Genomic DNA, 56843 nt, shown 5'->3' on the forward strand with positions numbered 1-56843 from the left:
AAACCTGCCTATAGCATCGGGTCAATGTCTGGAGGAGAGAGAGAACAGATGAAAAACACTGCATTCGCAGCAGCGGCCCTTTCCGCCGCAGCAAGCACCGCCGTTGCGGGCGGGATTGACCGTTCCGGCCAATCCCTCGCACCCCTTTTCGAAACAGGAAACTATGCCGAACTCAGCTTTGGGACCGTTTCACCGTCGGTTTCCGGCACCGTCGTAGGTCTTGGATCCGGGGATATGGCCGAGTCCTATTGGCAGGTCGGTGCAGCTTACAAGCAGCAGCTGACAGATAACCTCAGCTACGCCATCATTTTCGATCAGCCCTTCGGCGCCGACGCGAACTATCCTGCGACAACCGGCTATCCCTTGGCCGGCACCAGCGCCGAGTTAAACTCCAGCGCGATCACCGGTGCCTTGCGCTATCGCATGGATAACGGGTTCGGGGTGCATGGCGGTTTGCGCGTTCAAAAGCTTGACGCCAACTCGACGATCGTCGCTGGCGGTGTGCCCGCATACAACGTTACCGGGCAAACCGCCTATGGCGTAGGCTATTTGGCAGGCGTCAGCTATGAAAAGCCCGAAATCGCCTTGCGGGTTTCACTGACCTACAACTCGAAAATTTCGACCGATCACGACACCTTTGAGACCAGCGCCCTCGGTGCAGGCCGGTTCAGCGTCACCGAGATCGAAACGCCCCAATCCGTGAACCTTGATTTTCAAACCGGTATCGCGGCCAACACGCTCGTCTTCGGTGGCGTTCGTTGGGTCGATTGGTCAGACTTCGTGATTGACCCTGCAGACTACCGAACCGTCTTTGGCTCGCCCTTCCTATCCTACGCCGATGACACCTACACATATACACTCGGCGTCGGGCGTCGGTTCAACGACACTTGGTCAGGTTCGTTGGCGATGACATACGAAGACGGCGACTCGACCACACCGGTATCCAACCTTGGTCCGACAAGCGGGAAATTCGGTGTCACGCTCGGAGCACGGTATCAAAAAGACAACCTGACGATCTCGTCGGGCATCAATGTCACTTGGATCGGCAACGCCACGACCAACGTGCCGGTCGGCGGGGGGGCCACGGCTCCGTCGAACTTCTCGGATAACACGGCGGTTGGTTTAGGCTTTAAAGTGGGCTGGAACTATTAAGCCACTCAAACGATGTCTTCTTCAGAACCCCGCCCCCGACAGGGCGGGGTTTTTCTTTGACCCGCGCCTTTGGATTTGACGCCCCCCGCCCTCCTCGCTACCACGTCCCGGCAAAGGGGGCAGTCCATGATCTATCAATCGGCACAAGACTGGCGCGACGCCACGCATAAACGGGTTTTGTTCTATGGCATGTCAGGCTTGGGCAAAACGCATCTGTCGAACCTGCTGCGCGGCTCGGGCGACTGGTTTCACTATTCCATAGATTACCGCATCGGCACGCGCTACATGGGTGAACTCATTGTCGATAACGCCAAGGCCCATGCCATGCAGGTGCCTTTCCTGCGTGATCTGCTTTTATCGGACTCCATCTATCTCGGGTCCAATATCACCTTTGACAATCTAGCCCCTGTCTCCACCTACCTCGGCAAACCCGGCGATCCGTCGAAAGGCGGCTTGCCGATCGAAGAGTATCGCCAACGTCAAGAACAGTTCCGCCGCGCCGAGATTGCCGCGCTTGAGGATACCGCCTATTTCATTCGGCGGGCCGAAGCCCTTTATGGTTATCCGCACTTCGTCTGCGATACCGGCGGGTCGATCTGTGAATGGGTGGATGGCGATGACGCCCACGACCCCCTGTTGAACGAATTGTCAAAGCACTGCTTGCCGATCTATCTCAAGGGGTCCGACGCCCATACACAAGAGTTGATCCGCCGCTTTGACCGCGCCCCGAAGCCCATGGCATATCAGCCCGAATTCCTTGACCGGGCGTGGAACGACTACCTTTCGGAAACCGGCAGCGCCGCCGACAAGGTCGACCCAGATGCTTTCATCCGCTGGACCTATGCGCGCGCCCTCGCGCACCGCCAACCGCGCTATGACGCCATGGCGAAATGGGGTGTGACCCTGACCGCCGATGAGGTGGCCGGCGTCCAAACCGCCGAACAATTCGAAGCTCTGGTCGCCAGTGCCCTTGAGCGCGACGCCCAAGCCTCTATCTAAACTGAAACCGCGAAAGACCTGACCAATGCCCATCAAGATCCCTGAAGACCTGCCCGCCTATGACGTGCTCACGCGCGAGGGCGTCATGGTCATGTCCGAGGATCAGGCCTCCCGTCAGGATATCCGCCCCCTGCGCATCGGGCTTCTGAACCTGATGCCCAAGAAAATCCAGACCGAGAACCAGTTCGCCCGCCTGATCGGCGCCACGCCACTGCAAATCGAACTCAGCCTCATCCGGATGAGTGAACACCGCACGCGCAACACTGCCGCCGATCACATGAAAAGTTTCTACCGCCCCTTCGCGGATGTGGCCGCCTCGGGTGAGAAATTCGATGGTTTGGTCATCACCGGCGCGCCCATCGAACATCTGGACTTTGCCGATGTCACCTATTGGGATGAGTTGCGGCAGGTGTTCGACTGGACCCAGACCCATGTGCATTCCACCTTCGGCGTCTGCTGGGGCGGCATGGCGATGAGCAACCATTTTCACGGCGTGCAAAAGCACCTGCTTGATCATAAGGCCTTCGGCTGTTTTCGGCACCGTAACATGGCGCCCGCCTCGCCCTTCCTGCGGGGCTTTTCGGATGACTGCGTGATCCCGGTCAGCCGCTGGACCGAAATGCGCAAGGATGAGATCGACGCCGTGCCGGGCCTCGACATCCTGCTACACAGCGATGAGGTCGGCCCTTGCCTTGTGGAAGATAAAGCGCACCGCGCGCTCTATATCTTCAACCACCTCGAATACGACAGCGACACGCTCAAGCAAGAGTATGACCGCGACGTCGCCAATGACACGCCGGTCAACGTGCCCTGCAATTACTATCCCGAGGATGACCCAAGCCGCCCCCCGCAAAACCGCTGGCGCAGCCACGCGCACCTGCTTTACGGCAACTGGATCAACGAGATCTACCAGTCCACGGCCTTCGACCTGAATGCCATTGGTCATTAAGATCATCCTCGCTTGCCTCGTCTCGCTGGCGCTGTTGTGGGCCTATGCCCAGCACCGCGCCCGCCTGCACGAGGCCCGCGCCGAGGCAGCCTTTCCACCACAGGGCCAATTCCTGCAGGTGAATGGCCAGCGCGTTCACGCCCTGACAATGGGTGAAGGCCCCGATCTGGTGCTGATCCACGGGGCCAGCGGCAATATCCGCGACATGACCCACAGCCTCGCCCCGCGCCTGGCCAAACGCTATCGCGTGACGGTCTTTGACCGACCCGGTCTTGGCTATACCGACCGGATCAACAGCACCGGCGCCACCATCCGCCAACAGGCCGAATTGCTTTCGGCCGCCGCCCGGCAACTGGGTCTTGAGGCCCCCATCGTCATGGGACATTCCTATGGTGGGGCCGTGGCCCTTGCCTGGGCGGTGCACGAACCACAGTATATCTCGGCCCTCATCCCCCTCGCCTCGCCCTCGCACCCTTGGACCAGTCCGCTGTCGACCTATTACAAGGTGCTGTCTCACCCGATCCTCGGGCCACTGGTCATCCCCTTCCTGACCGCCTTCGTCCATGACGAGCGTGTCGAGCGTGAAGTGGCCAGCATTTTTGAGCCTAACGCCGTGCCCGATGGCTATATCGATCACATCGGCGCTGGCCTGACCCTGCGCCGAGACAGCCTGCGCGCCAACGCCCTGCAGCGCGCCAACCTGCTGTCTGAAATCCAAGATTTGCACGACCATTACGACCATATCCAGATTCCCGTGGAAATCGTCCACGGCACCGCCGATACCATCGTCGGCCTGTCGATCCACGCCGAACCACTTGAGGCAACAGTCCCAAGCGCCGACCTCACCCGCTTGCCCGGCGTCGCCCATATGCCCCACCATGTGGCCCAAGACACTGTGGTCGAGGCCATCGACCGCGCTGCACGCCGCGCCGGATTGAACCCCGGCAATTAAGCCGCCATAGTCATCCCCGATAAAGGAGAGGCCCATGGACCTGCCATTCGACGGTGCAATCACCAAGTTCTACGAAGACGACGCGCCCAAAGACATCCGTAACGCCATCAAGCGCGCGGAAAAGGGTGATATCCTTGATCCCGACTATCCCCATTCCGAACGTCTGCCGCGCAAGCACTACGAAAAAGACCTTGAGGCGCTGCAGATCGAACTGGTCAAACTACAGGCCTGGGCCAAAGGAACCGGAGCCCGCATCGCCATCGTCTTCGAGGGCCGCGACGCCGCCGGAAAAGGCGGAACGATCAAGCGCTTCCGGGAATATCTCAATCCTCGTGGCGCGCGTGTCGTGGCGCTCTCCAAACCATCGGATACCGAACAGACCCAATGGTATTTCCAACGCTATATCGACCACCTGCCCGCGGGTGGCGAAATCGTCTTTTATGACCGAAGCTGGTACAATCGCGGCGTCGTGGAAAAGGTCTTTGACTTCTGCACCGAAGACCAACGCGAACATTTCTTCGCCCAGGTACCGGATTTTGAAAAAATGTTGGTGGATGAGGGCATCCATCTTTTCAAGTTCTGGCTCAACGTCGGACGCGCCGAACAGTTGCGCCGCTTCCTCAAGCGGGAAAACAGCCCCCTGAAACAATGGAAGCTCAGCTGGATTGATGTCGAAGGCCTGAAGAAATGGGATGACTATTCCTCGGCCATTCACGAAACACTCGACCGCTCGCACAGCAATTACGCCCCCTGGACGGTCATCCGCTCCGACGACAAGCGCCGCGCGCGGATCGAGGCCATCCGTCACGTCCTGCGCCACATCGACTACAGCCGCAAAGACAAAAAGGCCGTCGGCACCCCCGATACCAAAGTCTGCGCCGGCCCCGAGATCTGGGATGCCTAAACGCGGCTACCATCACGGCAATTTGCGTCAGGCCCTCGTCGAAGCCGCGCTTGAACTGATCGAGGCCAAGGGCCCCACCGGCTTCACCTTGTCCGAAGCAGCCAAACAGGCAGGCGTCACCCCCGCCGCCGTCTACCGCCACTTCGCAGGCCGCGACGACCTTATCGCCGAAGCCGCGCGCCAGGGCTACGTGATCTTCGCCGACGTGATGCAATACGCCTATGATCAAGGCCAACCCTCGGCCCTGGCCAGCTTCGAGGCCACCGGCCGCGCCTACCTGGCCTTCGCCCGAAAATATCCCGGCCATTACATCGCCATGTTCGAAAGCGGCATTTCGGTCAATCGCACCCCCGAACTGGCCCAGATCGCCGCCAAGGCCCGCGCCGTTCTGGAACGCGCCGCCAGTGACCTCAGCCAACATATTCCCGAAGGAAAGCGCCCGCCCGCGGCCATGTTCAGCGCCCATGTCTGGGCGCTCTCCCACGGCGTGGTCGAGCTTTTCGCGCGCAACTCGCCGGGCGCCCAGTCCCCCTTCCCGCCCGAAGACCTACTGGAATCCGGCATCGGCATCTACCTGCGCGGCCTTGGTCTCGTCCCGCCTGACAAATAATCCCCGAAACCGCTTTCATCTTTCCCGAAATACTCCGGGGGGAGCGTTGAAAATCCCTGATTTTCAACGTGGGGGGCAGCGCCCCCAAAGGCCTGCGTGGCCTGAACGCAAATCAACCTGCGCGCCTCGGGCGCGCTTTTTACAAACACCCGGCGAAAGAAAAAGGGCCACCCAACCGGGCGGCCCTTTTCCAAACCGATATACCGTAAGCGATTAACGCTTCGAGAACTGGAAGCTCCGGCGCGCTTTGCGGCGACCGAACTTTTTCCGTTCCACCACGCGGCTGTCGCGGGTCAGGAAGCCTGCGGCTTTCAGCGGTGCGCGCAACGCCGGATCGAAAAGTTGCAATGCCTTCGAGATACCGTGCTTGACCGCACCGGCCTGTCCCGAAAGACCACCGCCCTTGACGGTCGCCATCACGTCGAACTGATCTTCGACACCGGCCACGGTAAAGGGCTGGCGCAGGATCATTTGCAGCACGGGGCGGGCAAAGTACTTGTTCAGCTCTTTGCCGTTCACCTCGACCTTGCCAGACCCGGGCTTGATCCAGACACGGGCCACCGCGTCTTTCCGCTTGCCGGTGGCATAGGAGCGGCCAAGCTCGTCGCGAACGGGCTCACGCGGGGTTGCGGTTTCGGCCTCGACGGGCGCGCCACCTTCGGCGACGGCTTCCAGACCTTCGAGCGATTTGATTTCTTCAGCCATCAGTAAGCCACCCGCGTGTTCTTGGAGTTCTTGTTCTTGACGTCCAGCACCTCGGGGCTTTGCGCCTCATGGGGGTGCTCGGCGCCGGCGTAGACGCGCAGGTTCGTCATTTGACGACGCGACAGGCGATTGCCCGGCAACATACGCTTGACGGCCTGCATGACCACGCGCTCAGGGTGATCGCCTTCAAGGATCTGGCCGGTGGTGCGGGATTTGATGCCGCCCGGATAGCCGGTGTGCCAGTAGTTTTCTTTGTCACGCTTCTTGCCGGTCACTTGGACCTTGTCGGCATTGATGACGATCACGTTGTCGCCCATGTCCATGTTCGGCGTGAACGAGGCCTTGTGCTTACCGCGCAGGCGCATGGCGATGATCGACGCCAGACGGCCCAGAACGACGCCTTCCGCGTCGATCAGGATCCATTTCTTGTCGATATCTGCCGGAGTCGCAGAAAAAGTTTTCATATCAGGGAGGTCCCTTGGTTTGACGTAAGGCAGGGCACGCATGACGACCCTGCATCGGATGGCGCGGTTATAAACGTATGGCGGAACAGGTCAAGCACACATAACGCGAATTAATACCGCAAATTCAATGGCTTGAAATTTAGGTACTATTTTACCCCACGCTGATTGACCTGAATGCCTCAATCTGATCATTCATTCTTGGGCACAGGCGCACGGCGCGGTTGCGGGCGCGTCGGAATTTCCTTGAGCAACCCCCCAACACCCATGCGCGCCATATCCTCGGACGCAATCGGCACCCCGCAGGCGACCCGCGCCAAAACCCAATCAGCACCGTGCAAAACCGGCGACCGCGCGCTCCCCGGCAGGCCAATCACGGGCCGCCCATTCAAATCCCCCAGAAACAGCAAGTTCCCCGGATCAACCGGCAGGCCAAAGCGTTCCACCTCTCCGCCCGCCAGTCGCAAAGCGGCAGGTGCGGTATCGCCCGGGTCCGAGGTGGCCGATGCGGTCAAGATCAAGACGATATCGCCCTTGGCCTGCGCAATTGTCCCGGCCAGCGCCGCCTCGTGATGGTCACAGCGCAGGGTCTCAATCATCTGCATACCCAAGCCATCCACCCGTCGCTCCACCGCCTCGATGCCCTTATCGCCGGGGCTTCCCGGAATATCGGTCAGGATCAGGCTGGCAGTCCGGTGCACGGGCCGGGCATAACGGATGGCCCCCTTCGCGGCCTTTACCGCCTTGGCCAATTGTCCCGCCGGCACCGCATAGGAAATCATCTTGACGGTGGCGGCCATGCCGCCTGCCGCCAGTTGATGAAAGGGCGCAACCGTTGCAACGGTAATCATCGGGTCGACCATGTTGGCCGCATGTATCCGCCCCTCATCCAACAGAACCACACCGGGACCGTCGGCAATGACATTCACCCGCCCCGTGAAGGCGGCGGTCAGATGCACGCCCTCGGCACCTTCGGCCAAAGCCTCGGCCAAACCCAACGCCGCGTCGTCCTCATGCACGTCATCGGGCTCCAGCCGGGCGACGATCACCTCCTCCTCGCCCGCCACCTTCAGCGCCGTCAAATGCGCGGGTTCAAGCACCAGCCCCTTTCGCAGCCGCCCGTCGGGCAGCTTCATGGAATGGGCCAGGATCGCCCCCTCGGCCTGCTCCACGGGTACGGGGCCGAATTTCATGCGCCTTTCCTCAGAACCTGCGTGGCCTCGGCCAGGATGCTGACGGCAATCTCCGACGGCCCCGCCGCCCCGATATCAAGGCCAACGGGGCCATGAATGCGCCCGATCTGAGCGGCGGTGAAACCTTTTTCTTCCAAACGCGCCACGCGCTTTGCATGGGTCCGGGTCGAGCCCAAGGCGCCGATATAAAACACATCGCTGGCCAAGGCCTGCTCCAGCGCCGGGTCGTCCAGCTTGGGGTCATGGGTCAACAAAACCAGCGCGGTTCGCTGATCCAAGCCAAAGGCCTGCACCCCTTCATCCGGCCAATCATGCAACAGGGTTTCACCGGGAAACCGCTCTTCGCTGCCAAAGCTTTCGCGCGGATCGATCAGCAACGGATCATAGCCCGCGATCCGCGCCATGGGCACCAGCGCCTGCGCGATATGCACCGCGCCGACGATGATCATCCGCAAAGGCGGGTTATGAATGGCCACGAAGGTTTCGCCATCCTCCTCGAAGCCCGACCGGTCCATCCGAAACCGCTCGGGATAGCCTTCCTTGACCAAGCGCCGCTCGGCCTCCATCCCGGTGACATAGGCCACCGGAATGCGCGACTCGCGCGCCAAAACCAGATCTTCCAGCACCTCTACCGGCATCACCGATCCGATGGGTTCGACCAACACCCGGATCGTGCCGCCACAGGCCAGCCCCACGGCAAAGGCATCGCCATCGCTGACACCGTATTCCAGCATGACAGGCTTGCCCTCTTCGATGGCGTCCATCGCCTCGGCCACCACGGCGCCTTCGACACAACCGCCCGAGACCGACCCCTCGATTTCCCCCTCGCCGGATATCGCCAACTGGCTGCCCACCCGGCGCGGCGCGCTGCCCCATGTTTCCACCACCGTGGCCAAGGCCGCGCCCTTGCCCGCGCGGTGCCACTCAAGGGCAGTTTCGGGAATATCATCAAATCGCTGCTGCATATGAGCCTCCCTTATCCGGGGGCAGTATGGGCACTGCCTTGTGACGGTACAAATGGAAAACGCCGCGACTTTGGTCGCAGGGTCGTGGCGATCACGCCGTGGTCAATTGCCGATCCGAGCCATAAGACGGGCCTTTTCGCCCGTGTCATCGGCATCGGAAATCGCCTTTGCCAATTCCTCCAGCGTGGCGATGGAGTGTCCAGCGCGAAAGGCATCGACATGTGGCAGCATGGCCTTGATCCCGGTGGCCTTGGGCGCGAAACCTTCCCATCTTAACAAGGGGTTAAGCCAGATCAACCGACGCGAGGAAAGGTGCAGGCGTTCCATTTCCTTTTCCAGCGGCGCGGCATCGCCCCGGTCCAGCCCGTCGGTAATAAGCAGCACAACAGCCCCCTGCCCCATGACCCGCCGCGACCAGTCGCGATTGAAGCTGTGCAGGCACTCTCCAATCCGGGTGCCGCCTTCCCAATCCTGTGCCTCCTTGCCCGCTGCGGCAAGGGCGGCATCGACATCGCGGGTGGCCAGATGACGGGTGATATTGGTCAGCCGCGTGCCGAAAGTGAAGGCATGCACCTTGGCCCAGCCTGCGCCCTTTTCATTGGCGATCGCGTGCAGGAAATGCAGCACCATGCGGCTGTATTGACTCATTGAACCGGAAATATCGCAGATCACCACCAGGTTGGGCCAACGCGGGCGCGGCTTTTGCCGATGAATGCGGCGCATCTCGCCACCCCGGCGCAGGGCAGCGCGCAGGGTGGCGCGGGCATCCAGCCGCGCACCTTGCGCATCAGCCATGCCCCGGCGCGAGGCAAAGGGCTTTACCGGCAAGCGCAAGCGCGCCAGCATCCGCTTGGCTTGCGCCACCTCCTCGGTCGACATCTGCTCAAAGTCCAAAGACCGCAGGCGCTCCTCACTCGACATGGTGGCCGAGGCATCAATCTCGATCACGGTTTCTTCTTCGGGCTGGTCGGCAAGCTCGGGGATCTCCGGCTCCACCCCGTCCAGCAATGCCTCCGCCGCGCGCTTTTCAGCCGATTGCGCCACCCGCTCCTCCTGCACACCACGAATGGCGGGCAGCATCATGGCCATCATATGCTCCATATAGCGCGGATCGCGCCAATACAGGCGAAAGACCTGCGCAAAGACCACCGCCTGTTCGGGTTTGGAGACGAAACAGGCCCGCAGGGTATAGAAAAAATCCGCCTTCGAGGTGAACCCCGCCGCCTCGACCGCGCGGATGGCATCAATCACCCGCCCCGTGCCGATGGGCAACCCCGCCTTGCGCAGGGCGCGGGCGAAATGGGTGATGTTATGGGTCAGCTTGGGGTTATCCGGCAGCTCAAGATCAGGCAGTTCAACCATTGGCATTTTTGGGCGCCAGCCCGTCGCCATTGTCTCTCGGACCAATGGCGCGACCATGGCTCCCCCCCGGAGTATTTCGGGAAAGATGAAGCATCAGGCCGGCTCCAGGCTGGCCTTGGCTTCGTCCAGAATACGCTTGGCTTCCGAGCCTTGGATTTGCTGGATATCGTCCTGATATTTGAGGATCGCGCCCAGCGTGTCGGCGATCACCTCGGGGGACAGCGAGATCACATCCAGCGCCAACAGGCATTTGGCCCAGTCGATGGTTTCCGCCACCCCCGGTTTCTTGAACAGGTCCTCGGTGCGCAGGCGTTGAACAAAGGCCACAACCTCGCGGCTGAGGCTTTCGGCGGCCTCGGGCGCGCGGGATTGCAGGATTTCGATTTCGCGGTCGAAAGTCGGGTAATCGACCCAATGATAAAGGCAGCGGCGTTTCAGGGCATCGTGCACCTCACGCGTGCGGTTGGAGGTGACGATCACGATGGGCGGCTCGGGCGCCTTGACGGTGCCCAACTCGGGGATCGTCACCTGAAAATCGCTGAGCGCCTCCAGCAGAAAGGCCTCAAAGGGTTCATCGGTGCGGTCCAATTCGTCGATCAAAAGCACCGGCGCGCCGCCCGCCTGCGGGCGCATGGCCTGCAAAAGTGGGCGTTCGATCAGGTATTCGTCCGAAAACAACTCGTCCTTGAGGTGCCCACGATCAACGCCCCCCGCGGCCTCGGCGGTGCGGATGGCGATCATCTGCTCGGCAAAGTTCCATTCATAGACGGCCGACGCAGAATCGAGGCCCTCGTAGCACTGCAATCGGATCAACCGCCGGCCCAGTGCCGCCGACAGCGCCTTGGCGATCTCGGTCTTGCCGACCCCGGCCTCCCCTTCAAGGAACAGAGGGCGGCCCAAGGTGAGCGACAGGAAGGCCACGGTGCCCAGATCACGGCCACAAACATAGCCCTCATCGGATAAAAGCCCCTGAATCTCGTCAATGGTTTTCGGCATCGTCATGGCAACCCTCCCTCACCCGGAAAACAACTGCATAGGCGATCAATCCGGGTCAAGGGCGCAAGGCCCGCTCTGCGACCTTTGTCGCAACCTCAAAACCTCTTGGATTTTCCAAAATTTTGCCCAAGTTGCACTCTAGCTAACAGCGCGAAGAGCGCTGCAAACGTAGCGAATAGAGGCCAGGACAGACATCCGATGCAAGACAACCCGAATATATTTGACACACCCTTGTCGGACCTGGCCTGGGACGCCTGGATCGACAAAGTCGATGACCACATTCTGGATAACGGATTCGTCGAATATCTTGGCTCAAAGCATCTGGCCGCCTTTATCGAGAACAAGCCCACCTTGTTGATCACTTTTGAATCGCTCGATCAGGTGCAGGCACTATCGCCCGCGGGCCAACCGGTGGGCTGGAACCTTGCCAAGGCGCTTGGCTGGTCGTCTCTGGCCCTGGTCAGTGATGGCGATACTTGGTTTCGCGATCCACGCGTCTTCGGGTTTTTCGACCGGATGATCGACGATGGTTTCTTCGAACGGTTCGATCAGATCCTGTTTTACGGCGCAGGCGCCTCGGGCTATGCGGCGGCGGCCTTTTCGGTGGCTGCCCCCGGGGCACGGGTGCTCTGTTTGCGCCCACAGGCCACCTTGGATCCGCGCGTGGCCGAATGGGACGATCGCTTCCTGCACATGCGTCGCACGGCCTTTGACGATCGCTATGGCTTTGCGCCGGATATGCTGGACGCCGCCGAACAGGCTTTCGTCCTCTACGATCCGGCAATCCCGCTGGATGCCATGCACGCGGCGCTTTTCACCCGCCCCAACGTAACCAAGTTCCGCATGCGGTTTCTGGGCGACGACATGGATCAACAACTGATGGCTATGTCCATCCTGTTGCGGATCATTGCCCAGATGAGCGCCGGGAAACTGACACCGGCCAACCTTGCCAAGCTGTATCGCGCACGGCACCGGCATATCCCTTATCTCAAGCGGGTGCTCTGGCGTCTGGAACGCAACGAACGGCTCTATTTCAACGCGCTTTGGGCCAAGACCGTCATGCATGACACCCCCGGTCCACGGTTCCGCAAATCGCTTCGCTTTGCCCAAGACAAGGCCGAGGCGCGCGGCATCGCCTTGCCTAATCGCCAATCCAAGTGATTTGACCTCACGCAGCATCTGGCGCGGGCGCGCGCGATTGTGTAAAGCCCTTGGCCATGACACAAAGCCTGACCCTCAAACGCCCCGACGATTGGCACCTTCACCTGCGTGACGGGGCCATGTTGCGGGCCGTCCTGCCCGAAACAACGCGGCATTTCGCCCGCGCGATCATCATGCCCAATCTCGTGCCGCCGGTGGTGACCGCCGCCGATGCCCGCGCCTACCGCGACCGGATCATCGCCGCGCGCCCCGCGGGCAGCAACTTCACCCCGCTGATGACGCTCTATCTCACCGAAGATACCGACGCGCAGGATCTCGCCGCCGCCCATGCCGAGGGGCTGATCACCGCGGTCAAGCTCTACCCCGCAGGCGCCACAACCAATTCGGCCAGCGGGGTGCGCGATTTCGACAAGGTGCGCGGCGTGCTGGAAAAAATGGCCGAGATCGGCTGCCCGCTTTGCGTGCATGGCGAAGTGACCGACGCCGAGATCGACATTTTCGACCGCGAGGCCGTGTTCATCGACCGGGTGCTCGACCCCATTCGCCGCGCTACGCCGGGCCTGCGGGTCGTCATGGAACATATCACCACCCGCGACGGGGTGGACTATGTTAAATCCAACGACACCGATCTGGCGGCCACGATCACCACGCACCACCTTGTGATCAACCGCAATCATATCCTCGTCGGTGGCATCAAGCCGCATTACTACTGCCTGCCCGTGGCCAAACGCGAAGAGCACCGCCTTGCCCTGCGCGCGGCGGCCACCAGTGGCGACAGCCGGTTTTTCCTTGGCACCGACAGCGCCCCGCATACCGACGCCAACAAGGAAAGCGCCTGTGGCTGCGCGGGCTGTTTCACCGCCACCAACACGCTTTCCATTCTCGCCCATGTCTTCGAGGAAGAAGGGGCTCTCGACAGGCTCGAAGGTTTCACCTCGCGCCACGGCCCCGCCTTCTACGGCCTGCCCGAAAGCGATGAGACCATCACCCTAACCAAGGGCGAGGCCGTCACCTACCCCGACCATATCATGACCGAAGATGGCCCCGTCACTGTCTTCGATCCGGGCTTCCCGCTCCACTGGCAGGTCACCTGACGCTTTCTTCTTTTTAAAAATATCCCCGCCGGAGGCATGAAATCTCTGGCTCGCCGCCCGCGAAAGGACAAAACCGATGATCCCCACCGCCTACCCCGCACAAGACGAAATCGCCCGCCTGACCGCGCGCATGCTGCTGGAAATCGAGGCGGTGCATTTCAACGCCGACAAGCCCTTCACGCTGGCCTCGGGCCTGCCTTCGCCCACCTATATCGACTGCCGCAAGCTCATCAGCTTCCCGCGCATCCGCGCGACCTTGATGGATTTTCTGGCCGTCACCGTGATGCGCAACGCGGGTCTTGAGGCCTTTGACAACGTCGCCGGTGGCGAAACCGCGGGCATTCCCTTTGCCGCGCTTGTCGCCGAACGCATGGCCCTGCCGATGACCTATGTGCGCAAAAAGCCCAAGGGCTATGGCCGAAACGCCCGGATCGAAGGCGCGATGAGCGAAGGCCAACGCGTGCTTCTGGTCGAGGATCTGACCACCGATGGCGGCTCCAAGATCAGCTTTGTCGACGCGATCCGCGATACCGGCGCCACATGCGCCCACACGGCGGTGATCTTCTATTACGGCATTTTCCCCGAGACCGAGCAAACCCTTGGCGATCACGGCGTCACCCTGCACCACCTCTGCACGTGGTGGGATGTTCTCGCCGAGGCCCGCGCACAAGGCAGTTTCGATGCCGCCACCCTCGACGGCGTCGAATCGTTTCTCAACGACCCCCGCGCATGGCAGGCTGCCCGCAGCTGAAACAGCCGCACGAAGGCGTCCCTGAAAAAGATTAATTGCGGCTTTGAAGTCACGCAATGTGAAGGGCAGCACGTCAAAGCCCCAAGATACGCCAATATTTTCGCCGTGAACCACCAGATCATGTGTGATACATTATCCACAGGGTCTTCCACAGGGTTGTTCCACTTGGCCTGACCCACACACCACCGTATGACCGTTCAATCGCGGAAGATGGGGGACAAGATGAACGAGGTCGCAAGTTTCAATGCCACCGGCACCGAGGTGCAGGATCCCGAAACCATGCCCCATTCCATCGAGGCCGAACAGCAATTGCTGGGCGCGCTTCTGACCAACAACGACGTCTACGACCGCGTCGCCTCGATCATCAAACCGCACCATTTCTACGATCCCGTTCACGAGCGCATCTATGAAACCGCCGTGGCGCGCATCGCCAAGGGCAACCTCGCTTCGCCAGTAACCCTGAAAGCCTTCTTGGAAGATGACGAAGGCCTCAAGGAATTGGGCGGCCCGGCCTATCTGGCCCGCCTCGCAGGTGCGGCCATTTCCGCCTTCGCCGTGCGCGATTACGCCCAGATGATCCACGACATGGCCGTACGCCGCGAATTGATCGCGCTGGGGCAGGAAATCGCCGGCAAGGCCATCCGCGCCGATGTGGATAGCGAACCCAAGGATCAGATCGTCGAAGCCGAACAAAAGCTCTATAAACTCTCCGAACAGGGCCAATCGGAATCGGGCTTCCAAAGCTTCCTGCGCGCCGTCACCGATGCGGTGAACGTCGCCAACGCCGCCTATCAGCGGGACGGTGGCTTGGCCGGGGTCTCGACCGGCTTGGCCGATATGGACAAGAAACTGGGCGGTTTGCACAAATCCGACCTGTTGATCCTCGCCGGCCGCCCCTCCATGGGCAAAACCTCGCTGGCCACCAACATCGCCTTCAACGTTGCCAAGGCCTATCGCAAGGGCACCATGCCCGATGGCACCGAAGGCGCGGTCGACGGCGGGGTCGTGGGGTTCTACAGCCTCGAAATGAGCGCCGAACAGCTTGCCGGCCGGGTTTTGGCCGAAGCCTCGGAAATCTCCTCGCACAAGATCCGCCAAGGCGACATGGACGAAGGCGAGTTCCGCCGCTTCGTCGAGGCCGCCAAGGAACTCGAATCCTGCCCGCTTTTCATTGACGATACCCCGGCCCTGCCCATCGCCCAGCTGGCGGCACGGGCGCGCAGGCTCAAACGCACCCACGGGCTTGACCTGCTGATCGTCGACTACCTGCAACTGGTGCGCGGCACCTCGGATAACCGGGTGCAGGAAATCGCCGAGATTTCCATGGGGCTAAAGGCCATCGCCAAGGAACTGAATATCCCCGTCATCGCCCTGTCACAGCTGTCGCGCCAAGTGGAAAGTCGCGACGACAAACGCCCACAGCTTTCGGACCTGCGCGAATCCGGCTCGATCGAACAGGACGCCGACGTGGTGATGTTCGTCTTCCGCGAGGAATACTACGTCGAACGCGAGAAACCCTCCGACGAAAAACTGGATGAAATGGCCGCCTGGCAGGAACGTATGTCGCGCTTGCATGGCAAGGCCGAAGTGATCATCGGCAAACAGCGTCACGGCCCCATCGGCACCGTCGAACTGGCCTTCGAATCGCAGTTCACCCGCTTCGGCAACCTTGCCAAGCCATGGCAGCAAGGCGACGATCAGGGGTTCTAAAACGGCCGCGCCGCCTTTTCTCTTGACCCCCCGGCGCAAGCTGTCAAAACCCGTGGCATGAGTAGCGCAACCCTGACCATAGACCTTGATGCCATCCGCGCCAACTGGCGCGCGCTGGATGCCCTTATGACCGGCGAAACCGCCGGTGTGGTCAAGGCCGATGCCTATGGCCTCGGGGCGGCAAAAGTGGCCCGCGCCCTGGCCAAGGAAGGCGCGCGCAGCTTCTTTGTTGCCTTGGCCGAAGAAGGCGCCGCCCTGCGCGCCGAACTTGGCCCCGGCCCAACCATCAACGTCTTTTCCGGCCACATGGCGGGCGATGCCGATATGATCGGTGATTGCGATCTGGTCCCGATGATCAACTCGATCGACCAGATGATCCGCCATGTCGAGGCCCTGCCCGGTCACCCTTTCGGTATACAACTCGATTCCGGCATGAACCGCCTTGGGATGGAACCCGCCGAATGGGCGGCCATGCGCGACGTGGCACTGGAACAGCACCCCGCGCTTCTCATGTCGCATCTGGCCTGCGCCGATGAACCCGATCACCCGATGAATGCCCAGCAGCTTGGCGCGTTCCGGGCGATGACGGCGGAAACCGGCGTGCCGCTTTCCTTGGCCAATACCGGTGGCATCCTGATGGGGCCCGACTATCACTTCGATCTGGCCCGCCCCGGCATCGGTCTCTACGGTGGCCTGCCCTTTGCCGACGCGCGGCCCGTCGTGACACTCGATATCCCGGTGATCCAATGTCGCGATCTCACCCCCGGTGAGACCGTGGGCTACGGCAACAGCTTTACCGCCACACGCCCCATGCGCGTTGCCACCATAAGCGCGGGCTACGCCGATGGCATCATCCGCGCCATGGGCCCCGACACCAGCCTCTGGGCCGAGGACACCCCCTGCCCCATCGCCGGGCGTATCTCGATGGATCTCATCGGCGTCGATGTCACGGACCTTGGCTATGACCCGAAATCGCTTGAGCTTTTGGGCCGGAACAACACCATCGACACGCTCGCCGATAACGCCGACACCATCGGTTACGAGATCCTGACGTCCCTGGGCAATCGCTACACCCGCAGGTACCTGGGCGCATGAACTGGATCCTTCACCTCCTTGCCGCCATCGGCCGCAATGTGCTTGCGATGCTGGCCACCATTGGTCGCGTCGCAATCTTTGCCAGCGATACCGTCAGCCACCTTTTTCGCCCGCCCTTCTATGCCCGCGAATTCGGCCATGCCCTGATCCAGATCGGCTGGCTCTCGCTGCCGGTGGTGGGCATGACGGCGCTTTTCACCGGCGGCGCGCTGGCCTTGCAAATCTATGCCGGCGGCTCGCGCTTCAACGCCGAAACGGTGGTGCCCTCCATCGTCGCCATCGGCCTCACGCGCGAACTCGGGCCCGTTCTGGGCGGCCTCATGGTGGCGGCGCGGGTGGCCTCCTCCATCGCCGCCGAAATCGGCACCATGAAAGTGACCGAACAGATCGACGCGCTGACCACTCTGTCGACCAACCCGATGAAATACCTCACCCTGCCGCGCGTTCTGGCCGCCACGCTGGCCGTACCGGTACTGGTCGGCGTGGGCGACGTGATCGGCATCATGGGCGGGTTTCTCGTGGGCGTCGGGCGGCTTGATTTCGGGGCGGCCACCTACCTGCACAACACCATTGATTTCCTTGAAGCATGGGATATCGCCTCGGGCCTGATCAAGGGCGCGGCCTTCGGCTTCATCGTGGCCCTCATGGGCTGCTACTACGGCATGCATTCTGGCCGCGGCGCCCAAGGGGTGGGCCGCGCCACCAAGGCCGCCGTGGTCGCCGCAAGCGTGCTGATCCTCGCCTCCAATTACCTCCTGACAGAACTGTTCTTCTCGGCATGACACAGGCTCTCGCCATCTCCCGGGGCACTGGAATGCCCCCGCTTTCTTCTGGCCCCAAATATCCCGGGGTCTGGGGCAGCGCCCCAGCGGCTTGCCAAGCGGAGCCTCACCCATGATCGAACTCAAGAACGTTCACAAAGCTTTCGGCGCCAACCGCGTCCTGCAAGGTGTTGACCTGACCATCGAAACCGGCACCTCCATGGTGATCATCGGCGGCTCGGGCACCGGCAAATCCGTCGCCCTGAAATGCGTCCTCGGTCTCATTCAACCCGACAGCGGCGAAATCACCCTCGACGGCAAGGATGTCACCAAGGGCGACCGCGACGCCTTCCTCGCCCGTTTCGGCATGCTGTTCCAGGGCGGCGCGCTCTTCGACTCGCTGCCCGTCTGGCAAAACGTGGCTTTCCGCCTGCTGCGCGGGTCGCTCAAACGCCCCAAGGACGAGGCCCGCGAGATCGCCATCGAGAAACTGCGCCGCGTCGGCCTGACACCCGAACAGGCCGATAAATTCCCAGCCGAGCTTTCGGGCGGCATGCAAAAGCGCGTCGGGCTGGCCCGCGCCATCGCCGCCGAGCCCGAGATCATCTTCTTCGACGAACCCACCACCGGGCTTGACCCGATCATGTCCGGCGTCATCAACGACCTTATCCGCGAGATCGTGGTCGAAATGGGCGCTACCGCCATGACCATCACCCACGATATGACCTCCGTGCGCGCGATTGCCGACAATGTCGCCATGCTGCACGACGGGGTCATCCAATGGACCGGCCCCGTGGCGCAAATGGACGCCTCCGGTGATCCCTACCTCGATCAGTTCATCCATGGCCGCGCCGAAGGCCCGATCGAAGCGGTCCGCTAACGCCGTCCCGGGCTTGCCCCGGGACCTTGCGGCCAACCAAGAGGCCCCGGGGCATGCCCGGGGCGCGACAGCCCTAAAAGCCCCATCCGCGCATTGCCGGTTTTCCATTCCGCGCAATCCCGCTACCCTTCGTGCAACGGCCCCTTGCAACATTGCTGCAATGATTGCTAATTAAACACGCGTTCAATTACATGCTGTTGGGAGGAGACGCAGATGGATTTCGCCTTGAGTGAGGAGCAATCGGCCATTTTCGACATGGCCCATGCCTTCGGGCAAGACAATATCGCCCCCCATGCCCAGAAATGGGAACGCGAAGGCACCATCCCGAAAGAGCTTTGGCCACAAATCGCCGAACTTGGCCTTGGCGGCATCTATGTCAGCGAAGACTCCGGTGGTTCCGGCCTTACACGGCTCGACTCGACCCTCATCTTCGAAGCGCTCAGCATGGCCTGCCCCTCGGTTGCGGCCTTCCTGTCGATCCACAACATGTGCGCCAAGATGATCGACACCTTCGGCAGCGACGAGATGAAAGCCCGCGTTCTGCCCAAGGCCCTGACCATGGAAACCGTGCTGTCCTATTGCCTGACCGAACCGGGTTCCGGCTCGGATGCCTCGGCGCTCAAAACCCGCGCCGAACGCAACAACGAAGGCTACACCCTCAACGGCACCAAGGCCTTCATCTCGGGCGGTGGCTATTCGGACGCCTACGTTGTCATGGTCCGCACCGGCGAGGATGGCTCCAAGGGCATTTCCACCGTCTATGTCGAAGACGGCACACCGGGGCTTAGCTTCGGCGGGCTCGAGGATAAAATGGGCTGGCGCAGCCAACCCACCGCCCAGGTGCAATTCGACAATTGCAAAATTTCCGCCGATGATCTGGTCGGTGAAGAGGGTAAAGGTTTCGCATATGCCATGGCGGGCCTCGACGGCGGGCGGCTTAACATTTCCGCCTGTTCCCTTGGGGCAGCGCAACAGGCGCTGAACATGACCATCCAATACATGTCCGAACGCAAGGCTTTCGGCAAACCCATCGACCAGTTCCAAGCCCTGCAATTCCGCCTTGCCGAAATGGAAATCGAACTGCAAGCCGCCCGCACCTTCCTGCGCCAAGCGGCATGGAAACTGGACCAAGGCGCACCCGACGCCACCAAGTTCTGCGCCATGGCCAAGAAGTTCGTGACCGAGGCAGGCTCGAAAATCGTCAATCAATGCCTGCAATTGCACGGCGGCTATGGTTACCTTGCCGACTATGGAATCGAAAAACTGGTGCGCGATCTGCGCGTGCATGAGATATTGGAAGGCACCAACGAAATCATGCGCCTGATCGTCGCCCGCCAATTGCTGGCCGAACACAAATGAACGATATCAGCATCCGCATCACCGGCCGCGCCGGGCGCATCACCCTGACCCGGCCCAAGGCGCTCAACGCGCTTAGCTACGAGATGGCGCTTGAAATCGAGGCGGCGCTGGATGCCTGGGCCGAAGATGACTCCGTTGATCTGGTGATAATCGACGCGACCGGCGAAAAAGCCTTTTGCGCAGGCGGTGACATCCAGAAACTCTACGAGACCGGCCGCGCCGGGGATTACGACTATGCGCGCAGCTTCTGGCGCGATGAATACCGCCTCAACGCCAAGATCGCCGAATACCCCAAACCCTATGTCGCCTTCATGCAGGGCTTTACCATGGGCGGCGGCGTGGGCATCGCCTGCCACGGGTCGCATCGCATCGTGTGCGAATCCAGCCAGATCGCCATGCCCGAGGTCGGGATCGGCCTCGTGCCGGATGTGGGCGGCTCGCTTCTTTTGGCGCGCGCGCCGGGGCGCGTCGGTGAATACCTTGGCACCACGGCGGCACGGATGGGCGCGGGTGACGCGATTTATGCCGGTTTTGCAGATCGTTACATTCCCGGCGAAGACTGGCCCGCCCTCATCGCCAAGCTGGAAGAAAGCGGCGATATCTCGGTGATTGCCGAGGCCGCCCAAACCCCGCCCGACAGTCCGCTTGAGGGCAAACACGCCCGCATCAACGCCCATTTCGCCGGTGACAGCCTCACCGATATCCTCAATTCCCTGCGGACCGAGGATAGCGATTTCGCCGATGAAACGCTTAAATCCATGTCGCGCAATTCACCGCTGGCCATGGCCTGCACCGTGGAAATGATCCACCGCCTGCGCGATCCCGCCGCGGATATTCGCGACGCGCTTGATCTGGAATTCTGCTTTACCTTCCGGTCCATGGAACAGGGCGATTTCCTCGAAGGCATCCGCGCCGCCGTGATCGACAAGGACCGCGCGCCGAAATGGCAGCACGGGCTTGACGCCCCGCCCTCGCGTGCCGCTACACAGATGTTGATGCCCTTGGGGCAGGACGCACTTTCATTCAAAAAGGAAGGATAAGCCATGAAAATCGGGTTCATCGGATTGGGCAACATGGGCGGACCAATGGCCGCGAATCTGGCCAAGGCGGGCCACGAGGTCACCGGCTTTGACATGGCCGAGGTCAGCATCGAAGGCGTCGGCATGGCCAACAGCGCACCCGAGGCCGCCAAGGGGGCCGAGGTGGTGATCACCATGCTGCCCAACGGCGATATCCTGCGCAAGGTCGCCGATGAGGTGATCCCGGCGATGGACAAGGGCGCGGTGCTTCTCGATTGCTCCACCGTCGATGTCGACAGCGCCCGTGCGGTGGCCGAACAGGCCCAGGCCGCTGGCCTGTCCGCACTCGACGCGCCCGTCTCGGGCGGTGTCGGCGGCGCTCAGGGCGGCACCCTGACCTTCATGGTCGGCGGGGATGAGGCGGGCTTTGCCACGGCCAAGGAACTCTTTGATATCATGGGCCAAAAGGCCGTGCACTGCGGCCCCTCCGGCAATGGACAAGCCGCCAAGATCTGCAACAACATGATCCTCGGGGCCACCATGATCGTCACCTGCGAGGCCTTCGCCATGGCCGACAAGCTGGGCCTCGACCGCCAGGCGATGTTCGATGTGGTCTCCACCTCCTCCGGCTCCAGCTGGTCGATGAACACCTATTGCCCCGCGCCGGGCGTCGGCCCGAAAAGCCCCTCGGACAACGGCTACCAACCCGGTTTCGCCGCCGACCTGATGCTCAAGGACCTGCGCCTTGCACAAGAGGCCGCGAAATCCGCCGATGCCGATACCCCCTTGGGCGAAGCCGCCATGCGCCTTTACGAACAGTTCGTCGAGGACGAAGACGGCAAAGGGCGCGATTTCTCGGCCATGCTGCCGCGTTTTGAAAAACGTACGCGGGATTGATCTGCGTCATATTCAGGAATCAATATTCATCGGTATGATCCATCCCAGATACACCTTTTTTGGGAGATACCGAATGTTTGCAAAGAATATGGGTAAGACGAATCGCACCATTCGCGCCATTGTTGGCGTCGTGCTTGTGCTACTGGCCTTCACCTCGCTGGCTGGCACATGGGCATGGATCGCGGGCATCGTCGGCGCGGCACTGCTTGTCACGGCAGCCTTGGGCTCCTGTCCGCCCTATGCGCTTTTGGGGATCAACACCTGCAAGAAATCCTGAACAAGGACCGCCCCGACCGGGCGGCCTTTTACTTGCGCCACCGTCGCGAAATTGCCTCTTTGCGGACTTCATGGCGCCGATTATCCTGCCTAAAACGGTCAAATCAAAACCGAGCAGGCAAATTTCATGGCACAAGGCCCCTCCCGGCTGACCCAAGCCGTCACAGGAAACGTCCAGAACATGCTCCCCGCGTCCACCTTGCGAAACGGCGCGCAGGCCCTGCCCCTTGGCTCTGGGTGACCCGCCATGACTGATCCGACACGCAACGCCGCTATCTGGTACGCCGAGGATGGCTATGCCCCCGACGCAAAAGGCATGAATGGCCGCCGCGTGGCTGGCGCATCCTTCCTCAAAGGGTTCTTTCGCCACGCCGATGTGTCCGAATTCGTCTCGCTGTCGCAGGGCCGCAAAGGGGCCGAAGGTTTCGCCAGTAAACTCAAAGCCGACTGCACCCGCGATATCCCGCACCGCGCGGCCCTGACCGGCGCACCGCTCAGGATGGCGCCGGTGGAAACGCTCTACTTCCCGGCCCCCAACTACGCCGCCGAATGCTGGAAACGGCAGCATTTCGGCATGGCCGCCTATGCCATATGCGGCGTCACCCACACCACCGCAACCCAAGCCGTGATGCAGGGTTTTCACGATCTGCGCGCCGCCCCGCAAGCGCCATGGGATGCGGTGATCTGCACCTCCAGGGCCGTGCACGCCGCCACGCTGCGCAACATCGAACTGGCCGACGAACACCTGCACCAACGCTTTGGGCAAGTGCCGCCGCGCCCGCTCATGCCGGTGATCCCGCTGGGTATCAATTGCGATGACTTCGCCCATGACGCCAAGGCCCGCGCGCGCCTGCGCGAACGCATGAATTGGACCGACGGCAATATCGTCGTCGCCACCCTTTCGCGCCTGTTGCCCTACGGTAAATTCGACCCCGCGCCGCTCTTTATCGCCTTGGAACGCGCACAGGCGCAACTGCCCAAGGGCAAGCGCCTCAATTTCGTCGCCTGCGGCATCTATGCCGATGACTATTCGCAAAAGGCGTTCGAGGACAGCGCCAAGGCCCTCATGCCCTCAGTCAGCTACACACATCTTGACGGGGGTGATGCCACCGCCCGGTCCGAGGCCCTGTCGGGCGCGGATATCTTCACCTTTCCCATCGACAACATCCAGGAAACATTCGGCCTCGCCCCGATTGAGGCCATGGCCGCCGGTCTGCCGGTAATCACCTCCGATTGGGACGGCATGCGCGACACGGTGACCGAAGATGTCGGCATCCGCATCGCCACCCAAACCGTCGGCCCGCGCCATACCGCGCCCGAGGCCTGGCGCTATCACCATGGCGGCCTAAGCTACGCACAATACGGCAACAACCTTTCGGCCATGACCGAGATCAACCTGCCTGCCCTGACCGAGGCCATCGTGACGCTGGCCAGCGACAAAACCAAGCGGCGGGCCATGGGCCAAGCCGGGCAAAAGCGCGCGCTTGAGGTCTATGACTGGGCCAAAATCATCCCGCAGATGCAAGACCTCTGGGCCGAACAATCCGCCATGCGCCGCGCTCATGCGGAAGCCGCGCAAAAGGCACCGCGCCCCAACCCGGTGGCCCCTGCACCCACAGACCTTTTCCAAAGCTACCCAAGCAAGATCGCCGCCCCCGGTGTTTGTAAGGTCACCGCCAAGGGGGACGCCGCAGCGCTCGATCACATCCTGACCGCCCGCCGCCATATCAAGATCGGCCAGATGTTCGAAAAACTCGAAACCCTTCACCGGGTGTTGCAAGCCGTCCAAGCCGCAGGCGATACCGGCACCGATGCACAGGCCGTGGCGAAAACGCTCAACATCAACCCGCTCACCATCGAACGCGCTTGGCTGTTTTTCCTCAAGTACGGGCTGATCGAGGTGAAGAAAGACGGGTAACCCTTTATTCTGCCGCAACTTTCTTGGGATTCAGCATATCCTTGAGATACCGCCCGGTATGGCTTCGTTCAACCTCGGCCACCTCTTCCGGCGTGCCCGTGGCCACGATCTCGCCGCCGCCATCGCCGCCTTCCGGGCCAATGTCGATGATATGATCGGCGGTTTTCACCACGTCGAGGTTATGTTCGATCACAACCACGGTGTTCCCCGCCTCCACCAACTCGTGCAGCACTTCCAGAAGCTTTTTCACATCCTCGAAATGCAACCCCGTCGTCGGTTCGTCCAGGATGTACAGCGTCCGGCCCGTTGACCGTTTGGCCAGCTCTTTCGAAAGCTTCACCCGCTGCGCTTCCCCGCCCGAAAGCGTGGTCGCCTGTTGCCCCACCTTGATATAGCCAAGCCCGACCCGGCACAGCGCATCCATCTTCTCGCGGATACTAGGCACCGCCTTGAAAAACTCCTGTGCATCTTCAACCGTCATATCAAGAACGTCTGCTATGCTCTTGCCTTTCCACTGAATTTCCAGTGTCTCACGGTTGTATCGCGCGCCCTGGCAGGTCTCGCAGGTGACATAGACATCGGGCAGGAAATGCATCTCGATCTTGATGACACCATCGCCCTGGCAGGCCTCGCAGCGCCCGCCCTTCACGTTGAAGGAAAACCGCCCCGGCTTGTAGCCCCGCGCCTTGGCCTCGGGCAGCCCGGCAAACCAATCGCGAATGGGCGTGAAGGCGCCCGTATAGGTCGCGGGGTTTGATCGTGGCGTGCGCCCGATGGGCCGCTGGTCGATGTCGATCACCTTGTCCAGATGCTCCAATCCCTTGATCGTTTCACAAGGCGCAGGCGTCTGCCGCGCGCCATTAAGGCGCATGCTGGCGGTCTTGAACAACGTTTCGATCGTCAGGGTGGATTTCCCCCCACCCGACACGCCGGTCACGCAAACGAACTTGCCCAAGGGGAAATCCGCGGTGACGTTTTTCAGGTTATTGCCCGTGGCCTTCACCACGCTCAGCTTCTTCTTGTTGCCCTTGCGCCGCGTTGCGGGCACCGCAATCTCACGCACCCCGGACAGGTACTGCCCGGTCACCGAATTGGCATCCTCGGCCACTGCCTCGGGCGTGCCGTGGCTGACCACTTGGCCCCCATGCACCCCGGCGCCGGGGCCGATGTCAAAGACGTAATCGGCGGTGCGAATGGCCTCTTCGTCGTGCTCCACCACGATCACGGTATTGCCCTGATCCCGCAGGTTTTGCAGCGTGGTCAAAAGCCGCCCGTTATCGCGCTGGTGCAACCCGATCGACGGCTCGTCCAACACATATAACACCCCGGTCAGGCCCGACCCGATCTGGCTCGCCAACCTGATCCGCTGACTTTCGCCCCCCGACAGCGTCCCGGCATTGCGGCTCAGGGTCAGGTACTCAAGCCCGACGTTGTTCAAGAACCCCAATCGCTCGCGGATTTCCTTCAAGATCGCCGTGGCGATCTCGTTCTTCTGCTTGGTCAGGGCCTCGGGCACGCCCGCGCACCACTCATAGGCCTCGCGGATCGACATCTGCACCACCTGCCCCACATGCAGGTCCGCAATCTTTACCGCCAAGGCCTCCTCGCGCAGGCGATAGCCACCACAGGCGCCACAGGGCCGGTTGTTCTGATACCGCTCGAACTCTTCGCGAATCCAGTTGCTATCGGTCTCGCGATAGCGCCGCTCCATGTTAGGAATAACCCCCTCGAAGCTGCGGCTCACCTGGTACACCCGTCCGCCCTCGTCATAGCGGAACTGGATTTCCTCATCGCCCGAGCCATACAAGAACACCTGCTGCACATGTTTGGGCAGGTCTTTCCACCGGGCATTGGCGTCAAACTCGTAATGCTTGGCAATCGCCTCGATGGTTTGCAGGAAATAGGGGCTTTTGCCCTTCCGCCACGGCGCGATGGCCCCGTCGCTGATCTTGAGCGTGGCATCCGGCACCACCAGTTGTTCGTCGAAAAACAACTCGGCGCCCAAACCATCACATTCCGGGCAGGCCCCGAAAGGCGCGTTGAAGGAAAACAGGCGCGGTTCGATCTCGGGGATGGTGAAACCACTCACCGGACAGGCAAAGTTTTCCGAAAACGTATGCCGCTCCGGCTCGCCCTCTTTCGGCGCGGTTTCCAGGATGGCAATCCCGTCGGCCAAATCCAACGCCGTGCGGAAACTGTCGGCCAGACGGGTTTCCAACCCGTCCTTCACCACGATCCGGTCCACCACCACGTCGATGTCATGGCGATATTTCTTGTCCAGCGTCGGTGGCTCGTCCAGATCGTGAAAGGCCCCGTCCACCTTCACCCGCTGGAACCCCTGCTTGCGCAGTTCCAGCATCTCCTTGCGATACTCGCCCTTGCGGTCGCGCACGATGGGGGCCAGCAGATAGGCGCGTGTGCCCTCTTCCATCCCCATCACCCGGTCCACCATATCCTGCACCTGTTGCGCCTCGATGGGTTTGCCGGTGGCCGGGCTATAGGGCGTGCCGACTCGGGCGAACAACAATCGCATATAGTCGTAAATCTCGGTCACCGTGCCAACGGTCGACCGGGGGTTCTTGCTGGTGGTCTTCTGTTCGATGGAAATCGCAGGGCTTAGCCCGCTGATGTGGTCCACATCCGGCTTTTCCATCATGTCCAGAAACTGCCGCGCATAGGCCGAAAGGCTTTCGACATAACGCCGCTGCCCCTCGGCATAGATCGTGTCAAACGCCAACGAGGATTTGCCCGAGCCCGACAGCCCGGTAATCACAACCAACTCGTTGCGCGGGATATCGACGTCGATCCCCTTGAGGTTATGCTCGCGCGCCCCGCGCACTTCGATGTTCTTCAACTCGGCCATGACAGACTCCCGGGCGTGTTGCGGAAAACTTAGTTGAGCGCGGCCCGGTATCCAACCGAAAAATGAGAACAAAAGCGAAACACAAAGGCAGGCAGATCATTTTCCAACCGGTCAAGGCCCCGGCCCACCAGCAGGCGGCGGGATATCCATCACTTGGGCATCCATCGCGGAAACTCAATGGCATTTTCCCTTGTCAGTCTGCCTTGCTCGATTTAAGCCCATTACGTTACGATATAACATACCCGATTCTCGGGACTAAACATGAGGAGAACAGAATGCAGCTTCCCGGACCGCTCGGCGCAATTGCAATCAGCGCCATGATTCTTACCGGTGCACAGGCCCTCGCAGAGGGGACCGAAACGGAGCACGATCATGATCATGACCATGAACATGCCCACAGCCACGATGAAAAAGCCGAACGCATCTACAACGGCTATTTCAGCGATTCCGAGATCAAGCCCCGCACCCTTGCCGACTGGCAGGGCGACTGGCAGTCGGTTTACCCCTACCTGCTGGATGGTACCCTTGACCCGGTGATGACCCACAAGGCCGAGCACGGTGATCGCACCGCCAAGGCCTATCGTGACTATTACGAAACCGGCTACCGGACCGACGTGGACCGGATCACCATCCAGGACGAAACCTTTACCTTCTACAGCGACGGGGGCGATGTTTCGGGGCAATACGCCAACGACGGATACGAGGTTTTGACCTACTCCAAGGGCAATCGCGGCGTGCGTTATATCTTTGAAAAGGCGTCAGGCGATGCCGAGGCACCGCAATTCGTCCAGTTCAGCGATCACGCCATCGCCCCGACAGAGGCCGGGCATTACCACCTCTACTGGGGGAATGATCGCGCCGCCCTGCTGGAGGAAGTGACCAACTGGCCCACCTATTACCCCTCGGACCTGAGCGGCGAAGAAATCGTGCAGGAAATGATCGCCCACTAAAGCGTTTCGCTCCAAGGCGCGAAGCCTTCCGAGTGCTCCTGCCCAAGCGGCAGATAGAAAGGGCGCCGGCCTGACCGGCGCCCTTTTCTTTTCCCGGCTTCCCGGCGCTCAGATATGAATCACCCGGTCGAAGGCATCCAAAACGCTTTCGTGCATCATCTCGCTCAGCGTCGGATGCGGGAAGACGGCGTTCATCAGGTCTTCTTCCGTGGTTTCCAACTGGCGCCCCACGACATAGCCCTGGATCAATTCCGTCACTTCCGCACCGATCATATGCGCGCCCAAAAGCTCGCCGGTTTTCTCGTCGAAAACCGTCTTGATCATGCCCTCGGGCTCGCCAAGGGCAATCGCCTTGCCGTTGCCGATGAAGGGGAAGCGGCCCACCTTGATCTTGTGACCCGCCTCTTTCGCCTGCGCTTCGGTCAGGCCCACGCTGGCCACCTGCGGATTACAATAGGTGCAACCGGCGATACTTTCCGGCTTCACCGGGTGCGGATGCCCGCCCGCGATCATCTCGGCCACCATGACGCCCTCGTGGCTGGCCTTGTGCGCCAGCCAAGGCGCGCCCGCCACATCGCCAATCGCATAAAGCCCATCAACCCCGGTGCGACAGAATTCATCTGTCACCACGTGGCTGCGATCCACCTTCACACCCAGATCCTCAAGGCCCAGGCCCTCGGTATTGCCGACGATGCCCACGGCGGAAATCACGCTGTCGAACTCGTGCTTCTTCACCTTGCCGCCCACTTCGATATGCGCGGTCACCTTGTCCTTGGCACGGTCCAATTGCTTGACCATGGCCTTTTCCATGATCTTCATCTTCTGCTTTTCAAAGGCTTTCTTGGCCATGCCCGAAATCTCGGCATCTTCCACCGGCAGGATACGATCCATCACCTCGACCACCGTGGTCTCAGCCCCCAAGGTGTTGTAAAAGCTGGCAAATTCAATGCCGATCGCGCCCGACCCGATGACCAGAAGCTTCTTGGGCATATGCGGCGGGGTCAGCGCGTGCTTATAGGTCCAGACCCGTTCGCCATCGGCTTCAAGCCCCGGCAATTCGCGCGCCCGCGCGCCGGTGGCCAGAACGATATGCTTGGCCTGCAACTCCTCGGTGCCCTTCTCGGTCTTGACGCTCACCTTGCCCTTGGCCGGGGTCGTCGCCTCGCCCATGATGGCGGTGACCTTGTTCTTCTTCAGCAAATGACCAACGCCCGAGTTCAACTGCTTGGCGATCGCGCGCGAGCGTTTCACAACCGCGTCCAGATCGTAATCCACGCCCTCGGCCTTCAGGCCGAATTCCTTGGCGCGGTGCATCAGGTGAAACACCTCCGAGGATCGCAACATCGCCTTGGTGGGGATACAGCCCCAATTGAGGCAAATCCCGCCCATATGCTCGCGCTCGACCACCGCCACCTTGAGGCCCAGTTGCGCCCCCCGGATCGCGGCCACATAGCCGCCCGGGCCTGCGCCGATTACGATCATGTCAAAACTTTGCGCCGCCATTTGCGTCTCCCGCTTCTAGGTTTAGTTTAGCATTAAACTATTTCTTCCACCGCCTCAATACGGCACGCTTCTCCGTCGCGGCGTCTCTTGTCTGCCCGCAACAATCCCCCCCGCAAAGCGTTTTTCCGATCCAGCCTAGCGCAGCCCTGCCCATACTGTCACCCGCCAATCTCCGCCCCCTTCCCGCGCCACGCGGCCAGCGAAGCAAAAGGGCCCTCCGGCCGAAATCCGCGTATCCCGCCCCGATCCCGGCGGATTCCGGCCGAACCCGCACCACGCTTGCCCCCCCCTCCCGGGAACCATTCGGCGGCACACCCGTTTTCTCCACATGCGCCACAAGCCACCGGGCACCGCGCCCCGGATCATATTCACAGGCGCTCCAAGTTCCGCAAAGGAGAGACATCATGACCTTCTGGAAAACATCTGTCAGTACATTCGCCATCGCCGCCATGGCCGCCTTGCCACTGTCGGCGCAATCCACCGGCGAAGAAGAAACCGACACCCAGCCGCAAAGCGTGATGGAGGTTGAGGAAGGCACTTCCGAAACCACCGGCGATACCGCCCAAGGCACGACCGAAGGCGCCACCACGGAAACCGGCGATCCGGCGATGGATACCCTGGATACCGCCACCGAAGGCGCCGATACGGCCACCGATACGGCACAGGACGATGGCAGCGCCGAAGCCTCCGGCGCCGTCGAAGGCACCATCGCCATGCAGGATGAGAACACCGTCCTGGGCACCGACCTGATGGGGGCCGCCGTCTATAACCCGCAGGGTGAGACGATTGGCGATATCAACGACATGATCGTAAGCATCGAAGGTCAGGTCGAGGGCGTCGTGATCGGTGTCGGCGGCTTCCTCGGCATGGGCGAAAAGGACGTGGCCGTCGATATGGCCTCCTTCACGCTGCAGGAAACCGAGTTCGGCGAACCGCGCCTCGTGCTGGACACCACGGCCGAGCAATTGGAAGCCGCCGATGAATTCGTGACGGCAGCAGAGCGTCGCGAGGCTCAGCAGATCGAAGAAAACCAGGCCACTGGTTATGACGGTACGTCCTCCGGGTCGACCGACGCCGGAACCACCAATTAACATTCGGCCCTTCGCTTCGACCATCTGAGTCAAAGGAAACGGCGGCCTTCCCTCCCGGGCCGCCGTTTCCATGTTCATGAAGGTCAAATGGCGTTCAGGCCGCCCGCGCGCTCTTCATGTCGCGCACCAGCGCACCGTAACTGCCACCTTCGATAAATCTCTGCTCGGCATCCGTGGTGTTCCGGTCCAGGGCCCCGTTCCGGTATGGAAAGCGACCGAACAGGCGGATCACCTCGCGATGCGCCCGGGCATGAAGCAGGTTGCTGTCGCCGCTCTCGGGCATGCGCTCGCAAATCATGCGCACACAACGCTCCTGATCGCACAGGTTTTCCGAATGCATCAGCGGCAGATAGAAGAACTGCCGCGCCGGCTCGTCGATGCGCAGGTCCCAGCCGCGTTGGATCGCCGCCTTGGCCGCGGCCAGGGCCGGACGATCCGTCGAAAAGGCGCGCCCCTCGCCACGGAACATATTGCGCGGAAACTGGTCCATCAGGATGATATAGGCCAGGGTCCCGCTGGGATAGGTCAGCCACAGGCTATAGGCCCCCTCCTGCGCGTTTTCCCAAGCGGCCTCAAACCGCTCGCGGATCGTCGCGTCCAGTTCCTCCGAAACCTCGTACCAGCCCTCCGGGCCGACTTCGTCCAACCAAAAACTCAGAACATCCTCTGGCGCAATCATAGGTATCTCCTCATTCGCCCATGCGCGTCGTAAAACCGTTACCTAAAGGTTAACTGCATGTTATTCTTCAAGAACAGTCACGATTTACTACACTTCCAACATTCCACGTGACGTTAGCGCCATCACGGCGCCGTCACCCCGAGGCCGCTGTCGCGGCTGCCTCCTCTTCCTGTGCGGCTTCTTCCTGCGCCGTCTCGATGGCGTATTCCTGCGCGAACTCCACCGCCATCGGCGTCGCGCCCAGGGCCACGGGCGCATAGCTGTCGGTGTCTTCGACCGACGGCGCGGCCCGCTGCGTCATCCGGTAAGCCGCATAGCCCGCCATCGCCAACAACAAGACCGCGATGAACAGGAAAAACCCGCGCGGCCCGATCTGCCCCATGACCCACCCGGTCACAAGCGGCCCGGTCACCGCGCCAAGGCCGTTGATAAAGACCATCCCGCCCGAGGCGGCGGCCATATCGTCGAAATCCAGGAAATCGTTCGTATAGGCGATCAACAGGGCATAAAGCGGGTTCGAAACGCCGCCAATCGTCAGCCCCGCCACCAGAAGCATCACGAAATATCCGCTCAGGGCGAAGCCCAGCAAGGCCCCTAACCCGCCAAGCACCGCGGTTCCAAGGATCAGCACCCGCCGATCCATCCGGTCCGACATCCAGCCCACCGGGTATTGCAACACCAGCGCCCCGATAAAGAAAGTCGACACGAAGGCCGAGATTTGCCCGACGCTCAGGCCCGCCTCGGCCCCGAAAACCGGCGCCATGCCGAATTGCGCCGAAAAGACACCCCCCAACAGGAACATGCCCACACAGCCCAACGGCGAAATACGCATGATTTCCAAAAGGCTCATGGGTTTCGTCGTGCCAAAGGCCGGCGTCGGGCTGATCGACAGCAGAATCGGGGCAAAAGCAATCGAGACCAATACCGAGGAGACGATGAACAGGATAAACCCGGACGGGTCGGCCAAAACCATGATCGCCTGCGCCGAGACGATCCCGGCCATTTGCACGATCATGTAAAGCGACAGTGATTGCCCGCGTGTTTCGTTCGTGGCGGCATTGTTCAGCCAGCTTTCGGCGGTGACGTAAACGCCCGAAAAACAAAAGCCGATCACGATTCGGCCCGCCATCCACGCAATCGGATGGGTCGCCACCGGGTAAAGGATCAACACCGCCGAAATAAGCGAGCCCAGCGCGGCAAAGACCCGCACATGCCCCACGCGGCGGATCATCTCGGGGGCCATGCGCGACCCGAACAGGAAGCCCACGAAATAGCCCGACATGACGATCGACATCGAAAAGGTCGAAAACCCCTCCAACTGGCCGCGCACACCCAAAAGGGTGCCTTGCAGGCCATTGCCCACCTGCAAAAGCATCATCCCAAGAAGCAGCGCCCAGGAACTAGCCAGAACCTTGATCATCACCGGTCTCCCGTTCTCTACGGCGCGTGTCTAACAACCCGGCCACCCTCTTGGCCGGTCAAACCCGACTCGCCTCATGTCGTTTTCCTCGCTGCCAGAGTCCGAAAGGCGGATCAACCGCCCGCCACGGTGCCACGGCTATTTCTTTGCCTGTCCCGTCAATCGCGCAATCAAGGGCCCGCGCACCGCATCGCGTTGCAAGGCAAGGTTCAAAACCAAGCTGACACAGGCAAGGATCATTCCCGCATTGTTCAACCCCGCCATGATCAAGCCGAAACTGGTCAACAACAGCACCCAAATTGCGCCGCGCAAAACCAAGGCGGCCTGTTTTTCCGTCATGTCAAATGTCCTTTCCCCTCACTCCGGGATCAAAAGCGACGCATCGCCATAGCTGAAAAACCGGTAGTCCTCGCGCACCGCATGGTCATAAATCCCGCGCAGCCGGTCCTGCCCCATCAGGGCACTGACCAGCATCATCAATGTCGATTTCGGCAGGTGGAAATTGGTCATCAGGGCATCGGTCACCCGGAACGTGAACCCCGGATAGATGAAGATATCCGTATCGCCCTCCCACGCGGCAATCTCGCCTGTTTCGCGTGCCGCGCTTTCAATCAGCCGCAGCGCGGTGGTCCCCACCGGGATCACCCGGCCACCCTTGGCCCTGGTCTCGGCTATCTCGCGCGCGGCGGCCTCGCTTACCCTGCCCCATTCGGCATGCATCTTGTGGGTGGTGACATCCTCGACCTTTACCGGCAGGAAGGTGCCCGCCCCCACATGCAGGGTGACATGGCTGAACCCCACGCCCATCTTGCGCAACCCCGCCAACAAATCATCATCGAAATGAAGCGATGCCGTGGGCGCCGCCACCGCCCCGGGATGCCGCGCCCAGACGGTCTGATAATCCTCGCGGTCCTTCTCATCCGCCGCCCGGCGGGCCGCGATATAGGGCGGCAAGGGCATGGCCCCCGCCGCATCCAAAGCGGCGTCAAACGCTTCGCCCTCAAGGTTGAACCGCAAGATCGCCTGCCCCTCGCGCTTGGCCTCGCAGGTTGCCTCAAGCCCCGCGCCAAAGCGCACGACCTCGCCCTCGGACAGCTTTTTCAAAGGCTTCACCATGGCCGCCCATGTGCCGTCCGGCCCCGGCTCCAGCAAGGTCACCTCGATCTTGGCCTCGGTAGGGCCTTGGGCACTTTGCCGCGCCCGCATCCCCGACAGCCGCGCCGGGATCACCGCGGTATCGTTCAAGACCAGCCGGTCACCGGGGCACAGGAAATGCCCAAGATCGCGCACCACCGCATCGGTGATCCCGCCCCCCTCGGCCACCAAAAGCCGCGCCGATGTGCGCGGCCGCGCCGGCCGCGTGGCAATCAACCGCTCCGGCAATTCGAAATCGAAATCACTCAGCTTCACCGCCCTTGCCCCTGCCCGGTATCCTCTTGCGGGCGCTCCTGCGCCGCGCCGCCTTGTCCCGTGTTCCGCGTCGGCGGGGGCCGCCGGAACAATTCCCGGAACATGCCCGGGGTGAACACCGACAAGGGGTTCACATTCACCCGCGGGTTCGCGGCCTGCCCCGTCAGCTCGTAATTCACCCCCACAAGGCCCTCGCCCCGGCGGGTGAATATCCCGCCAATCCCGTTGATCAGGTAAAACGGCGAAATCACCCCCTGCATGTCCATCTGCCCGCTTTGCATGAAATAATACCCATCCATGGAAATCCCCATCGACGCGCCCACGGCGCTGCCGGAATAAAGCGTCACCCGCTCGGGCGAAAGCTGGAACCGCGCATCCACTTCGTTGAAATGGATGCCCTCCCCGCCCATTTGCTCCAAAAGCCCGACAACGCTCATCGCGTTGAGAAGCGCCGCAAGGGCCGGCGCATCTTTCAAACGCAATCCACTGGCGGTCAACTGGCCGTTGTAGGTGCCCGCCCGTCCCGCCGGGGCCAGCACCAAGTCCATCGTCCCGTCCCGGGCCTGTTTCAACAACCCCGCCGATCCCAGAACCCCCCCGGCATTGTCCGATTGAATGCGAAACGCGCTACGCCCCTTTTGCGGCACGACGCGGCCCCTTATCGGCGCGCCACCGTTCACCCTGCCGGTGAACGTGCCATCCGCCCCGCGCCGCATGTCCAGCTCGGCACGAAAATCGGTCAGCGAAATGCCATCGGAAATCTGCAGGCTGTCCAGCGCAAGGCTGACCGGCCCGCCTTCGGCGCGCCGCTGGCCACCGCCCTGCCCATCCCCGGCAAGCGAGGTCTGGCGCAAATCGACCGTGCCGCCGCGCACCTGAACCGCGGGGGGAACACCCGCGCCGCGCCCGATCAAATCCACCGGCGCGTTCAGCCATGTGCCAACGCGCACCGTGTCGAACTGCGCCCTTTCCAATTGTCCCCCCGGCAACAGGCTCACCCGGCCCTCTGCCGTCAAGCCCGCCGCCTGCAAGGAAACGCGGCTCAAATCCGGCGGCGTGCCCAAGCGCCCGGACACCTCCAATGCCCCGCGCGCCGCAGGCGGCAGGCTCCAATCCAACTGTCGCAAGCTCAAGCCGACCCCCGACAGGTCCGAGGTCATCTCGAAGCGCCCCGGTTGCCCCTTTTCGAACCCGATCACAACATCGGCGCGGCCAGCCCCCGAAAGGCTTCCGGGCGGAAGGCCGATGTTGAACTCATCTGCAAAACGCTCCGACAGTTCCACCCAGCCCTCGACACGCGCCCGCCCCCCGGACTCGGGGCCAAGGTCCGCGCGATAGGTGCCATGGATGGGAACACGGCCCAGGCGCCCCTCGCCGCCGATGGTCAGGCTATTGTTCCTTGCCTGCACCTCAAGCTTTGTCGCCGCCAGAACGCGCCCCGGCGCAAGCGCCTCGCTGCGCACGTCATGCAGGCTGCCGCCGATATCAAAGGCCACCTCGTCCGGCTGCAGGTTCGGCTTGAGAAGGAAATCCAACTGCCCTTGCAAAGCCGCCCGCCCAGCGGCCAAGGTCACCGACCGCCCGGCCTTGTCCAGGTACCGGAACGGCTCTTCGTTCAACAGCGACAGCGCCGCGGTGATCGTGCTTTCGGTCTTCAGACGCGCCCGCGCCGGGCCACGCTTGATGGCCACGTTGGGCACCTCGAAACTGGTGCCTGCAATGTCGATCCGCCCGCCTGTCGCGGCCTGCACATACCCCTGCATGGCCGAAACCACGAAACGGTTGTCATAAAGCGATGCATGCCCCGAGGCGGCCTTGATATGGGGCACCTCCTTGACAAACCGGGCCTCCAATCCCTCGAAGTCAAAGCCCATGAACACGTCAGGGCGGCTTTTGGGCTGTGATCGCACGGCAAGTTGAATGTTGCTCAACTCCGCCTGTTTGACGTTTTCATCTATCCATTTGCGCGTCTGCGGCTTCACGCGTTCGGGCCACAACTGCAACAGCCGCGCGGGCGACAGCCCATCCAGCTCGCCATCCAGCGCCAGATCCCAGCCCTCCGGCTCGGCCTGCACCTCGCCGCGCAACACAAGGTGCCGGCCTTGGTCCACAAGACTCATCTGCCCAAGGCTCAGGCGAAACGGCTCCATCTCAAGGCGCAGGTCCATGGCCACCTGCTCCAGTTCCACGGCGGCGGGGTACAAATCCGCAGGGTTGGCACTGATCCGGTTCACCCTGAATTGTCCCAGCAACTCGCGCGGCCAGCCGTCCTCCATACCCACCAGGTAGGCCTGCCCCTCGCCCTGCACATTAACCCAGGGGCTTTCGATGCTGACCTCGTCAAACTGCATCACCTGCCGCACCGGATCATAGGTGAAATAGCTTCGCGCACTGGAAAACGGGATGGGTTTCGTGGCTTCGGTCGGCTGCACCGCCCCGGCACCGATCTGCAGCGTCGCATTGAGCGGCCCAAGCTGCCCGTCCTCGGCCACGGCGGCGCGCAACGCCCCCGAAATCGGCGCATCCAGCGCCTCAAGCCAAGTCAACGCGGGCGATTGCCCGGCAATGTCGCGCGCCGGCATATCCTCGAAGCTCACGCCGAACACCGCCTCGGCCTCGCCCATCCGACCGGCATAGTTCACCGCCAGCGTCGTGGCATAATCCCGCGCCCCCAACAGCACGAAATCCCCCCTGATCTGCAAATCGTCCCCCGCCCGTTCCAGCGTCAGGCGCCCGCCATCCACGGTCCAGGCCCGCTGCACCCGCGCATCTTCATAGCGCAGGGTCATATTGCGCGCCTCGACCCGGGTCAGCGACGAGAAATGCGGCTCGCGCAACAGCTCTTCCAAGGGCTGCAACAAGGCCGCCATGCTGGGGGCTTCCTCCACGGCGGGGGCGGCGGCTTCCCCAAGGCTCACGCCCATGGCACCGCTCTCCGAGCGGCGCAACGCCACCTGCACGCCCGATACCCGGATCTCGCCGGGGCGCAACTCGCCCCGCAACAGGGGCCGCAGGGCAAATGTCCCCTGCACGTCGGTCAGGTTGGCCAAGGGCTGTCCGGTCTCGTCCCGCACCGTTACCTCGCGCAGGTTCAGGCGCGGCACCCAATTCTCGTCCATGACGAAGGACATCTCGCCAAGGCCCAGCCGCATCGCGCCCGCATCGTCGTTGATCCGCTCGGTGATCCGGCTGCGCAGCCAGTCCGGCGCGCTGACCTGCGTGCCTACCAGGGCCATCACCGCAACAGCGCCCGCCGCCACCAGAACCAGCACGGTTCCCAGCAGCCAAAGCACTGCCCGCCGCCAAAGGCGGCGCGGTGGCTTGATGTCTTCAGTTTCGCTCATATGATCCGACCGTACAGGCCCTGCCCTTGCCCGCTTGCCTTGTCCTTTTCCCTGGCCTTGACGGCCCTAGTATGAAACCGCTGACCGCACATAACAAGGATATCCCATGACCAACAGCACCCAAATGGCCCCCGATTTCACCTTGCCGCGCGATGGCGGCGACAGCGTGGCTCTCTCCGCCCTGCGCCCCGCGCCCGTGGTTCTTTTCTTCTACCCGCGCGACGACACCTCCGGCTGCACCAAGGAGGCCATCGGTTTCACCGAAATGCACGGGGAATTTCAGGCGCTCGGCGCCCATGTCATGGGGATTTCCAAGGATACCGTCGCCAAGCACGACAAGTTCCGCGACAAGCATTCGCTTGGCATCCCGCTTCTGTCCGACGCCGAGGACGAGGTTTCCGAAGCCTATGGCGTCTACAAGGAAAAAAAGATGTACGGCAAGACCTTCATGGGCATCGAACGCTCCACCTTCCTGATTGACGGCGAAGGCCGCATCGCGCGCGAATGGCGCAAGGTCAAGGTGCCCGGCCATGTCGAGGAGGTTCTGCAAGCCCTGAAAGACCTTACCGCATGACCCAAACGCTTGCACAAATGGCGGTCGAGGTTCTGACCACCGCCGATGGCCGCGAAAAAACCGCCCTCTCGCGCAAACACGCGGCCACCTGGTTCGCCGCGCGCGACGCCGGGGAAGACATCCCCCTGGGCAAGGCCGAACCGCCCCTGCGCCCCGCGCGCCCCGAAAAGCCCGAGTTGCTGGACCCGCGCGACGTGCCCCGCCGCCGCCCCGGCAGCCCGCAAGGCCGCATCGCCATCCTGCACGCCGTGGCGCATATCGAACTCAACGCCGTCGACCTGCACTGGGACATCATCGCGCGTTTCACCGACACGCCCATGCCCATCGGATTCTACGACGACTGGGTCAAATCGGCGGATGAGGAATCCAAGCATTTCAACCTCGTCTGCGACAGCTTGGAAGCCCACGACAGCCACTACGGCGCCCTGCCCGCCCATGCGGGCATGTGGCGCGCCGCCGAAGACACCGCCGGGGATTTCATGGGCCGCCTCGCCGTCGTGCCCATGGTGCTTGAGGCCCGCGGGCTCGACGTCACTCCCGGCATGATCGAGATTTTCGAGAAGGCCAAGGACAGCCAGACCGTCGAGGCCCTCAAGGTGATCTATGCCGAGGAAGTGGGCCATGTCGCCTATGGCTCGAAATGGTTTCACTTCCTCTGCGGCCGCCACGACAAAGACCCCAAAGAGGTGTTCCACGATCTCGTGCGCCGCTACTTCCACGGCCCTCTCAAACCGCCCTTCAACGAGGAAAAACGCGCCGAGGCCGGCCTGCCGCCCGATTTCTACTGGCCGCTGGCCAATTAAAAAACCGGGCCACCTGCGCCGAAACGCCTCAGCGAAATGCACCGAAAGCTTGGGGCAACCCTTTGTGGATCGGCGATTTTTTGCCATTCACGCCACATCTTGCCGAAATCCGCGAATCACCCGCCCAAAATCCTTGCCCAAAGGGAAAGCACTGGCTAAGCACTAGCCCCAAGGCGCGGTCACGAAATGTGACCAAACATTTTAAAACAAACAAGCGCCGGCCGTTGGGAAAAGGGACAAAAGGGACGGGTTGTTTTCGTGCGCACGCGACTGGCTATCAAAATTCACACGCTTCTTGAGCGCTATTTCCCCGAGCGACGGGTCTTCCTGCGCTCCGATACCGACACACGCTTCATCCGGCTTCGCCCCGGTTCGCAGTTCCTGGCCTTCGCGGGCGCCTCGGCCATCGTGGCCTGGGCAATCATCGCCACCGCCGTTCTCGTGATGGACTCGATCGGCGCGGGCAACTTCCGCGAACAGGCCAAGCGGGATCAACGCACCTACGAAATGCGCCTCAACGCCCTGTCGTCGGAACGCGACAAACGCGCCGAAGAAGCCGTCGCCGCGCAGGAACGCTTCAACTCCGCCCTGAAACAGATCTCGGTCATGCAATCCGAATTGCTGGCGTCCGAGACCCGCCGCCGTGAACTGGAAACCGGCATCGAGGTGATCCAATCCACCCTGCGCACCGCGATGACCGAACGCGACAGCGCCCGCGGCGAGGCGGAAAAACTGGCCCTTGCCCTTGAAAACAACACGGGCAGCAGCCAGACCGACGAGGATGGCAAAACCGCCACCGACGGCACCCTCAATGTACTGGCCACCGCCCTGCAGGACACGGCCCGCGAACGCGATCAAATCCGCCAGGACGCGCAAACCGCCCTGCTCGAAGCCGATGAAATGGCCTCGCGCCTGAAACTCATCCGCGACCAGAACGATCAAATCTTCCGTCAACTGGAAGAGGCGATGACCATCTCCGTCGAACCGCTGGACAAGATGTTCCGCGCCGCGGGCATGAACACCAATGACCTGCTCAGCACCGTGCGCCGTGGCTATTCCGGCCAAGGCGGCCCCCTGATGCCGCTCAGCTTTTCCACCCGTGGCGAAGATCCCTCGCCCGATGCCCAGCGGGCCAACCGTATCCTTGGCGAGTTGGACCGCCTGAACCTGTATCGCATCGCCGCGCAAAAAGCGCCCTTCGCCCTGCCGCTCAAAAGCAGCTTCCGCTACACCTCGGGCTTTGGCATGCGCTGGGGCCGGATGCACAAGGGCACCGATTTCGCCGCCCCCCATGGCACCGCCATCTATGCCACCGCCGACGGCGTGGTCACCCACGCCGGTTGGCTCTCGGGGTATGGCCGTCTGGTGAAGATCCAGCACGAGTTCGGCATTGAAACCCGTTACGCCCACAACTCCAAAATCTTCGTGAAGAAGGGACAAAGAGTATCGCGCGGACAGAAGATTTCCGCTATGGGCAACACTGGACGATCCACCGGGACCCATCTACACTACGAGGTCCGCGTGGGCGGCAAAGCCGTCAACCCAATGATCTATATCAAGGCTGCTAACGATGTTTTCTAAAAGCAAAATCAACGAACCCGCGCCCAAGGCAGGTGACGCCCCCAAACCCGCAGCGTCCGACTCCAAGGCCGACGCGCCGCGCAACGAGGCGCCCAGCACCGAATTCAAGGCCTCCGCGCCCAAGGCGAAACCGCCCGCATCGGTGCTGTCTTCCGATCTGCACATCACCGGCAATCTCAAAACCACTGGCGATATTCAGGTCGAAGGCACCATCGAAGGCGATATTCGCGCCCATCTTCTGACGGTCGGCGAAAGCGCCACCATCAAGGGCGAGGTGATCGCCGACGACGTGGTCGTCAATGGCCGTATCGTCGGTCGAGTGCGTGGCCTCAAGGTGCGCCTGACCTCCACCGCCCGTGTCGAAGGCGACATCATTCACAAAACCATCGCCATCGAATCCGGCGCCCACTTCGAAGGCTCGGTTCAGCGGCAGGATGATCCGCTCAACGCCAAGGGCGGCAAGCAATCCGGCGGCGGTCAGGCACAACAGGCCCAACCGCAGGCTCAAGCGCAAGCACCGGGACAAGCCAAACCAGCCGACGCCAAACCGTAAGGCACCGAACATGCGATCCGCAAAGGCGCCCTGCCCCGGCAGCGGCGCCTTTTCATGGGCGGCGGTCAACAGCCCTTCACATGACAAGATGGGTACCCGTAGTACGTGGTTGATCCGGTCACCTGAGGTGGCAGATAGAAATCGTAATTTGTTGTTGATGAACGAGTGGCTGCTATGCGCAGGGAGGGGGCTTTGTAAGGTTTGGCCGTTGCGCCAAAGCCGTCATTCGGCAAAGATGCAGCTAACGACAGGTCCGAGCCCATACCTACCAATGCATTCGATTGCTCGATTTCCATAGAGACAACGTCACGATTACCTTTACAACGATGATGGGGGTTCATCCTCGCGGAGCCAAGCACGTCTGATGCATAGTTTGGGAATTACAGTTAAAGTATTGTTGATTTTAGCGATTGCGGCAGCGCCGTGGTTTTTTTCGTTCCGACAAAGCCGGTTTTGCGTTGGCATCGGACGAAGCCTAATGGCGAGTGGAGCGCTAACTCTTGTACTTGCCTGGTGGGGTGATTTCTCAGTATTTTTAGAACTTTGGTGGATGGGTGTGGACCTTGAAGGGCTTAGCTCAGCGGAAAGGACCGTGAATGTTGCTCCGAATTTAAAGAGCTATGCTGAGGAACTGTATTTTTCTCCAGCAATAATGGGGATCGCCTGGCAACTAAAGGCGGTGCTAGCGTTCATAGTGTACGTTCTTCCCTACACGTGCGCAGTGTGTTTTGGGTTTTTCGTTGCGAGAAAGTTTACCCGAGCTCGAGTGTAATGTTTGTCCGCTTTGTCCCGCCCAACGGTCACCTGACCATCTCGGCCAGAAGGTCCGCTCTGACCAGCCCTGCCGTTTCGGGCCATGACCGCTCCGGAATGACACCTGCCATTCACGCTCCGCCCATATCAACACATTCAAAAAATTCTACGATGTCGCGGTTCCTGTCACATCAATCACGTATTACTGATACCCTGAAAAGGTTAAATAGTCGTAACCGCAGGGATCACCCCGCCCCGGACCTGATCCGGGGCCTCACACCACTCGCCTGAGGCAAGACGTTTCGTACGGTTTGTACGTTCGCCGAACTGGACCCCGGGATTTTCGTACAAAACTCGCGTACAAAACGTACAAGTTGTACAGAAAATCAGTTCTGCCCTTGCTCGGCCTCAAGTGCGCGGTAGCGGGCCACGTTCTCGTTATGCTCGGCCAGTGTTTCGGCAAAGACATGGCCATCGCGCGGGTCCAGAGTTTTGGCCACGAAGAAAACGAAATCGGTCTCCAGCGGATTGACCGCCGCCTCGATACTGGCCCGCCCCGGATTGGCAATCGGCGTCGGCGGCAAACCGTCAATTACGTAAGTATTCCAATCGGTTCTGGCGCGAAGTTCACTCCGCCGCAGCCCCCGGCCAAGCACGCTCTGGCCCTCGGTAATCCCGTAAATCACCGTTGGGTCGGTCTGCAGTTTCATGCCCTGCCGCAAACGGTTGGTAAAGACGCTGGCCACCTGCCCGCGCTCCGTGGGCACCCCGGTTTCCTTCTCGATGATCGAGGCAAGGATTAACGCCTCGTAGGGTGTTTCAAGCGGGATATCCTCGGCCCGGCTTTCCCAGGCGGCGGCAAGGATAACGTCTTGCGCCTGCTGCATTCTTTCGATCACGCTACCGCGTGTATCGCCTTCGCTCACCTCGTAGCTGTCGGGCGCGAGGCTGCCTTCGGGCGGGGTTTCGTTAACCTCTCCCTCCAGAACATCCACCGCCTGCAATCCATTGACGATCTGCCAGCTTGTGACCCCCTCGGCAATCGCGATACGATAGCGGGTATCGGGTTTTTCGCGAACGTTTTCAAAGATTTGCGGTATCTCGTCTTGGACCGGGTTGAACTCGGCGCGCTCGACGTAGCGGTTGGTCGCCGGGTCCAGCTCGCGCACCTGCACGTCCGCGCGGGTCACCCCGATTCGATAGACCACCTCGGTGCCGCAGGTGCTCGCGCCACCACGGGTGATGATCTCGGTGATCTCCCCCATGCTGGCCCCTTCGGGGATCAACCAACTACCGGCCTTCAACTGGCTGGTTTTATTGGAATATTCCGCCCCGACACGAAAGATCGTACCGTTGCGCAAGGCCCCTTCGGCCTCCAGTTCCCGCGACACGGCGCGCATGTTGCTGCCCCGTTCGACGCGCAGGCAAATGGATTCCTCCAACGGCCCTTGCGCGCTGTACTCGGACTGCCCCCAAAGGATCACCCCGCCCAGAAGGAAGACCAAAACAACAAGGAAAGTCAGGAAGTTAGAGGCGATATGCCGCCACATCAGCGCAGCTTCCCAACACAAAGCGAGGCATTGGTGCCGCCAAAGCCAAAGCTGTTTGACATTGCCACGTTGATCTCGCGCTCCCGCGCCGCATTGGCCGCAAGGTCCAGCGGCGTTTCCACCGCCGGGTTGTCCAGGTTGATCGTCGGCGGCGCCACCTGGTCACGCACGGCCAAGATCGAAAAGATCGCCTCGATCGCCCCCGCAGCCCCCAAAAGGTGCCCGGTCGAGGATTTTGTCGACGACATCGTCGCCTTGCCGGCCGCGGCCCCCAAAAGCCGCTCAACCGCCTGCAATTCAATGGTATCGGCCATGGTCGAGGTGCCATGCGCGTTCATGTAATCCACCTGGCCCGGGTCGATCTCGGCATGTTTCAAGGCCGCCTGCATGGCGCGGAACCCGCCATCGCCATCCTCCGCCGGGGCGGTGATGTGATAGGCATCGCCCGACAGGCCATAGCCCAGAACTTCGGCGTAAATCTTGGCCCCGCGCGCCTTGGCATGCTCGTATTCCTCCAGCACGACAACACCCGCGCCCTCGCCCATGACAAACCCGTCGCGGTCCGCGTCATAGGGGCGGCTGGCCGCCTGCGGGTCGTCGGCGCGCTTGGTCGACAGGGCCTTGCAGGCGTTGAAGCCCGCAATCCCGATCTCGCAAATCGCCGCCTCGGCCCCACCGGCCACCATCACGTCGGCATCGCCGTACTTGATCAGGCGCGAGGCATCGCCAATCGCATGCGCGCCCGTCGAACAGGCCGTCACCACCGCGTGGTTCGGCCCCCGGAAGCCATAGCGAATGCTCACCTGGCCCGAAATCAGGTTGATCAGCGCGCCGGGAATGAAAAAGGGCGAGACACGCCGCACACCCTTGTCGCGGATCAAAAGCGTTGTCTGTTCAATGGATTGCAGCCCGCCGATGCCCGAGCCCAACATCACGCCGGTCCGCAAAAGGCTTTCTTCGTCCTCGGGGGTCCAGCCCGCATCGGCCACCGCCTGATCCGCCGCCGCCAGACCGTAAAGGATGAAATCATCCACCTTGCGGCGCTCTTTCGGGGCCATGTGATCGTCGGCGTTGAAGGTTCCGTCGCTGCCATCGCCAAGCGGTACTTCGCAGGCGTATTTCGTCGCCACGTTCTCAGGATCGAACCGGGTGATCGTACCCGCCCCCGATTGCCCGTCCAGCAGACGCTTCCAGCTTTCCTCGACCCCCGACGCCAACGGCGTGACCAATCCAAGGCCGGTAACAACGACACGACGCATCCTGCTGCCCTTTCACAAATTTCCTCGGCTGCTCATAGCGTGCCTTACCCCTAGGGGGCAAGCCCAAGCAGGCCCGGCAAGCAAGGCAATGCCAAAGCGTTTCGCGAAAAACCTGCATCACAGCTTATCGGGAAATGCAGCCCAAAACCCAATCGTTGCACGCGTTCCGCCTTTTGCCGATGGCTCGGATCAAAGGCGGAACGCTTTAGTGTTTCATATGCTGACAGCAGCCCGAAAGTTACTGGAACTCGGCGGTCGGCTCGGGCACGGCCCGCGCAAGGCTCAAGGCCTCTTGCAAATCGACATCGCGTGACAGAAGCGCCTGACCGATCAACGTTCCCGCCACGTTGGGCACGTATTTCAGGCGCGAGACATCGTCGGCACTGCGCACCGTCCCGCGTGCGATCACCGGATGGTGCGTTTGTGCGGCCAGATGCGTGATCACGCCAAGGCTGCCATCAGTGTCTTCGATATCGGCGTCGATATCGGTCACGATGATGCCCGCCAAGGGGGCGTCGTCAAAGGCCTTGATGTAATCCTCGGGCGTAAAGGCCGATTGCGATTTCCAGCCTTCGGTCATCACCGCGCCATTGAAGACATCCACCGCCAGAACGATCTGATCGGGGAAATACTTGGCCAATTCGCGCAGCAAATCAGGGTCATGCGCCGCCATGGTCCCTACCACGACACGTCCGGCGCCCTTGTCGATCCAGCGGTCCACCGCATCACGCGACCGGAACCCGCCACCAAGTTGCACAGGGATACCCGCCGCGCGAATGATGTCTTCCAGCAATTGGGCATTGTCGCCATCACCCGCCAAGGCGTTGATATCGGTGACATGCATCCATTCGGCCCCGGCAGCGGCAAAACCGCGTGCCGTTTCAACCGGGTCCACATGCCAGATCACGGGTTCTTCCAACCGGCCCCGCGTCAACGAAACACATTTACCGTTATGCAGTTCAAGGGTGGGATAAATGATCATTCCAGCCGTGCCTTTCCATCGCATCGCCCACCGCGCAAATCCACGCGGCCAAAATTGATTCTGGAGCGTCTCACGCCACCGCGATTGTACCAAATCGGCATGATGCAGCCAATTCGCGCCGTTCCTGACCAACAACGACGAAAAAGGCCCCCGCTATCCGGCAGGGGCCCTTCGAAAACTCGACACGAAGCTCGGCTTACGACGCTTCGTTGATGAACTTCACCGCGTCGCCGAAGGTTTGGATGGTTTCGGCCGCATCGTCGGGGATCTCGATGCCGAACTCTTCCTCGAAGGCCATGACCAGCTCAACAGTGTCAAGGCTGTCGGCGCCCAGATCGTCGATGAACGAGGCGTTCTCGGTCACCTTGTCTTCTTCAACGCCCAGATGTTCCACAACGATCTTTTTAACGCGATCTGCGATGTCGCTCATGTCTTAATCCTCATCTACTTTTCGAACCTTTCGGTCCGTTTTCCGCCCCTGCCCACGAAGGGAAGCGGGTTTGGTGATGCCCGTCCGGGCGGTTTGACTGCCCGGCAGGCGGGCGTGTCGGGGTTGGAACGGGCCCACCGCCGACGAATGTGCGCCGCCTATAGCACATGGCGCGCGAATGGCAAACGCTTTCCAGACAAGGCCCGCCATGGCGGGCCAAGCCGCCTACAACATGGCCATACCACCGTTCACATGCAAGGTCGCCCCGGTGACATAGCCCGCCTCGGGGCTGGCCAGATAAAGAACCGCCGCCGCGATTTCCTCGGGCGTGCCCATGCGCGCCGCCGGAATCTTGCCGTTGATCGCGTCTTTCTGATCCTCGGTCAGTTTCTCGGTCATCGCCGTTGCGATGAACCCCGGCGCCACCGCGTTGGCGGTAATGCCACGGCTGGCCACCTCGTAGGCGATGGATTTTGTCATCCCCACCATTCCGGCCTTGGAGGCGGCATAGTTCACCTGCCCCGGGTTGCCCGTGGCCCCCACGATGGAACTGATATTGATGATCCGGCCCCAACGCGCCTTCATCATCGGGCGCATCACGCCCCGGCACAGCCGCATGGTCGAGGTCAGGTTGACGTCGATCACGCTTTGCCATTCCTCGTCCGACATGCGCATGAAAATCTGGTCGCGGGTGATCCCGGCGTTGTTCACCAGGATATCCAGCGCGCCCATCGCCTCGATCGCCTGCTTGGGCAGGGCATCCACGGCCTCGCCATCGCTCAGGTTGCAGGGCAGGACATGCGCCCGCTCGCCCAGTTCGGCGGCCAAGGCTTCCAGCGGTTCCACCCGCGTGCCCGAAAGCCCCACGGTCGCACCCGCCTCATGCAGCGCCTTGGCAATCGCACCGCCAATGCCGCCCGAGGCCCCGGTGACCAGAGCGCATTTTCCTGTCAGATCAAACATATCCAGTTCCTTTGTCTTTGCGCCAAATGCCTTGGCTTTAGCCGTTCAAGGCGTCCTTCGCGGCCGCCACATCAGCGGGCGCACCAACATTGCGGCACGCCAGACTGCGATCAATCCGGCGGATCATCCCCGAAAGCGCCTTGCCCGCGCCGATCTCCCACGCCTCGGTCACACCTTGTGCCGCCATGTACAAAACCGATTCGCGCCAACGGACCGCGCCCGTGACCTGTTCCACCAGAAGCTTGCGGATCTCGTCGGGGTCGCTCACCGCCTCGGCGCGCACATTGGCCACCACCGGCACGGTGGGGGCCTTGATTTCAACCGCCGCCAAGGCCTCGGCCATCACATCCGCCGCGGGCTGCATCAGCGCGCAATGGAACGGCGCGCTTACCGGCAAGAGCATGGCGCGCTTGGCGCCCTTGTCCTTGGCCAAATCCACGGCGCGTTCCACCGCCGCCTTGTGACCCGAGACCACAACTTGCCCCGGATCGTTGTCATTGGCCGCTTGGCAGACCTCGCCCTGCGCGGCCGCCTCGGCCACCTCGCGCACCGCGTCCAGATCAAGCCCCAGAACGGCGGCCATCGCACCCACACCCACCGGAACGGCCTTCTGCATGGCCTCGCCGCGCGTGCGCAACAAACGCGCGCAATCCGCCACGCTCAACGCGCCCGCCGCGGCCAGTGCGGAATATTCCCCAAGGCTATGGCCCGCGACCATGCTTGCCGCATCAATGCCGACGCCCTCGGCCTCCAAGGCCCGCATCGCCGCCAGCGATGTCGCCATAAGCGCAGGCTGCGCATTCTGCGTCAGGGTCAGTTCCTCCTGCTCCCCCTCCCAGATCAGCGCCGACAGCTTTTCGCCCAAGGCGTCGTCCACCTCGTCGAAAACGGCCCGGGCCGCCGGATAGGCCTCGGCCAGTTCCTTGCCCATGCCAATTGTCTGTGCCCCTTGCCCGGGAAATACGAATGCGCGGCTCATTATCGTCCCTCTTGTCTTTGGCTTTGCCCGTCCACCCCGGATAGCGCGCCTCGCGGCGCGAGGCAACGCACAAACCCCATTGGGCAGGAATGCACGGCGCCTGTGCAAAGGTCGCCATTGCGCACCCGCACGAAGCGATTACCCTGCCACCAACTCGTATTTTCAGGATTCTCCCATGCCCCTCGGCAATACCCCCACCGCCTATGGCGCGGTCACCAAGACCTTTCACTGGCTTATCGCCCTTGGCATATTTGCCGCCCTGCCCCTGGGCTATTTCGCCCATGATCTGGCCTATCAGGTGCAAAACCCCGAGATCGCCACCAACGAAGCACAGGTTGCCCGCGCCGCCCTGTTGTTCTCGCTGCATAAAACCATCGGGCTTATGGTGTTTTTCGTGGCGCTGGCCCGCATCCTCTGGGCGCTGTCGCAACCCAAGCCGGGGCTTCTGAATGGCGACACCGTGCTGGAATCGCGCCTCGCCGAAGTGGTCCACTGGCTGCTTTACGGCTCGCTTGTCGCCGTGCCGCTTTCCGGCTGGATTCACCACGCCTCCACCACCGGCTTTGCGCCCATCTGGTGGCCCTTCGGACAATCCCTGCCCTTTGTGCCCAAGGACGAAGGCGTCGCGCAAATCACCGCCACCCTGCACTTCTTGTTGCAATGGGTTCTGGTGGGCGCACTGGCCCTGCATATCCTGGGCGCGCTCAAACACCACGTGTTTGATCGCGACGCCACCCTGCGGCGTATGCTGCCGGGCTATACCCCTGCCCACCCCACCGACAAACAACCCGGCCACGGCTTGCCCCTTCTGGGCGCGCTGGCGGTCTGGGCCGTGGTTCTTGGCGGCGCCAACGCCCTTGGCTGGTTCAAGGTCGAGGCGACCCAAAGCGCCCCTGCCCAATCCCTCGCCACCGTCGAAAGCGACTGGACCGTGCAGGACGGCACGCTGGAAATCACCGTCGTGCAAATGGGCTCCGAGGTGTCGGGCAGCTTCGCCGACTGGACCGCGCAAATCGCCTATGACGAAACCGCCGAAAACCCCAAGGGCGATGTCACCGTCACCGTGTCGATCCCCTCGCTTACCCTCGGATCGGTCACGGATCAGGCCATGGGCCCCGAGTATTTCAACGCCGAGGCGCATCCCACGGCAACCTTCACCGCCGACATCATTGAGGCCGACGGCCACATCGCCCAAGGCACCCTGACCATCAAGGATCAATCCGTACCGGTCGACTTGCCCTTCGATCTGACCATCGAAGGCGACACCGCCACCGCCACGGGCGGCCTTACCGTGGATCGCCGCAACTTCAACATCGGCGGCGAGGCCACGGATTCGCTCGCGGCCAGCGTCGATATTCAGTTCACCCTGACCGCCACCCGTAACACACCTTAAAGGCTTGATCCCCATCCCGGCCCACGCAATAGTCCCGATCACACAGCATTGCAGGGGGCAGGCATGAGCGGATTGATGGCACTACTGGACGATGTGGCGGCTTTGGCCAAACTCGCCGCCGCCTCGGTCGATGACGTGGCGGGGCAAGCCGCCAAGGCCGGATCGAAAGCCGCGGGCGCGGTGATCGACGATGCCGCCGTGACGCCCAAGTACATGCAGGGCTTCGCCCCGGCGCGTGAATTGCCGATGGTCTGGCGCATCGCGCGGGCCTCGATTTTCAACAAACTGGTCTTCCTGCTGCCGGCCGGCCTCGCGCTGTCCGCGTTCGCCCCGTGGATGATCCCGCCCCTGCTGATGCTGGGCGGCGGATATCTATGCTTCGAAGGGGCCGAGAAAATCGCCCATGCGCTTGGCTTCGGCAAGGGCCACGGCGGCCCGGATGGAAGCCACACCGAGGGCAACGCCGCGCATCTGGAAGAACAGAAAGTCTCTGGAGCCATCAAAACCGATTTCATCCTCTCGGCTGAAATCATGACAATCGCGCTGGCCGCCATCCCCGAAAGCAGCTTCTGGATGGAGGCCGCGACACTGGCCTTGGTGGCCGTGGGCATCACCGCCTTGGTCTATGGCGCGGTCGCGCTGATCGTCAAAGCCGACGACGCCGGCCTGTTCATGGCCGAGCGCGGTCGGCTGGGCCTGACCCGCGCCTTGGGGCGCGGCATCGTCCGCGCCATGCCCGGTTTCATGAAACTGCTGATGATCGTCGGCACGGCCGCGATGCTCTGGGTGGGCGGCTCGATCATCCTGCATGCGCTGGATCAAATGGGCTTTCCGGCGCTTTACGACTGGATTCACCACGCGGCACTTGCCGCCGCTGAGGGCACAGGCGATTGGGCGGGTGCCGTGGAATGGGGCGTCACCGCCGGGTTGGACGGTGTCTTTGGCCTCGCCCTCGGCGTGGTGCTGATCCCCATCGGCGTGAAGGTCATCAAACCCATCTGGACCCGGACCCTGGGCCGCGCCAAGGCCCATTGACGCACAGCCCCTTTCGCACCCGCACCCGAAAGCGCTGATGCGCGCGGCGGTAACCACCACGAAAAAGGGCCCGCCAATTCGGCAGGCCCTGAATAATCCGTGAGTGTCGGCTTATTCCGCCTTCATCGCCTCGATCGAAATCATCACCTCGACCTCGTCGCTGACATGCGGTGCGAATTTGCCAAGGCCAAAGTCCGAGCGCACAAGCGTCGTCGTGGCATCGAAGCCCGCCCAGTCCTTGTTTTGCATCGGGTGCGCCGCCGCCTTGTTCAGCGTGGCGTCCAGAACAACCGATTTGGTGGTCTCGTTGATGGTCAGATCGCCGGTGATCTCGGCGGTATCGTCGCCGGTCACTTCGATTCCCGTGGATTCGAAGGTGATCATGTCGCCCTCGCCCGCGCCAAAGAAATCATCCGACATGAAGTGCTTGAACCGCTCTTCCCAGCCGGTCAGCATCGAGGTGGTCGGCATCGCCACCGAAACCGAGGAGGCCGCCGGATCTTCCTGATCGAACATGATCTCGCCCTCGAAGCCCCCGAACATGCCGTATGTGGTGGAATAGCCAAGGTGGTTATAGGAGAAAACAACCTGGCTGTGGCTTGGATCCAGAACGTATTTTTCCGGTTCCGCCATGGCTCCGGTTGCGGTCAGGGCAAGGGCCGCCGCTGTGGCGAAAACTGTTGATTTCATTGAGATGCCTCCTGGCGTTTAAATGCAATGCTTTCAACATGGTGCAGGCTGGCCCACAAACAAGTCTCAATAGGCAAACAATGTCTGTTTACTGGCGAACACCCCTGATCGCGATGTCATGCCGCTTGCGGGAACAGGTCGCGCAAGGCTTGCTCGGCCTCAGGATCGGTCAGCGGGATGGATACGATCTTTTGGCCCGCGTCATCCAGTGCGGTCAAGGCATGCCCTTCGAGGGATACCCTCGAAAGCTTGTCCAGGTCATAAACCCCACGCAAATGCATGTGGCCGCAGGCGTCCATGGACACCACGCGCAACTGCCGGTTCATGCTGTCGATATGCACCTCGGGAAGGTCATCGGGGGCGTCCAGGGCGCTCACCAGCATCAGGCCGATGCCCAGCATGACAAGCGATGCGCACAGCTTGATCAATTGCATTTCGGCATCCGCTGCGGGCATGCCCCACATGCCCAAGGCCGCCAGCAGGAAGGCCGTTCCAAACCCCATTTTCATGGCACGCTTCAAGGCACAGCCCAATGGCTTGCCATCGTGCTGAAGACGATTTTGAATAAAGGTCTCGCTATTGTCCGGAAAAGCCACCATCGCCGCGCCCTCCTACTGGCGTATTGCTTCAACTTCGTTCAATTTCCCCGCGAATTCCGACAACAATGCGGCACAGCCAAGGCAACTTTTCGCCATAATACCCCCCTTGAACCACGCGCCGATCCATCGTAAAGACCCGCGTCCTTCCGCAGTTTTTCTTGAACCGCGCAGTCTCTCGTGGACGGGTCGCGGAAGGATGTAAAAGACCCGCCTTTGAAATGCGCCCAGACAGAAGTGGAGATAACATGCCGCTCTACGAGCATGTTTTTATTTCGCGTCAGGACTTGTCCAACGCGCAAGCCGAAGGCCTCATCGAACATTTTGGCACCGTGCTGTCCGACAACGGCGGCAAACTCGTGGATAGCGAGTATTGGGGCGTCAAGACCATGGCCTACAAGATCAACAAGAACCGCAAGGGCCACTATGCCTTCCTGCGCACCGATGCACCCGCAGCGGCCGTTCAGGAAATGGAACGCCTGATGCGCCTGCACGACGACGTGATGCGCGTCATGACCATCAAGGTCGACGAGCACGAGGAAGGCCCCTCGGTCCAGATGCAGAAAAAAGACGACCGTGGCGATCGCCGCGAACGTCGTTGATCCTCGCTTGAAGAAAGGACACTAACCCATGGCTGCAAAACCGTTTTTCCGCCGCCGCAAGGTCTGCCCCTTCTCGGGCGACAACGCACCCAAGATCGACTACAAGGACACCAAACTGCTGCAACGCTACATCAGCGAACGCGGCAAGATCGTGCCCTCGCGCATCACCGCCGTCTCGGCCAAGAAGCAGCGTGAACTGTCCCGCGCCATCAAGCGCGCGCGCTTCCTCGCCCTGCTGCCCTACGCCGTGAAGTAAGGAGAGAGCATCATGCAAGTTATCCTTCTCGAACGCGTGGCCAAACTGGGCCAAATGGGCGACGTCGTCGACGTCAAGCCCGGCTTTGCGCGCAACTTCCTCCTGCCCCAGGGCAAGGCCCTGTCGGCTTCGGAACAGAACATCGCCGACTTCGAATCGCGCAAGGCGCAACTCGAAGCCCGCAACCTGGAAACCAAGAAAGAGGCCGAAGCACTGGCCGCGAAAATCGACGGCCAGCAGTTCGTCGTGATTCGCCAGGCCTCCGATGGCGGCAGCCTCTACGGTTCGGTGTCCACCCGTGACGCCGCCGCCGTGGCCAAAGAGGAAGGCGTGAACGTTGACCGCAAGCAGGTCATCATCCGCCAGCCGATCAAAACCCTTGGCCTGCACGAAGTCGAGGTGCACCTGCACCCCGAGGTCGAGGCGCTGATCACCCTCAACGTCGCCCGTTCGCCCGAAGAGGCCGAACTGCAAGCGACCGGCAAGACCATTCAGGACGCCGCCGCCGAGGCCGAAGCCGCCGCCGATTACGAGATCGCCGAACTCTTCGACGATATCGGCTCGGCCGCATCGGAAGACGAAGATCTGGCAGACTCCGTTGAAGAAGTCCTTCCCGAAGACGGCGAAGACGACACCGACAACGGCTGAACCCGCCATTTGCTTTCAGAACTCGGGGCCGCGCAATTCTGTTGCGCGGCCCCTAATTATTCGGCTCGCACTATCTCGACAGCCAACAAAAGCGCGTGTTAACGTATTTCTACCTATATAAAGGTAGTCAGTTGTATCAGTAAAAGTGACCACTACATACAAGGGTAAGCATGCATACAGTAAACATAGATAAAGCCATTGGCGCACGGATTCGCATGTACCGCAAAGCGCTCGGTCTAAGCCAATCCGACCTCGCCAAACAAATTGGCATAACTTTTCAACAGGTGCAGAAATATGAAAGCGGCGCCAATCGCGTGGCTGCGTCCCGGCTTTGGGATACTGCCGATGCGCTTGGGGTCTCCGTCCTATCCCTGTTCCAGGATATCACACAGAACGGTCAGGACGGGCCGGGCACACCGCTCGAATTGCTTGACCTTTACACCGCAATGCCTCTGGCCAAGCAAATCGAGTTGATGACCTATGCGCGGCAGCTATCTCAAAATAAAGCAACCGCAACACCGGCATAGGATCGAAATCATTTTGCCATGACCAGGCACACCAACCTCATCGATATCGCCCGTACACCAGGTGCGCAGACAGATTACGTCGCGCACCTGCATAAGCTGTGCGATACCCTTGGGGTGGAACATGCAACCTACTTCTCGGCCAATCCGGTGTCGGGCACCATGCACGGGTTCACGACATACCCTGACGATTGGAAGGAACACTACGTCAGGGAAGGTTTGCAAGACTACGATCCAACCCTGCGCTCGGCCGCGCGTTCGGTCGCCCCGGTCGATTGGAAGCGCCTGGAAAAAGATGACAACTATGGCCGGGTCTTCCGTGATGCACAGGATTTCGGCCTGCCCAACCAAGGGGTCACCGTGCCGATCCGCGGCATGTTCGGCGAAATCGGCCTTCTCTGCGCCTGCGCCACCATGCAGGCCAGCGAATGGACCAAGCTGCGCCGCGAAATCACGGGCAATCTGCTCAGTAACGCGGTGCATCTGCACGATACGGTGATGAATTCCGACCCCTTGCTCAAGGCATTGCGTCAACCCAACCTGTCGCGCCGCGAAACCGAGATCTTGCAATGGGTTGCGGCGGGCAAGTCACAACAGGACGTGGGCGACATCCTGTCGATCTCGCCGCGCACGGTCGAAGTTCACCTGCGTTCCGCGCGCGAAAAGCTTTGCACCATCTCGACGCCGCAGGCCGTGGGCCGCGCCGTCAGCCTTGGGTTCATTCAACCCGGCTGACACCGTGACACCGCTGTAAAACTCTTAACGCCTTTTTAGGGGCCATCGGGGCTGGCGGCCTGCACATCGCGGCCACTCGGGCCTGAATTGCGCAGAAGTACGGGATTTCCCTAATACCCCCCGGCCCCCAACTTGATATCTTCGGTTTCATCATCATTGATCCGAGGAAGTAAAACCATGATCCTAGTCATCGACGCGCTGAACCGGCATCGGTTTGGCTCCATTCTGGACGATATGTTCAAGTTGCGCGCGCGTGTTTTCAGGGACCGCATGGGATGGGACGTCAAAGTGCGCAATGGGCGCGAGATCGACCTTTTCGACGATCTCGACCCGGCTTACCTGGTGGCACTGGACGACGATTATAACGTCGTCGGATGCAACCGCATGCTTCAAACCACCGGTCCGCATATGCTGTCGGACGTCTTTCAGGATATTCTCTGTGGTGAACCGCCCCTGCGAAGTGCCACGATCTGGGAGAACACCCGTTTTTGCATCGACACCGATCGCATCAAACGCAAAAACGATGGCCGCAGCGTGTCTTACACCGCCTGCGAACTGATGGCCGGCATCGCCGAATACGCTTACGAATCCGGCATTTCCGATGTGATTTCGGTGGTTGATCCCGCCATGGATCGCATCCTCAAGCGCAGTGATAACGCGCCTTGCGATTACATCGGGGAAACCGTGCAAATGGGCAAAACCAAGGCCCTCGCCGCCCTGAGCGATATCACCGAAGAACGGATCAATCGTATCCGCACCTTCGCCGGGATCACCGGGGATATCTTCGTTGACGAGGACACAGCCGCCCTTGCCATCGCCAATCGCGACAAGGCGGCGCCGCATATGTCGCCCGATCTACGCGAATACTGCGATCAACAAATCCTGGAGGCGCGCACCGAAAGCGAAAAAGCCGCGGCACTGGCCCTGCAACGCACCCTGAGCAGCGCCTTCAGCACGGAACCAAACTGCGACGCCTGAAAAGGCACCCCCCCATCATCGCAGTTTGCAAAAAGGGCCGCTCATTAAGCGGCCCTTTTCATATCAGTAATGCCGGGAAGGCTTACTCGTCTTCCATCTCCTCGATGGCTTTTTCCAGCTCGTCCTTCGAGACCTCTTTCTCGGTCACATCGGCAAGCTCGGCCACGTAATCGATCACCTTGTCCTCGAAGATCGGCGCGCGCAGCTGCTGACGCATCTGCGGATTGTTCTGCACGAACTCGAAGAACTGGCGTTCCTGCCCGGGGTATTGACGCGCCTGCTCCATGACCGCCTGGGTCATTTCCGCATCGGTCACCTCGACCTCGGCCTTCTGGCCCAACTCGGCCAGAAGCAGGCCAAGACGCACGCGGCGCTCGGCCAGCGTGGTGTGCTCTTCGGTGGCTTCGATCTCGGGGTGATCGTGGCCCTCGACCTCGGGGTTCTCTTCGTGCCAAATCTGGTGGGCAATCTGCTTGGCCTCGGCCTCCACCATGCTCGGCGGCAACTCGAAGCTGACCATCTTGTCCAGTTCGTCCAGCATGCCACGCTTCATCACCGCGCGCGCGGCCCCGGCGTACTCCGATTCAAGACGCTCGCGGATCTGCCCCTTCAGGTCATCAAGGCTTTCGGCACCGTACTTGGTGGCCAACTCGTCGTTGATCTCGGCGGCAACCGGCTCTTTGACTTCCTTGACGGTGCATTCGAAAACCGCGTCTTTCCCGGCCAGATGCTCGGCCCCGTATTCCTCGGGGAAGGTCACCTTGACCTCGGTTTCGTCACCGACCTTCACGCCAACCAGCTGCTCCTCGAACCCGGGGATAAAGCTGTTGGACCCAAGGGTCAGCGGGTAATCCTCGGCCGAGCCCCCTTCAAAGGCCTCGCCATCCACCTTGCCGACAAAGTCGATCACGACCTGATCGCCGTCTTTCGACTTGGTGCCTTTCTTGCGATCCTTGAAGTCCTGCGCGCTCTCGGCCAGATTGCCAAGCGCCTCGTCAACCGCCGCGTCGTCGGGCTTCACAACCATCTTCTCCAGTTTCAGAGATTTCAGGTCCACCTCGGGGATCTCGGGCAGTGCCTCATAGGTCATTTCGACCTCGACATCGTCGCCCTCTTGCCAATTCTCATTGGTCATCTTCACCGCGGGTTCCGCCGCCGGGCGCTCGCCGCTGTCCTCGAAGTGCTTCGACATCGCACCATCAACGGCTTCCTGCATGGCCTCGCCCAGAACACGCTGGCCGAACTGCTTTTTCAAAAGCGGCAGCGGCACCTTGCCCTTGCGGAAACCCTTCATTTCGATGTCAGGCTGAGCATCCTTCAGCTTGTCCATCACCTTGTCGTCAAGCTCCTGCGCGGTCAGAAGCAATTTGTATCCGCGTTTCAGCCCTTCGTTCAGGGTCTCGGTGACCTGCATTGTCGTCCTCTCATATGCATCGGGCCGCGGAGGCGTCCGCGGCGGTCAAAATCAAGCGCCCTTCTAGGGATCACAAGGCAAGGGCGCAAGCAGAGTCTTGGGGCGCAGCACAAAGC

The 56843-nt window shown here is 61.5% G+C and carries 54 protein-coding genes; 32 read left to right on the forward strand and 22 right to left on the reverse strand.

Annotation, left to right across the window (positions count from 1 at the left end):
* Positions 1 to 48: 48 nt before the first annotated feature.
* The 6 genes from RBB32_RS02370 to RBB32_RS02395 all read left to right on the forward strand — a co-directional run bounded on the left by RBB32_RS02370 (position 49) and on the right by RBB32_RS02395 (position 5566).
* Positions 49 to 1152, forward strand: coding sequence for an OmpP1/FadL family transporter (locus RBB32_RS02370; RefSeq protein ID WP_306151059.1), 1104 nt, complete (start codon positions 49 to 51; stop codon positions 1150 to 1152).
* A 126-nt stretch (positions 1153 to 1278) separates the two neighbouring features.
* Complete coding sequence (locus tag RBB32_RS02375; RefSeq protein WP_306151060.1) at positions 1279 to 2151, forward strand: ATPase; 873 nt, start codon at positions 1279 to 1281, stop codon at positions 2149 to 2151.
* Between the two features lie 25 nt (positions 2152 to 2176).
* A complete protein-coding gene (metA, locus tag RBB32_RS02380) occupies positions 2177 to 3100 on the forward strand; it encodes a homoserine O-succinyltransferase (RefSeq protein ID WP_306151061.1) in 924 nt (307 codons plus the stop codon).
* Entirely contained in the window at positions 3084 to 4052 is a 969-nt protein-coding gene (locus tag RBB32_RS02385) for an alpha/beta fold hydrolase (RefSeq protein WP_306151062.1), read from the forward strand. The genes metA and RBB32_RS02385 overlap by 17 nt, the downstream gene beginning before the upstream one ends.
* A gap of 34 nt (positions 4053 to 4086) precedes the next feature.
* Positions 4087 to 4956 carry a polyphosphate kinase 2 gene (gene ppk2, locus RBB32_RS02390; protein WP_306151063.1) on the forward strand — a complete coding sequence of 290 codons (870 nt, stop codon included), beginning with the start codon at positions 4087 to 4089 and terminating at the stop codon, positions 4954 to 4956.
* Complete coding sequence (locus RBB32_RS02395; protein ID WP_306151064.1) at positions 4949 to 5566, forward strand: TetR/AcrR family transcriptional regulator; 618 nt, start codon at positions 4949 to 4951, stop codon at positions 5564 to 5566. Before ppk2 ends, RBB32_RS02395 begins: the two co-directional genes overlap by 8 nt.
* A 213-nt stretch (positions 5567 to 5779) precedes the next feature.
* Here the strand turns inward: RBB32_RS02395 and rpsI are convergent, their stop codons facing one another.
* From rpsI to RBB32_RS02425, 6 genes are all read right to left on the reverse strand, one after another.
* Positions 5780 to 6271: a 30S ribosomal protein S9 gene (gene rpsI, locus RBB32_RS02400; protein ID WP_306151065.1), complete on the reverse strand. Its 492-nt coding sequence runs from the start codon at positions 6269 to 6271 to the stop codon at positions 5780 to 5782.
* Positions 6271 to 6735, reverse strand: a complete 465-nt coding sequence (gene rplM, locus RBB32_RS02405) for a 50S ribosomal protein L13 (protein WP_306151066.1) — start codon at positions 6733 to 6735, stop codon at positions 6271 to 6273. The genes rpsI and rplM overlap by 1 nt, the downstream gene beginning before the upstream one ends.
* A 188-nt stretch (positions 6736 to 6923) precedes the next feature.
* Positions 6924 to 7925 (reverse strand): molybdopterin-binding protein, encoded by a 1002-nt coding sequence (locus RBB32_RS02410; protein WP_306151067.1) that lies wholly within the window; start codon positions 7923 to 7925, stop codon positions 6924 to 6926.
* A complete protein-coding gene (locus RBB32_RS02415; protein ID WP_306151068.1) occupies positions 7922 to 8890 on the reverse strand; it encodes an XdhC family protein in 969 nt (322 codons plus the stop codon). Before RBB32_RS02415 ends, RBB32_RS02410 begins: the two co-directional genes overlap by 4 nt.
* A 102-nt stretch (positions 8891 to 8992) precedes the next feature.
* Positions 8993 to 10252 carry a VWA domain-containing protein gene (locus RBB32_RS02420; protein ID WP_306151153.1) on the reverse strand — a complete coding sequence of 420 codons (1260 nt, stop codon included), beginning with the start codon at positions 10250 to 10252 and terminating at the stop codon, positions 8993 to 8995.
* A 93-nt stretch (positions 10253 to 10345) separates the two neighbouring features.
* The gene (locus RBB32_RS02425; protein WP_306151069.1) at positions 10346 to 11254 is read right to left on the reverse strand and encodes a MoxR family ATPase; all 909 of its coding nucleotides are present in this window, start codon (positions 11252 to 11254) and stop codon (positions 10346 to 10348) included.
* A 192-nt stretch (positions 11255 to 11446) separates the two neighbouring features.
* Here RBB32_RS02425 and RBB32_RS02430 point away from each other — a divergent pair, with 192 nt between their 5' ends.
* The 12 genes from RBB32_RS02430 to RBB32_RS02485 all read left to right on the forward strand — a co-directional run bounded on the left by RBB32_RS02430 (position 11447) and on the right by RBB32_RS02485 (position 24169).
* Positions 11447 to 12409, forward strand: a complete 963-nt coding sequence (locus RBB32_RS02430) for a phosphoadenosine phosphosulfate reductase (protein WP_306151070.1) — start codon at positions 11447 to 11449, stop codon at positions 12407 to 12409.
* A gap of 56 nt (positions 12410 to 12465) precedes the next feature.
* Positions 12466 to 13503: a dihydroorotase gene (pyrC, locus tag RBB32_RS02435; RefSeq protein ID WP_306151071.1), complete on the forward strand. Its 1038-nt coding sequence runs from the start codon at positions 12466 to 12468 to the stop codon at positions 13501 to 13503.
* Positions 13504 to 13579: 76 nt separating this feature from the next.
* The gene (locus tag RBB32_RS02440) at positions 13580 to 14254 is read left to right on the forward strand and encodes an orotate phosphoribosyltransferase (protein ID WP_306151072.1); all 675 of its coding nucleotides are present in this window, start codon (positions 13580 to 13582) and stop codon (positions 14252 to 14254) included.
* 222 nt (positions 14255 to 14476) lie between these two features.
* Positions 14477 to 15964 carry a replicative DNA helicase gene (locus RBB32_RS02445; protein WP_306151073.1) on the forward strand — a complete coding sequence of 496 codons (1488 nt, stop codon included), beginning with the start codon at positions 14477 to 14479 and terminating at the stop codon, positions 15962 to 15964.
* A gap of 57 nt (positions 15965 to 16021) precedes the next feature.
* Positions 16022 to 17059: an alanine racemase gene (gene alr, locus RBB32_RS02450; RefSeq protein ID WP_306151074.1), complete on the forward strand. Its 1038-nt coding sequence runs from the start codon at positions 16022 to 16024 to the stop codon at positions 17057 to 17059.
* A complete protein-coding gene (locus RBB32_RS02455; RefSeq protein ID WP_306151075.1) occupies positions 17056 to 17841 on the forward strand; it encodes an ABC transporter permease in 786 nt (261 codons plus the stop codon). Before alr ends, RBB32_RS02455 begins: the two co-directional genes overlap by 4 nt.
* Before the next feature lie 112 nt (positions 17842 to 17953).
* On the forward strand, positions 17954 to 18700 hold the full coding sequence (locus RBB32_RS02460; RefSeq protein ID WP_306151076.1) for an ABC transporter ATP-binding protein: 747 nt from the start codon (positions 17954 to 17956) through the stop codon (positions 18698 to 18700).
* Positions 18701 to 18913: 213 nt separating this feature from the next.
* Positions 18914 to 20059 carry an acyl-CoA dehydrogenase family protein gene (locus tag RBB32_RS02465; RefSeq protein ID WP_306151077.1) on the forward strand — a complete coding sequence of 382 codons (1146 nt, stop codon included), beginning with the start codon at positions 18914 to 18916 and terminating at the stop codon, positions 20057 to 20059.
* Positions 20056 to 21099, forward strand: a complete 1044-nt coding sequence (locus RBB32_RS02470; RefSeq protein ID WP_306151078.1) for an enoyl-CoA hydratase/isomerase family protein — start codon at positions 20056 to 20058, stop codon at positions 21097 to 21099. The genes RBB32_RS02465 and RBB32_RS02470 overlap by 4 nt, the downstream gene beginning before the upstream one ends.
* A 3-nt stretch (positions 21100 to 21102) precedes the next feature.
* The gene (mmsB, locus tag RBB32_RS02475) at positions 21103 to 21975 is read left to right on the forward strand and encodes a 3-hydroxyisobutyrate dehydrogenase (protein ID WP_306151079.1); all 873 of its coding nucleotides are present in this window, start codon (positions 21103 to 21105) and stop codon (positions 21973 to 21975) included.
* 88 nt (positions 21976 to 22063) lie between these two features.
* Entirely contained in the window at positions 22064 to 22252 is a 189-nt protein-coding gene (locus RBB32_RS02480; protein ID WP_306151080.1) for a DUF2892 domain-containing protein, read from the forward strand.
* A 246-nt stretch (positions 22253 to 22498) separates the two neighbouring features.
* Positions 22499 to 24169: a glycosyltransferase family 4 protein gene (locus RBB32_RS02485; protein ID WP_306151081.1), complete on the forward strand. Its 1671-nt coding sequence runs from the start codon at positions 22499 to 22501 to the stop codon at positions 24167 to 24169.
* Positions 24170 to 24173: 4 nt separating this feature from the next.
* Here the strand turns inward: RBB32_RS02485 and uvrA are convergent, their stop codons facing one another.
* Entirely contained in the window at positions 24174 to 27032 is a 2859-nt protein-coding gene (gene uvrA, locus RBB32_RS02490) for an excinuclease ABC subunit UvrA (protein ID WP_306151082.1), read from the reverse strand.
* A gap of 275 nt (positions 27033 to 27307) precedes the next feature.
* On the opposite strand from uvrA, the gene RBB32_RS02495 reads away from it, so the two are divergent.
* A complete protein-coding gene (locus tag RBB32_RS02495) occupies positions 27308 to 27982 on the forward strand; it encodes a ZinT family metal-binding protein (protein ID WP_371931004.1) in 675 nt (224 codons plus the stop codon).
* A gap of 108 nt (positions 27983 to 28090) precedes the next feature.
* Here RBB32_RS02495 and lpdA read toward each other — a convergent pair whose 3' ends face one another.
* Complete coding sequence (gene lpdA, locus RBB32_RS02500; RefSeq protein WP_306151083.1) at positions 28091 to 29485, reverse strand: dihydrolipoyl dehydrogenase; 1395 nt, start codon at positions 29483 to 29485, stop codon at positions 28091 to 28093.
* A 404-nt stretch (positions 29486 to 29889) separates the two neighbouring features.
* Here lpdA and RBB32_RS02505 point away from each other — a divergent pair, with 404 nt between their 5' ends.
* Positions 29890 to 30576, forward strand: coding sequence for a PRC-barrel domain-containing protein (locus RBB32_RS02505; RefSeq protein ID WP_306151084.1), 687 nt, complete (start codon positions 29890 to 29892; stop codon positions 30574 to 30576).
* 94 nt (positions 30577 to 30670) lie between these two features.
* Here the strand turns inward: RBB32_RS02505 and RBB32_RS02510 are convergent, their stop codons facing one another.
* From RBB32_RS02510 to RBB32_RS02530, 5 genes are all read right to left on the reverse strand, one after another.
* Entirely contained in the window at positions 30671 to 31255 is a 585-nt protein-coding gene (locus RBB32_RS02510; protein WP_306151085.1) for a DUF924 family protein, read from the reverse strand.
* Positions 31256 to 31388: 133 nt separating this feature from the next.
* Positions 31389 to 32675 (reverse strand): MFS transporter, encoded by a 1287-nt coding sequence (locus RBB32_RS02515; protein ID WP_306151086.1) that lies wholly within the window; start codon positions 32673 to 32675, stop codon positions 31389 to 31391.
* A 138-nt stretch (positions 32676 to 32813) separates the two neighbouring features.
* On the reverse strand, positions 32814 to 33014 hold the full coding sequence (locus RBB32_RS02520; RefSeq protein WP_306151087.1) for a hypothetical protein: 201 nt from the start codon (positions 33012 to 33014) through the stop codon (positions 32814 to 32816).
* A gap of 18 nt (positions 33015 to 33032) precedes the next feature.
* The gene (gene queA / locus RBB32_RS02525; protein ID WP_306151088.1) at positions 33033 to 34085 is read right to left on the reverse strand and encodes a tRNA preQ1(34) S-adenosylmethionine ribosyltransferase-isomerase QueA; all 1053 of its coding nucleotides are present in this window, start codon (positions 34083 to 34085) and stop codon (positions 33033 to 33035) included.
* Entirely contained in the window at positions 34082 to 37429 is a 3348-nt protein-coding gene (locus RBB32_RS02530; protein ID WP_306151089.1) for an AsmA-like C-terminal region-containing protein, read from the reverse strand. Before RBB32_RS02530 ends, queA begins: the two co-directional genes overlap by 4 nt.
* Before the next feature lie 106 nt (positions 37430 to 37535).
* Between RBB32_RS02530 and RBB32_RS02535 the strand changes: the two genes are divergently transcribed.
* The 4 genes from RBB32_RS02535 (at position 37536) to RBB32_RS02550 (ending at position 40940) form a co-directional block, all read left to right on the forward strand.
* The gene (locus tag RBB32_RS02535) at positions 37536 to 38003 is read left to right on the forward strand and encodes a peroxiredoxin (RefSeq protein ID WP_306151090.1); all 468 of its coding nucleotides are present in this window, start codon (positions 37536 to 37538) and stop codon (positions 38001 to 38003) included.
* Positions 38000 to 38806 carry a ferritin-like domain-containing protein gene (locus RBB32_RS02540; protein WP_306151091.1) on the forward strand — a complete coding sequence of 269 codons (807 nt, stop codon included), beginning with the start codon at positions 38000 to 38002 and terminating at the stop codon, positions 38804 to 38806. The genes RBB32_RS02535 and RBB32_RS02540 overlap by 4 nt, the downstream gene beginning before the upstream one ends.
* Positions 38807 to 39064: 258 nt before the next feature.
* A complete protein-coding gene (locus RBB32_RS02545; protein WP_306151092.1) occupies positions 39065 to 40387 on the forward strand; it encodes a M23 family metallopeptidase in 1323 nt (440 codons plus the stop codon).
* Positions 40377 to 40940 (forward strand): polymer-forming cytoskeletal protein, encoded by a 564-nt coding sequence (locus RBB32_RS02550; RefSeq protein ID WP_306151093.1) that lies wholly within the window; start codon positions 40377 to 40379, stop codon positions 40938 to 40940. The genes RBB32_RS02545 and RBB32_RS02550 overlap by 11 nt, the downstream gene beginning before the upstream one ends.
* Positions 40941 to 42079: 1139 nt before the next feature.
* On the opposite strand, the gene mltG is transcribed toward RBB32_RS02550, so the two are convergent.
* The 6 genes from mltG to fabD all read right to left on the reverse strand — a co-directional run bounded on the left by mltG (position 42080) and on the right by fabD (position 47856).
* Positions 42080 to 43243 carry an endolytic transglycosylase MltG gene (gene mltG, locus RBB32_RS02555; RefSeq protein WP_306151094.1) on the reverse strand — a complete coding sequence of 388 codons (1164 nt, stop codon included), beginning with the start codon at positions 43241 to 43243 and terminating at the stop codon, positions 42080 to 42082.
* Complete coding sequence (gene fabF, locus RBB32_RS02560; protein ID WP_306151095.1) at positions 43243 to 44502, reverse strand: beta-ketoacyl-ACP synthase II; 1260 nt, start codon at positions 44500 to 44502, stop codon at positions 43243 to 43245. Before fabF ends, mltG begins: the two co-directional genes overlap by 1 nt.
* A gap of 238 nt (positions 44503 to 44740) precedes the next feature.
* Entirely contained in the window at positions 44741 to 45484 is a 744-nt protein-coding gene (locus RBB32_RS02565; RefSeq protein WP_306151096.1) for a 1-(5-phosphoribosyl)-5-[(5-phosphoribosylamino)methylideneamino] imidazole-4-carboxamide isomerase, read from the reverse strand.
* A gap of 196 nt (positions 45485 to 45680) precedes the next feature.
* Positions 45681 to 45914, reverse strand: a complete 234-nt coding sequence (locus RBB32_RS02570) for an acyl carrier protein (RefSeq protein ID WP_306151097.1) — start codon at positions 45912 to 45914, stop codon at positions 45681 to 45683.
* Between the two features lie 225 nt (positions 45915 to 46139).
* Complete coding sequence (fabG, locus tag RBB32_RS02575; RefSeq protein ID WP_306151098.1) at positions 46140 to 46877, reverse strand: 3-oxoacyl-[acyl-carrier-protein] reductase; 738 nt, start codon at positions 46875 to 46877, stop codon at positions 46140 to 46142.
* Between the two features lie 37 nt (positions 46878 to 46914).
* A complete protein-coding gene (gene fabD, locus RBB32_RS02580) occupies positions 46915 to 47856 on the reverse strand; it encodes an ACP S-malonyltransferase (RefSeq protein ID WP_306151099.1) in 942 nt (313 codons plus the stop codon).
* Positions 47857 to 48031: 175 nt separating this feature from the next.
* On the opposite strand from fabD, the gene RBB32_RS02585 reads away from it, so the two are divergent.
* Positions 48032 to 49249, forward strand: coding sequence for a cytochrome b/b6 domain-containing protein (locus RBB32_RS02585; RefSeq protein ID WP_306151100.1), 1218 nt, complete (start codon positions 48032 to 48034; stop codon positions 49247 to 49249).
* Positions 49250 to 49312: 63 nt separating this feature from the next.
* Positions 49313 to 50284, forward strand: coding sequence for a DUF808 domain-containing protein (locus tag RBB32_RS02590; protein ID WP_306151101.1), 972 nt, complete (start codon positions 49313 to 49315; stop codon positions 50282 to 50284).
* A gap of 111 nt (positions 50285 to 50395) precedes the next feature.
* Here the strand turns inward: RBB32_RS02590 and RBB32_RS02595 are convergent, their stop codons facing one another.
* Together RBB32_RS02595 and RBB32_RS02600 are read right to left on the reverse strand one after the other, a co-directional pair.
* A complete protein-coding gene (locus tag RBB32_RS02595) occupies positions 50396 to 50974 on the reverse strand; it encodes a YceI family protein (RefSeq protein WP_306151102.1) in 579 nt (192 codons plus the stop codon).
* A gap of 116 nt (positions 50975 to 51090) precedes the next feature.
* Positions 51091 to 51573 (reverse strand): hypothetical protein, encoded by a 483-nt coding sequence (locus RBB32_RS02600; protein ID WP_306151103.1) that lies wholly within the window; start codon positions 51571 to 51573, stop codon positions 51091 to 51093.
* Positions 51574 to 51818: 245 nt separating this feature from the next.
* On the opposite strand from RBB32_RS02600, the gene rpsF reads away from it, so the two are divergent.
* The 6 genes from rpsF (at position 51819) to RBB32_RS02630 (ending at position 55313) form a co-directional block, all read left to right on the forward strand.
* Complete coding sequence (gene rpsF, locus RBB32_RS02605; protein WP_154148511.1) at positions 51819 to 52172, forward strand: 30S ribosomal protein S6; 354 nt, start codon at positions 51819 to 51821, stop codon at positions 52170 to 52172.
* 28 nt (positions 52173 to 52200) lie between these two features.
* On the forward strand, positions 52201 to 52428 hold the full coding sequence (gene rpsR, locus RBB32_RS02610) for a 30S ribosomal protein S18 (RefSeq protein ID WP_058291462.1): 228 nt from the start codon (positions 52201 to 52203) through the stop codon (positions 52426 to 52428).
* A gap of 12 nt (positions 52429 to 52440) precedes the next feature.
* On the forward strand, positions 52441 to 53076 hold the full coding sequence (gene rplI / locus RBB32_RS02615) for a 50S ribosomal protein L9 (protein WP_306151104.1): 636 nt from the start codon (positions 52441 to 52443) through the stop codon (positions 53074 to 53076).
* Between the two features lie 170 nt (positions 53077 to 53246).
* On the forward strand, positions 53247 to 53603 hold the full coding sequence (locus tag RBB32_RS02620; RefSeq protein WP_306151105.1) for a helix-turn-helix domain-containing protein: 357 nt from the start codon (positions 53247 to 53249) through the stop codon (positions 53601 to 53603).
* Positions 53604 to 53621: 18 nt separating this feature from the next.
* Entirely contained in the window at positions 53622 to 54335 is a 714-nt protein-coding gene (locus tag RBB32_RS02625; RefSeq protein ID WP_306151106.1) for a LuxR family transcriptional regulator, read from the forward strand.
* Between the two features lie 177 nt (positions 54336 to 54512).
* Positions 54513 to 55313 carry an acyl-homoserine-lactone synthase gene (locus RBB32_RS02630; protein ID WP_306151107.1) on the forward strand — a complete coding sequence of 267 codons (801 nt, stop codon included), beginning with the start codon at positions 54513 to 54515 and terminating at the stop codon, positions 55311 to 55313.
* Between the two features lie 82 nt (positions 55314 to 55395).
* Here the strand turns inward: RBB32_RS02630 and tig are convergent, their stop codons facing one another.
* Complete coding sequence (gene tig, locus RBB32_RS02635; RefSeq protein WP_306151108.1) at positions 55396 to 56727, reverse strand: trigger factor; 1332 nt, start codon at positions 56725 to 56727, stop codon at positions 55396 to 55398.
* Between the last annotated feature and the right edge of the window lie 116 nt (positions 56728 to 56843).

It is taken from the genome of Roseovarius sp. MMSF_3281, assembly GCF_030733685.1.
Taxonomy (GTDB): Bacteria; Pseudomonadota; Alphaproteobacteria; order Rhodobacterales; family Rhodobacteraceae; genus Roseovarius.

What these genes read in the sequence shown, in the direction of transcription:
- RBB32_RS02370 (WP_306151059.1), top strand. Translation starts at nt 49, where the DNA reads ATGAAAAACACTGCATTCGCAGCAGCGGCCCTTTCCGCCGCAGCAAGC.
- RBB32_RS02375 (WP_306151060.1), top strand. Translation starts at nt 1,279, where the DNA reads ATGATCTATCAATCGGCACAAGACTGGCGCGACGCCACGCATAAACGG.
- metA (WP_306151061.1), top strand. Translation starts at nt 2,177, where the DNA reads ATGCCCATCAAGATCCCTGAAGACCTGCCCGCCTATGACGTGCTCACG.
- RBB32_RS02385 (WP_306151062.1), top strand. Translation starts at nt 3,084, where the DNA reads ATGCCATTGGTCATTAAGATCATCCTCGCTTGCCTCGTCTCGCTGGCG.
- ppk2 (WP_306151063.1), top strand. Translation starts at nt 4,087, where the DNA reads ATGGACCTGCCATTCGACGGTGCAATCACCAAGTTCTACGAAGACGAC.
- RBB32_RS02395 (WP_306151064.1), top strand. Translation starts at nt 4,949, where the DNA reads ATGCCTAAACGCGGCTACCATCACGGCAATTTGCGTCAGGCCCTCGTC.
- rpsI (WP_306151065.1), bottom strand. Translation starts at nt 6,271, where the DNA reads ATGGCTGAAGAAATCAAATCGCTCGAAGGTCTGGAAGCCGTCGCCGAA.
- rplM (WP_306151066.1), bottom strand. Translation starts at nt 6,735, where the DNA reads ATGAAAACTTTTTCTGCGACTCCGGCAGATATCGACAAGAAATGGATC.
- RBB32_RS02410 (WP_306151067.1), bottom strand. Translation starts at nt 7,925, where the DNA reads ATGAAATTCGGCCCCGTACCCGTGGAGCAGGCCGAGGGGGCGATCCTG.
- RBB32_RS02415 (WP_306151068.1), bottom strand. Translation starts at nt 8,890, where the DNA reads ATGCAGCAGCGATTTGATGATATTCCCGAAACTGCCCTTGAGTGGCAC.
- RBB32_RS02420 (WP_306151153.1), bottom strand. Translation starts at nt 10,252, where the DNA reads ATGGTTGAACTGCCTGATCTTGAGCTGCCGGATAACCCCAAGCTGACC.
- RBB32_RS02425 (WP_306151069.1), bottom strand. Translation starts at nt 11,254, where the DNA reads ATGACGATGCCGAAAACCATTGACGAGATTCAGGGGCTTTTATCCGAT.
- RBB32_RS02430 (WP_306151070.1), top strand. Translation starts at nt 11,447, where the DNA reads ATGCAAGACAACCCGAATATATTTGACACACCCTTGTCGGACCTGGCC.
- pyrC (WP_306151071.1), top strand. Translation starts at nt 12,466, where the DNA reads ATGACACAAAGCCTGACCCTCAAACGCCCCGACGATTGGCACCTTCAC.
- RBB32_RS02440 (WP_306151072.1), top strand. Translation starts at nt 13,580, where the DNA reads ATGATCCCCACCGCCTACCCCGCACAAGACGAAATCGCCCGCCTGACC.
- RBB32_RS02445 (WP_306151073.1), top strand. Translation starts at nt 14,477, where the DNA reads ATGAACGAGGTCGCAAGTTTCAATGCCACCGGCACCGAGGTGCAGGAT.
- alr (WP_306151074.1), top strand. Translation starts at nt 16,022, where the DNA reads ATGAGTAGCGCAACCCTGACCATAGACCTTGATGCCATCCGCGCCAAC.
- RBB32_RS02455 (WP_306151075.1), top strand. Translation starts at nt 17,056, where the DNA reads ATGAACTGGATCCTTCACCTCCTTGCCGCCATCGGCCGCAATGTGCTT.
- RBB32_RS02460 (WP_306151076.1), top strand. Translation starts at nt 17,954, where the DNA reads ATGATCGAACTCAAGAACGTTCACAAAGCTTTCGGCGCCAACCGCGTC.
- RBB32_RS02465 (WP_306151077.1), top strand. Translation starts at nt 18,914, where the DNA reads ATGGATTTCGCCTTGAGTGAGGAGCAATCGGCCATTTTCGACATGGCC.
- RBB32_RS02470 (WP_306151078.1), top strand. Translation starts at nt 20,056, where the DNA reads ATGAACGATATCAGCATCCGCATCACCGGCCGCGCCGGGCGCATCACC.
- mmsB (WP_306151079.1), top strand. Translation starts at nt 21,103, where the DNA reads ATGAAAATCGGGTTCATCGGATTGGGCAACATGGGCGGACCAATGGCC.
- RBB32_RS02480 (WP_306151080.1), top strand. Translation starts at nt 22,064, where the DNA reads ATGGGTAAGACGAATCGCACCATTCGCGCCATTGTTGGCGTCGTGCTT.
- RBB32_RS02485 (WP_306151081.1), top strand. Translation starts at nt 22,499, where the DNA reads ATGACTGATCCGACACGCAACGCCGCTATCTGGTACGCCGAGGATGGC.
- uvrA (WP_306151082.1), bottom strand. Translation starts at nt 27,032, where the DNA reads ATGGCCGAGTTGAAGAACATCGAAGTGCGCGGGGCGCGCGAGCATAAC.
- RBB32_RS02495 (WP_371931004.1), top strand. Translation starts at nt 27,308, where the DNA reads ATGCAGCTTCCCGGACCGCTCGGCGCAATTGCAATCAGCGCCATGATT.
- lpdA (WP_306151083.1), bottom strand. Translation starts at nt 29,485, where the DNA reads ATGGCGGCGCAAAGTTTTGACATGATCGTAATCGGCGCAGGCCCGGGC.
- RBB32_RS02505 (WP_306151084.1), top strand. Translation starts at nt 29,890, where the DNA reads ATGACCTTCTGGAAAACATCTGTCAGTACATTCGCCATCGCCGCCATG.
- RBB32_RS02510 (WP_306151085.1), bottom strand. Translation starts at nt 31,255, where the DNA reads ATGATTGCGCCAGAGGATGTTCTGAGTTTTTGGTTGGACGAAGTCGGC.
- RBB32_RS02515 (WP_306151086.1), bottom strand. Translation starts at nt 32,675, where the DNA reads ATGATCAAGGTTCTGGCTAGTTCCTGGGCGCTGCTTCTTGGGATGATG.
- RBB32_RS02520 (WP_306151087.1), bottom strand. Translation starts at nt 33,014, where the DNA reads ATGACGGAAAAACAGGCCGCCTTGGTTTTGCGCGGCGCAATTTGGGTG.
- RBB32_RS02530 (WP_306151089.1), bottom strand. Translation starts at nt 37,429, where the DNA reads ATGAGCGAAACTGAAGACATCAAGCCACCGCGCCGCCTTTGGCGGCGG.
- RBB32_RS02535 (WP_306151090.1), top strand. Translation starts at nt 37,536, where the DNA reads ATGACCAACAGCACCCAAATGGCCCCCGATTTCACCTTGCCGCGCGAT.
- RBB32_RS02540 (WP_306151091.1), top strand. Translation starts at nt 38,000, where the DNA reads ATGACCCAAACGCTTGCACAAATGGCGGTCGAGGTTCTGACCACCGCC.
- RBB32_RS02550 (WP_306151093.1), top strand. Translation starts at nt 40,377, where the DNA reads ATGTTTTCTAAAAGCAAAATCAACGAACCCGCGCCCAAGGCAGGTGAC.
- mltG (WP_306151094.1), bottom strand. Translation starts at nt 43,243, where the DNA reads ATGTGGCGGCATATCGCCTCTAACTTCCTGACTTTCCTTGTTGTTTTG.
- fabF (WP_306151095.1), bottom strand. Translation starts at nt 44,502, where the DNA reads ATGCGTCGTGTCGTTGTTACCGGCCTTGGATTGGTCACGCCGTTGGCG.
- RBB32_RS02565 (WP_306151096.1), bottom strand. Translation starts at nt 45,484, where the DNA reads ATGATCATTTATCCCACCCTTGAACTGCATAACGGTAAATGTGTTTCG.
- RBB32_RS02570 (WP_306151097.1), bottom strand. Translation starts at nt 45,914, where the DNA reads ATGAGCGACATCGCAGATCGCGTTAAAAAGATCGTTGTGGAACATCTG.
- fabG (WP_306151098.1), bottom strand. Translation starts at nt 46,877, where the DNA reads ATGTTTGATCTGACAGGAAAATGCGCTCTGGTCACCGGGGCCTCGGGC.
- fabD (WP_306151099.1), bottom strand. Translation starts at nt 47,856, where the DNA reads ATGAGCCGCGCATTCGTATTTCCCGGGCAAGGGGCACAGACAATTGGC.
- RBB32_RS02585 (WP_306151100.1), top strand. Translation starts at nt 48,032, where the DNA reads ATGCCCCTCGGCAATACCCCCACCGCCTATGGCGCGGTCACCAAGACC.
- RBB32_RS02590 (WP_306151101.1), top strand. Translation starts at nt 49,313, where the DNA reads ATGAGCGGATTGATGGCACTACTGGACGATGTGGCGGCTTTGGCCAAA.
- RBB32_RS02595 (WP_306151102.1), bottom strand. Translation starts at nt 50,974, where the DNA reads ATGAAATCAACAGTTTTCGCCACAGCGGCGGCCCTTGCCCTGACCGCA.
- RBB32_RS02600 (WP_306151103.1), bottom strand. Translation starts at nt 51,573, where the DNA reads ATGGTGGCTTTTCCGGACAATAGCGAGACCTTTATTCAAAATCGTCTT.
- rpsF (WP_154148511.1), top strand. Translation starts at nt 51,819, where the DNA reads ATGCCGCTCTACGAGCATGTTTTTATTTCGCGTCAGGACTTGTCCAAC.
- rpsR (WP_058291462.1), top strand. Translation starts at nt 52,201, where the DNA reads ATGGCTGCAAAACCGTTTTTCCGCCGCCGCAAGGTCTGCCCCTTCTCG.
- rplI (WP_306151104.1), top strand. Translation starts at nt 52,441, where the DNA reads ATGCAAGTTATCCTTCTCGAACGCGTGGCCAAACTGGGCCAAATGGGC.
- RBB32_RS02620 (WP_306151105.1), top strand. Translation starts at nt 53,247, where the DNA reads ATGCATACAGTAAACATAGATAAAGCCATTGGCGCACGGATTCGCATG.
- RBB32_RS02625 (WP_306151106.1), top strand. Translation starts at nt 53,622, where the DNA reads ATGACCAGGCACACCAACCTCATCGATATCGCCCGTACACCAGGTGCG.
- RBB32_RS02630 (WP_306151107.1), top strand. Translation starts at nt 54,513, where the DNA reads ATGATCCTAGTCATCGACGCGCTGAACCGGCATCGGTTTGGCTCCATT.
- tig (WP_306151108.1), bottom strand. Translation starts at nt 56,727, where the DNA reads ATGCAGGTCACCGAGACCCTGAACGAAGGGCTGAAACGCGGATACAAA.